Source organism: Streptomyces sp. NPDC005805, assembly GCF_040630445.1.
In the GTDB taxonomy this organism is placed as follows: domain Bacteria; phylum Actinomycetota; class Actinomycetes; order Streptomycetales; family Streptomycetaceae; genus Streptomyces.
On record NZ_JBEXXN010000037.1, the window covers coordinates 1 to 55,148 of the forward strand.

At 74.8% G+C, this 55,148-nt stretch carries 54 protein-coding genes and 3 pseudogenes (1 of these 57 running past the window's edge); 20 read left to right on the top strand and 37 right to left on the bottom strand.

Annotated elements, in window-relative coordinates:
- Window positions 1-237 precede the first annotated feature (237 nt).
- Window positions 238-333, bottom strand: a pseudogene (locus ABZ457_RS20385) (ABC transporter); the annotation flags it as partial.
- Window positions 326-753: pseudogene (locus ABZ457_RS20390) on the bottom strand (hypothetical protein); the annotation flags it as partial. The pseudogenes ABZ457_RS20390 and ABZ457_RS20385, both read right to left, overlap by 8 nt.
- A gap of 412 nt (window positions 754-1,165) precedes the next feature.
- On the opposite strand from ABZ457_RS20390, the pseudogene ABZ457_RS20395 reads away from it, so the two are divergent.
- A pseudogene (locus ABZ457_RS20395) lies at window positions 1,166-1,693 on the top strand (hypothetical protein); the annotation flags it as partial.
- A gap of 201 nt (window positions 1,694-1,894) precedes the next feature.
- Here the strand turns inward: ABZ457_RS20395 and ABZ457_RS20400 are convergent.
- Window positions 1,895-2,869, bottom strand: a complete 975-nt coding sequence (locus ABZ457_RS20400; RefSeq protein ID WP_359159098.1) for a hypothetical protein — start codon at window positions 2,867-2,869, stop codon at window positions 1,895-1,897.
- A gap of 700 nt (window positions 2,870-3,569) precedes the next feature.
- Between ABZ457_RS20400 and ABZ457_RS20405 the strand changes: the two genes are divergently transcribed.
- Window positions 3,570-4,085, top strand: a complete 516-nt coding sequence (locus tag ABZ457_RS20405; protein ID WP_359159100.1) for a hypothetical protein — start codon at window positions 3,570-3,572, stop codon at window positions 4,083-4,085.
- A gap of 17 nt (window positions 4,086-4,102) precedes the next feature.
- Here ABZ457_RS20405 and ABZ457_RS20410 read toward each other — a convergent pair whose 3' ends face one another.
- The 4 genes from ABZ457_RS20410 to ABZ457_RS20425 all read right to left on the bottom strand — a co-directional run bounded on the left by ABZ457_RS20410 (window position 4,103) and on the right by ABZ457_RS20425 (window position 7,201).
- Window positions 4,103-4,573 (bottom strand): DUF2867 domain-containing protein, encoded by a 471-nt coding sequence (locus tag ABZ457_RS20410; protein ID WP_359159102.1) that lies wholly within the window; start codon window positions 4,571-4,573, stop codon window positions 4,103-4,105.
- Between the two features lie 202 nt (window positions 4,574-4,775).
- Window positions 4,776-5,339 (bottom strand): dihydrofolate reductase family protein, encoded by a 564-nt coding sequence (locus ABZ457_RS20415; RefSeq protein ID WP_359159104.1) that lies wholly within the window; start codon window positions 5,337-5,339, stop codon window positions 4,776-4,778.
- 29 nt (window positions 5,340-5,368) lie between these two features.
- Window positions 5,369-6,589, bottom strand: a complete 1,221-nt coding sequence (locus tag ABZ457_RS20420; protein WP_359159106.1) for an MFS transporter — start codon at window positions 6,587-6,589, stop codon at window positions 5,369-5,371.
- Between the two features lie 93 nt (window positions 6,590-6,682).
- On the bottom strand, window positions 6,683-7,201 hold the full coding sequence (locus ABZ457_RS20425) for a peptide ligase PGM1-related protein (protein ID WP_359159108.1): 519 nt from the start codon (window positions 7,199-7,201) through the stop codon (window positions 6,683-6,685).
- Here ABZ457_RS20425 and ABZ457_RS20430 point away from each other — a divergent pair.
- Window positions 7,187-8,011, top strand: a complete 825-nt coding sequence (locus tag ABZ457_RS20430) for a siderophore-interacting protein (RefSeq protein ID WP_359159110.1) — start codon at window positions 7,187-7,189, stop codon at window positions 8,009-8,011. The two genes, ABZ457_RS20425 and ABZ457_RS20430, sit on opposite strands and share 15 nt — an antisense overlap.
- Before the next feature lie 58 nt (window positions 8,012-8,069).
- Window positions 8,070-9,071, top strand: coding sequence for a glutathione S-transferase C-terminal domain-containing protein (locus tag ABZ457_RS20435; protein ID WP_359159112.1), 1,002 nt, complete (start codon window positions 8,070-8,072; stop codon window positions 9,069-9,071).
- A 57-nt stretch (window positions 9,072-9,128) separates the two neighbouring features.
- On the opposite strand, the gene ABZ457_RS20440 is transcribed toward ABZ457_RS20435, so the two are convergent.
- Window positions 9,129-9,515, bottom strand: coding sequence for a metalloregulator ArsR/SmtB family transcription factor (locus ABZ457_RS20440; protein ID WP_359159114.1), 387 nt, complete (start codon window positions 9,513-9,515; stop codon window positions 9,129-9,131).
- 116 nt (window positions 9,516-9,631) lie between these two features.
- Between ABZ457_RS20440 and ABZ457_RS20445 the strand changes: the two genes are divergently transcribed.
- The gene (locus ABZ457_RS20445; RefSeq protein ID WP_359159116.1) at window positions 9,632-11,632 is read left to right on the top strand and encodes a heavy metal translocating P-type ATPase; all 2,001 of its coding nucleotides are present in this window, start codon (window positions 9,632-9,634) and stop codon (window positions 11,630-11,632) included.
- Between the two features lie 41 nt (window positions 11,633-11,673).
- Here ABZ457_RS20445 and ABZ457_RS20450 read toward each other — a convergent pair whose 3' ends face one another.
- From ABZ457_RS20450 to ABZ457_RS20460, 3 genes are all read right to left on the bottom strand, one after another.
- Entirely contained in the window at window positions 11,674-12,330 is a 657-nt protein-coding gene (locus ABZ457_RS20450; protein WP_359159118.1) for a hypothetical protein, read from the bottom strand.
- Window positions 12,320-12,757, bottom strand: a complete 438-nt coding sequence (locus ABZ457_RS20455) for a hypothetical protein (protein WP_359159120.1) — start codon at window positions 12,755-12,757, stop codon at window positions 12,320-12,322. Before ABZ457_RS20455 ends, ABZ457_RS20450 begins: the two co-directional genes overlap by 11 nt.
- A gap of 173 nt (window positions 12,758-12,930) precedes the next feature.
- The gene (locus ABZ457_RS20460; protein WP_359159122.1) at window positions 12,931-14,226 is read right to left on the bottom strand and encodes a hypothetical protein; all 1,296 of its coding nucleotides are present in this window, start codon (window positions 14,224-14,226) and stop codon (window positions 12,931-12,933) included.
- 399 nt (window positions 14,227-14,625) lie between these two features.
- Between ABZ457_RS20460 and ABZ457_RS20465 the strand changes: the two genes are divergently transcribed.
- On the top strand, window positions 14,626-15,435 hold the full coding sequence (locus ABZ457_RS20465; RefSeq protein WP_359159124.1) for an RNA polymerase sigma factor SigF: 810 nt from the start codon (window positions 14,626-14,628) through the stop codon (window positions 15,433-15,435).
- Between the two features lie 220 nt (window positions 15,436-15,655).
- Window positions 15,656-16,663 carry an AraC family transcriptional regulator gene (locus ABZ457_RS20470; RefSeq protein ID WP_359159127.1) on the top strand — a complete coding sequence of 336 codons (1,008 nt, stop codon included), beginning with the start codon at window positions 15,656-15,658 and terminating at the stop codon, window positions 16,661-16,663.
- Window positions 16,664-16,689: 26 nt separating this feature from the next.
- On the opposite strand, the gene ABZ457_RS20475 is transcribed toward ABZ457_RS20470, so the two are convergent.
- Complete coding sequence (locus ABZ457_RS20475; protein WP_359159129.1) at window positions 16,690-18,303, bottom strand: FAD-dependent oxidoreductase; 1,614 nt, start codon at window positions 18,301-18,303, stop codon at window positions 16,690-16,692.
- Between the two features lie 200 nt (window positions 18,304-18,503).
- On the opposite strand from ABZ457_RS20475, the gene ABZ457_RS20480 reads away from it, so the two are divergent.
- Window positions 18,504-20,036, top strand: a complete 1,533-nt coding sequence (locus ABZ457_RS20480; protein ID WP_359159131.1) for an aminotransferase class I/II-fold pyridoxal phosphate-dependent enzyme — start codon at window positions 18,504-18,506, stop codon at window positions 20,034-20,036.
- On the opposite strand, the gene ABZ457_RS20485 is transcribed toward ABZ457_RS20480, so the two are convergent.
- Genes ABZ457_RS20485 through ABZ457_RS20520 form a run of 8 tightly spaced genes read right to left on the bottom strand, consistent with a single transcriptional unit; the run spans window position 19,987 to window position 24,012 of the window.
- Window positions 19,987-20,412: a gas vesicle protein K gene (locus tag ABZ457_RS20485; protein WP_018849539.1), complete on the bottom strand. Its 426-nt coding sequence runs from the start codon at window positions 20,410-20,412 to the stop codon at window positions 19,987-19,989. The genes ABZ457_RS20480 and ABZ457_RS20485 overlap by 50 nt on opposite strands.
- Complete coding sequence (locus ABZ457_RS20490; protein ID WP_359159134.1) at window positions 20,409-20,672, bottom strand: gas vesicle protein; 264 nt, start codon at window positions 20,670-20,672, stop codon at window positions 20,409-20,411. The genes ABZ457_RS20485 and ABZ457_RS20490 overlap by 4 nt, the downstream gene beginning before the upstream one ends.
- Entirely contained in the window at window positions 20,669-21,562 is an 894-nt protein-coding gene (locus ABZ457_RS20495) for a GvpL/GvpF family gas vesicle protein (protein ID WP_359159136.1), read from the bottom strand. Before ABZ457_RS20495 ends, ABZ457_RS20490 begins: the two co-directional genes overlap by 4 nt.
- On the bottom strand, window positions 21,552-21,998 hold the full coding sequence (gvpJ, locus tag ABZ457_RS20500) for a gas vesicle protein GvpJ (protein ID WP_359159138.1): 447 nt from the start codon (window positions 21,996-21,998) through the stop codon (window positions 21,552-21,554). Before gvpJ ends, ABZ457_RS20495 begins: the two co-directional genes overlap by 11 nt.
- 21 nt (window positions 21,999-22,019) lie before the next feature.
- Window positions 22,020-22,298, bottom strand: a complete 279-nt coding sequence (locus ABZ457_RS20505; protein ID WP_359159140.1) for a gas vesicle protein GvpG — start codon at window positions 22,296-22,298, stop codon at window positions 22,020-22,022.
- Between the two features lie 60 nt (window positions 22,299-22,358).
- Window positions 22,359-23,072 (bottom strand): GvpL/GvpF family gas vesicle protein, encoded by a 714-nt coding sequence (locus ABZ457_RS20510; protein WP_359159142.1) that lies wholly within the window; start codon window positions 23,070-23,072, stop codon window positions 22,359-22,361.
- Between the two features lie 13 nt (window positions 23,073-23,085).
- Complete coding sequence (locus ABZ457_RS20515; protein ID WP_359159144.1) at window positions 23,086-23,619, bottom strand: gas vesicle structural protein GvpA; 534 nt, start codon at window positions 23,617-23,619, stop codon at window positions 23,086-23,088.
- A 30-nt stretch (window positions 23,620-23,649) separates the two neighbouring features.
- On the bottom strand, window positions 23,650-24,012 hold the full coding sequence (locus ABZ457_RS20520) for a gas vesicle protein (RefSeq protein WP_359159146.1): 363 nt from the start codon (window positions 24,010-24,012) through the stop codon (window positions 23,650-23,652).
- A gap of 229 nt (window positions 24,013-24,241) precedes the next feature.
- On the opposite strand from ABZ457_RS20520, the gene ABZ457_RS20525 reads away from it, so the two are divergent.
- Together ABZ457_RS20525 and ABZ457_RS20530 are read left to right on the top strand one after the other, a co-directional pair.
- Window positions 24,242-24,973, top strand: coding sequence for a histone protein (locus ABZ457_RS20525; protein WP_359159148.1), 732 nt, complete (start codon window positions 24,242-24,244; stop codon window positions 24,971-24,973).
- 4 nt (window positions 24,974-24,977) lie between these two features.
- A complete protein-coding gene (locus tag ABZ457_RS20530; RefSeq protein ID WP_359159150.1) occupies window positions 24,978-25,946 on the top strand; it encodes an SRPBCC family protein in 969 nt (322 codons plus the stop codon).
- A 5-nt stretch (window positions 25,947-25,951) separates the two neighbouring features.
- On the opposite strand, the gene ABZ457_RS20535 is transcribed toward ABZ457_RS20530, so the two are convergent.
- Window positions 25,952-27,346, bottom strand: coding sequence for a helix-turn-helix domain-containing protein (locus ABZ457_RS20535; protein ID WP_359159152.1), 1,395 nt, complete (start codon window positions 27,344-27,346; stop codon window positions 25,952-25,954).
- Between the two features lie 409 nt (window positions 27,347-27,755).
- On the opposite strand from ABZ457_RS20535, the gene ABZ457_RS20540 reads away from it, so the two are divergent.
- The 6 genes from ABZ457_RS20540 (at window position 27,756) to ABZ457_RS20565 (ending at window position 34,941) form a co-directional block, all read left to right on the top strand.
- On the top strand, window positions 27,756-29,240 hold the full coding sequence (locus ABZ457_RS20540; protein WP_359159154.1) for a glycoside hydrolase family 3 protein: 1,485 nt from the start codon (window positions 27,756-27,758) through the stop codon (window positions 29,238-29,240).
- A gap of 224 nt (window positions 29,241-29,464) precedes the next feature.
- Window positions 29,465-30,508 (top strand): phytanoyl-CoA dioxygenase family protein, encoded by a 1,044-nt coding sequence (locus ABZ457_RS20545; RefSeq protein WP_359159156.1) that lies wholly within the window; start codon window positions 29,465-29,467, stop codon window positions 30,506-30,508.
- A 68-nt stretch (window positions 30,509-30,576) separates the two neighbouring features.
- On the top strand, window positions 30,577-31,881 hold the full coding sequence (locus tag ABZ457_RS20550; protein ID WP_359159218.1) for a DUF6271 family protein: 1,305 nt from the start codon (window positions 30,577-30,579) through the stop codon (window positions 31,879-31,881).
- The gene (locus ABZ457_RS20555; protein ID WP_359159158.1) at window positions 31,878-33,146 is read left to right on the top strand and encodes a type III PLP-dependent enzyme; all 1,269 of its coding nucleotides are present in this window, start codon (window positions 31,878-31,880) and stop codon (window positions 33,144-33,146) included. Before ABZ457_RS20550 ends, ABZ457_RS20555 begins: the two co-directional genes overlap by 4 nt.
- Window positions 33,143-33,748, top strand: coding sequence for a GNAT family N-acetyltransferase (locus tag ABZ457_RS20560; protein ID WP_359159160.1), 606 nt, complete (start codon window positions 33,143-33,145; stop codon window positions 33,746-33,748). The genes ABZ457_RS20555 and ABZ457_RS20560 overlap by 4 nt, the downstream gene beginning before the upstream one ends.
- Window positions 33,733-34,941, top strand: coding sequence for an MFS transporter (locus tag ABZ457_RS20565; protein ID WP_359159162.1), 1,209 nt, complete (start codon window positions 33,733-33,735; stop codon window positions 34,939-34,941). The genes ABZ457_RS20560 and ABZ457_RS20565 overlap by 16 nt, the downstream gene beginning before the upstream one ends.
- Before the next feature lie 34 nt (window positions 34,942-34,975).
- Here the strand turns inward: ABZ457_RS20565 and ABZ457_RS20570 are convergent, their stop codons facing one another.
- The 13 genes from ABZ457_RS20570 to ABZ457_RS20630 form a co-directional block, all read right to left on the bottom strand.
- Complete coding sequence (locus ABZ457_RS20570; RefSeq protein WP_359159164.1) at window positions 34,976-36,592, bottom strand: polyamine aminopropyltransferase; 1,617 nt, start codon at window positions 36,590-36,592, stop codon at window positions 34,976-34,978.
- Between the two features lie 13 nt (window positions 36,593-36,605).
- Complete coding sequence (locus ABZ457_RS20575) at window positions 36,606-37,043, bottom strand: DUF350 domain-containing protein (protein WP_359159166.1); 438 nt, start codon at window positions 37,041-37,043, stop codon at window positions 36,606-36,608.
- A 113-nt stretch (window positions 37,044-37,156) separates the two neighbouring features.
- The gene (locus ABZ457_RS20580; RefSeq protein ID WP_359159168.1) at window positions 37,157-37,579 is read right to left on the bottom strand and encodes a DUF4247 domain-containing protein; all 423 of its coding nucleotides are present in this window, start codon (window positions 37,577-37,579) and stop codon (window positions 37,157-37,159) included.
- Window positions 37,576-38,070, bottom strand: coding sequence for a DUF2617 family protein (locus tag ABZ457_RS20585; protein WP_359159170.1), 495 nt, complete (start codon window positions 38,068-38,070; stop codon window positions 37,576-37,578). Before ABZ457_RS20585 ends, ABZ457_RS20580 begins: the two co-directional genes overlap by 4 nt.
- Window positions 38,071-38,364: 294 nt before the next feature.
- Window positions 38,365-39,195 (bottom strand): FkbM family methyltransferase, encoded by an 831-nt coding sequence (locus ABZ457_RS20590; protein WP_359159172.1) that lies wholly within the window; start codon window positions 39,193-39,195, stop codon window positions 38,365-38,367.
- On the bottom strand, window positions 39,192-39,401 hold the full coding sequence (locus ABZ457_RS20595; protein ID WP_359159174.1) for a Trm112 family protein: 210 nt from the start codon (window positions 39,399-39,401) through the stop codon (window positions 39,192-39,194). The genes ABZ457_RS20590 and ABZ457_RS20595 overlap by 4 nt, the downstream gene beginning before the upstream one ends.
- 146 nt (window positions 39,402-39,547) lie before the next feature.
- On the bottom strand, window positions 39,548-40,435 hold the full coding sequence (locus ABZ457_RS20600) for a hypothetical protein (RefSeq protein ID WP_359159176.1): 888 nt from the start codon (window positions 40,433-40,435) through the stop codon (window positions 39,548-39,550).
- A gap of 3 nt (window positions 40,436-40,438) precedes the next feature.
- Window positions 40,439-41,173 carry a class I SAM-dependent methyltransferase gene (locus ABZ457_RS20605; RefSeq protein WP_359159178.1) on the bottom strand — a complete coding sequence of 245 codons (735 nt, stop codon included), beginning with the start codon at window positions 41,171-41,173 and terminating at the stop codon, window positions 40,439-40,441.
- Window positions 41,170-42,582 carry a condensation protein gene (locus ABZ457_RS20610; protein ID WP_359159180.1) on the bottom strand — a complete coding sequence of 471 codons (1,413 nt, stop codon included), beginning with the start codon at window positions 42,580-42,582 and terminating at the stop codon, window positions 41,170-41,172. The genes ABZ457_RS20605 and ABZ457_RS20610 overlap by 4 nt, the downstream gene beginning before the upstream one ends.
- 103 nt (window positions 42,583-42,685) lie before the next feature.
- Window positions 42,686-46,972 carry an alpha-(1->3)-arabinofuranosyltransferase family protein gene (locus tag ABZ457_RS20615; RefSeq protein ID WP_359159182.1) on the bottom strand — a complete coding sequence of 1,429 codons (4,287 nt, stop codon included), beginning with the start codon at window positions 46,970-46,972 and terminating at the stop codon, window positions 42,686-42,688.
- Complete coding sequence (locus tag ABZ457_RS20620; protein ID WP_359159184.1) at window positions 46,969-47,688, bottom strand: class I SAM-dependent methyltransferase; 720 nt, start codon at window positions 47,686-47,688, stop codon at window positions 46,969-46,971. Before ABZ457_RS20620 ends, ABZ457_RS20615 begins: the two co-directional genes overlap by 4 nt.
- Entirely contained in the window at window positions 47,685-49,070 is a 1,386-nt protein-coding gene (locus ABZ457_RS20625; RefSeq protein WP_359159186.1) for a glycosyltransferase family 4 protein, read from the bottom strand. Before ABZ457_RS20625 ends, ABZ457_RS20620 begins: the two co-directional genes overlap by 4 nt.
- Window positions 49,071-49,358: 288 nt before the next feature.
- A complete protein-coding gene (locus ABZ457_RS20630; RefSeq protein ID WP_359159188.1) occupies window positions 49,359-50,321 on the bottom strand; it encodes a DUF3068 domain-containing protein in 963 nt (320 codons plus the stop codon).
- 181 nt (window positions 50,322-50,502) lie between these two features.
- On the opposite strand from ABZ457_RS20630, the gene ABZ457_RS20635 reads away from it, so the two are divergent.
- Together ABZ457_RS20635 and ABZ457_RS20640 are read left to right on the top strand one after the other, a co-directional pair.
- The gene (locus ABZ457_RS20635) at window positions 50,503-50,649 is read left to right on the top strand and encodes a hypothetical protein (protein WP_359159190.1); all 147 of its coding nucleotides are present in this window, start codon (window positions 50,503-50,505) and stop codon (window positions 50,647-50,649) included.
- On the top strand, window positions 50,646-51,854 hold the full coding sequence (locus tag ABZ457_RS20640; RefSeq protein WP_359159192.1) for a helix-turn-helix domain-containing protein: 1,209 nt from the start codon (window positions 50,646-50,648) through the stop codon (window positions 51,852-51,854). The genes ABZ457_RS20635 and ABZ457_RS20640 overlap by 4 nt, the downstream gene beginning before the upstream one ends.
- A gap of 13 nt (window positions 51,855-51,867) precedes the next feature.
- Here the strand turns inward: ABZ457_RS20640 and ABZ457_RS20645 are convergent, their stop codons facing one another.
- Complete coding sequence (locus ABZ457_RS20645; protein WP_359159194.1) at window positions 51,868-52,563, bottom strand: HAD family phosphatase; 696 nt, start codon at window positions 52,561-52,563, stop codon at window positions 51,868-51,870.
- A gap of 80 nt (window positions 52,564-52,643) precedes the next feature.
- On the opposite strand from ABZ457_RS20645, the gene ABZ457_RS20650 reads away from it, so the two are divergent.
- Complete coding sequence (locus tag ABZ457_RS20650; RefSeq protein ID WP_359159196.1) at window positions 52,644-52,886, top strand: hypothetical protein; 243 nt, start codon at window positions 52,644-52,646, stop codon at window positions 52,884-52,886.
- A 55-nt stretch (window positions 52,887-52,941) separates the two neighbouring features.
- Here ABZ457_RS20650 and ABZ457_RS20655 read toward each other — a convergent pair whose 3' ends face one another.
- Both ABZ457_RS20655 and ABZ457_RS20660 read right to left on the bottom strand, forming a co-directional pair.
- The gene (locus ABZ457_RS20655; RefSeq protein WP_359159198.1) at window positions 52,942-53,358 is read right to left on the bottom strand and encodes a VOC family protein; all 417 of its coding nucleotides are present in this window, start codon (window positions 53,356-53,358) and stop codon (window positions 52,942-52,944) included.
- A 5-nt stretch (window positions 53,359-53,363) separates the two neighbouring features.
- Window positions 53,364-53,834, bottom strand: coding sequence for a helix-turn-helix transcriptional regulator (locus ABZ457_RS20660; RefSeq protein WP_359159220.1), 471 nt, complete (start codon window positions 53,832-53,834; stop codon window positions 53,364-53,366).
- 266 nt (window positions 53,835-54,100) lie between these two features.
- Between ABZ457_RS20660 and ABZ457_RS20665 the strand changes: the two genes are divergently transcribed.
- Window positions 54,101-55,148: the 5' portion of an FUSC family protein gene (locus ABZ457_RS20665; protein WP_359159222.1), read on the top strand. The gene runs 455 nt beyond the window's last position; 1,048 of the gene's 1,503 nt are visible here — the first part of the coding sequence; its start codon is at window positions 54,101-54,103; the stop codon falls past the right edge of the window.

Consider the following 55,148-nt stretch of genomic DNA (forward strand, 5'->3'; position numbering starts at 1 on the left):
CATGACGGTGATCTTCGCGAACTCTCAGACCGCGAAGATCACCACCGTCGACTACAAGCAGCAGTTGATCAATTACCCAACACTTTCTCAGCCGGGCCCGTGCGGCGCGGTCAGTCGGCCAGTGTTCCGGGACCGACGGCCGGGGCGGGCCTGGACGCCGTCGGCTTCAACGTCGCCTGCCTGGTCGGCGAGGGCGGCGACACCTTCATGCCACGGCGCCGCTGTCTGTACCCACTCGAGGAGCATGTTCTCCTCGCCGGTGATCAGCCCGTCGACGGCGGAGAACTGCCCCGTGATGCCGATCGCGGCGCGTCCCGCCTGCGGGTCAGAGGCTGCGGGCGGTGATGTCGCCCGGGACGGCGGTCGCGTGGATGCTGAGTCCGGCGGTGCCGTCGTTCCGGAGACTGTTGCTGACGCGGCCGAGGCTCGTCGCGGCGTCCAGAGAGGCGGAGACCCCGGCGGCGGCGCCGACCGTGATGTCGCCGGCCTGGGTGCGGTGGACGACCTCGCCGCGCACAGCCTCGGTGATCAGGATGGCGCCTCTCGGGGTGCTGATCTCGGCGGGGCCGCCCAGCCGGCCGACCTCCACGTCACCGTCGACCGTGGTGAGCCGGATGCTCGCGGGCTCGTCGAACTTCATCCGATGGTGACGTCGCCGAGCCGGCCGACGCCCCGGACCTCGGTGGCCTCCGCCTTCGCCTGCACATGGGAGCCGGCGGCCAGTTGGACCGTCATCATCTCGACGGCATGGGAGACGCCGTCCGGGAGTACGAGGAACTGTTCGTCACGGTCATGATGCGGTCCGGCGTGCCCAGGACGATGGCGCGGGTGATGGTCGCCCTCCTCCTGACCGACGCCGGCAGCATGACCGCCGCCGAACTCGCCCGGCACCTCCAGGTCAGTCCGGCGCCCTCGGCCGGTGCCGCCGGGTCTGCGCGGAGCGCGACTAGGAGGTGTCCCGCGGGCGGGACGTGTGGCGCCCCGGCCGGTGACCCGGCTCGCGACCACCGCCGTGCCGCCGGTGACCGCACCGATCCACCAACTGTTCTCCGCCACAGGGGAATTGCGGCAGTCGTGTCCTTGACGGGGCGGGCTGCCCGAGGTCCGCGGCGGTCGGGTCGATAGTGAATCGCTGGGGATGGCCGTCCGCTGGCAGGCTGCCCGCATGGATCACGCAGAAGTACTGCTTGTCGGGGGACGGGCCGGTGTCGGCAAGACGACGGTGGGGTGGGAGGTCTCGGCGCTGCTGCGCTCCGCGGCGGTCGCCCACGCGATCACCGATGGTGACTTCATGGGGCAGGCGCACCCTGCACCAGAGGGAGACCCGCACCGCGCAGAGATCACCGAGAGCAACCTGACCGCCGTGTGGGCGAACTTCACCCGATGCGGATACCGGCGCCTCGTCTACACGAACACCGTAAGCGTGCTGCCGGAGGCGGCGGGTATGTTCGAGCGTGCCATGGGGAGTGGAGTATGGATCACACGAGTCCTGCTCACCGCCTCCGACGCCACCGCCCGCGAGCGGCTGGTGGGCCGGGAACTCGGCTCAGAGCTGGAACAGGAACTGGGAGCAAGTATCCGCAAGGCACGGCTCCTGGATCGGCGGGCTCCTGAGGACATCGTGCGAGTGGCGACGGACGGGCGGCTCGTCGTCGCCATCGCACGGGAGGTAGCGGCTGCCACCGGATGGACGACCACCGCTTCTCCGTGGCAGAAGGGCTGCCGAACGAGCACTTGTGGCACGCCGCATGCCTCGTCGGTGACGACCGGGCTGCCTTCTGCGGCGCTGCCCGCCGGCTCGGACGGCTTCGCCGGTGACCACTTCCGAGCTTCGGCTCATGAATCGGTCGGGCGTTCGGGTGGGCTGCGGAGGGGTGATCCGGGGCGCGTGGCGTCACTTCGGGGGAGGTGGCGCGTTCAGGTTGCCGTGACGCCATTGCAGGGACGATTCTGCACGGGTCCGGGTGGTGGCGTGACCGGTAATGACCAGCGGACGGCGTGGAGAGTTGCGGACGTGAGGACACGCTTGGACGGTGCGGTGACGCCGTCCGCGTACGAGGACCGGGGGCGGGTGACCGCAGGACTCGTCGGCCGGGAACGGGAGTCGCGGGAACTGGAACGGCTGCTCGCGACGAGCCGGCTGGTGACGGTCACCGGGCCGGTGGGCGTGGGCAAGAGCAGCCTCGCCGCCGCCGTGACGGCGCGGGGCGGGGGCGCGGGCCCCGTGCTGCCGGTCCGGTGGGAGGGGGACGGGCCGCCGTCCCTGGCCGAGGCGGTCGCGGAGGCCGTCGCGGAGGCCGCGGGCGACGCCGCCCCAGTGCCCGGCCCGGACCGCGGGGAACCGACCCGGCGGCTGGTCCGGGAGCTGTCCCGCACCCGCGCCCTGCTGCTCCTCGACGACATGGACCCGGTCCACACCGAATGCGCGGGCCTGGTGCAGCGGTTGCTCGGGGCGCTCCCGGCCCTGCGGGTGCTGGTCACGGCCCGGGGACCCCTCGGCCTCGGCGAGGAGCGGGTGCTGCCGCTGGCGCCGCTGGGCACCGAGCCGGGGCCCGGCCGCGCGGTCGCGCCCGCCGTGCGGCTCTTCCTGGACCGGGCGCGGGCCGTATGCCGCCGCCCGGCCGTCCTCCCCGGCCGGCGCGCCGCGGAGCCCGGTCCCTGCCCCGCCGAGGCCGGTCTCCGCGCGGCCGACGGCGGCCCCCGCGCCGCGCACCCCGGTGCCGGTGAGCGGTACCTCCGGGCGGTCACCGACATCTGCCGCCGGCTCGACGGCCTGCCCCTCGCGATCGAGCTGGCCGCCGAACAGACCGCCCACCACGAGGTGTACGAGATCGCCGCCCGGCTCACGGACCACCAGTGCTGGCTGCACAGCCCCCGGATGCCCGTCCGCCGGCACCGGTCCCTGCGGGACGCGGTCGCCTCGGCCTATGTGCTCCGGGACCGTACGGAACGGATCGTGTGGGGGCGCGTCAGCATCCTCGCGGGGCCCTTCGACGAGTGGACGGCGGTCTTCGTCTGCGCCGGCGGCGCCGTCGCACCGGGCGACGTCCCCGCCTGTCTGGCCCGGCTGGCCGCCGCCGGCGTCCTCGAAGCCGTGCACGAACTCGACGGCCGCCGCGAGCCCCGGTACCGGATGGCCCCGGCCGCCAGGGACTTCGGGACCGAACGGCTGCGCCAGGCCAGGGAGTTCGACGCGGCCGCCGAACGCCGCGCCTTCCACTGCCACCAGGTCGCCGCCGTCGCCGAGAACCTGTGGGACACCGGCAGCCAGGACCAGGCCCTGCGGCTGGTCCGCCAGGAGGCCGGGAACATCCGGGCGGCCCTGGCGCACGCTTCCCGGCAGCCCGGCCATGCGCACACCGCGCTGGAGACGGCGCTGAACCTGTGGTTCTGGTGGGGGCCGAACGGCCGGGCGGACGAAGGGCTCGCCCACCTCCTCCCGCTGCTGCCGCTGGGCGATCCCGACGACCCCGTCACCGCCCGCGCCCAGTGGCTCGCCGCGTGGCTCACGGCGGGGGCGCGATCCCGAGGGCGCGGACGACCTGCTGCGCCGGGCCTGGCCGACCGCGGTGCTGGCCGGGGACGACGCGACCCTCGGCCGCATCGCGCACGTCAAGGGCCTGGTGGCGCTGGCCCGGCAGGACCCCGCCGCGGCCGCCGGGCACTTCCGGGAGGCCGCCGGCACCATCCCGGCCGACGCCCCGGGCGGCCCGCCGGCCGCCGTCGGCCACGCCGCCGCCGCGGTGGCCGCGGCCCGGTTCGACCCCCGGGCCGCCCTCCGCTCCGCGCACCGGGCCGCCGCCCGGCGGGAGACCCGGAACGACGCGTGGGCCACCTGCGTCGCCCGGTACGCCCTGGCCCTCGCCGACCACACCGCCGGGCGCGGCGCACGGGCCCGGCGGCGGGTGCTGCGCCTGCTGGAGTCGGCGGACGGCCTCCTCCCGGACGCGCGCGTCCATGTCGCGGCCCGCCGCCTCCTGGACACCGTCGAATCAGGGGACAGGGCGCCCGGCCCGCCCTGCGGGAGCGTGCCCGGTGCGGGCGGGGCGTTCGGTCCGTGCGGCTGCGGGCGGTGCCCGGTATGAGCCCCGGCCGGGCGCTCTCAGGCGGTCGCGAGGACGCGCGCCTCCGCGTCCCCCAACAGGCCCGGCGCCAGCCGCCGGTGGACGGCGGACAGCGGTGTCCACACGGTACGGCCCAGGCGTCGCCGGTAGTGCAGGAACGTGCCCAGCGACACCCGCCCCTCGCCGCGGTGGACGAGGAGTTCGCAGGCCAGGAACCAGGACCCGGCCTCCAACCGGATACGGTCCGCCTCGCGCTGGGCGACCCGCCAGCCGGCCACCGTCTCGGAGGACCGGCCGGGGGCGAGCCGCAGCCCCAGCAGACCGCGCCAGATGAACCGCTCGCCCGGCCCGGGCACGTCCCCGAACATGGCCCGGGCCCACTCCTCTGGCGTGGTTGCGGGGTCCGCGCCGGTCGTCAGGGTGAACACATCGGCGTAGTGGACGGCGGGCAACGCGCTCCCGGCCCGCAGCAGTTCGGGCACCCGGCGCACACCGACCACGCTCCGCACACGTGACCGCACGTCACCGGCCGGTTCAGGGGTGGAGGGAGGCACGGGCGGTCTCCGTTCGTCGGTACGGAAGCGTAGGAGTGAGCGTAGCCCCTGCGTGCGCGGGGGCGTGCTGAGACCGTGCCTGAGCACGGTTCGTTGACGATCGCGGCGGGCCCAGGGCGTCCGGCGCGGCACACGGTCCCCCCGGGAAAGGGGGAGTTCAGCGCCGCACGCGGTAGCGGAGATAGGCCACGCCCGAGCCGAAGGTCCGGGTCTCCGCGAGTTCGAGGTCCACCCGGCGCTCGTCCCGGGGGAAGAACGGCACACCGCCGCCGACCAGTACCGGATGGACCATGGCCCGGTACTCGTCGATCAGGCCCGCCGCGGCGATCTCGGCGGCGAGCCTCGCGCCGCCGATCGCGATCTCGCCGTCGCCCGGCTCGGCGCGCAGCCGCTCGATCTCCTCGGCCGGACTGCCGGAGGCCAGGCGGGCGTTGCCCTCCACCGCCTGGAGCGTGGTCGAGAACACCACCTTGGGGAGCGCCTTCCAGAGGGCGGTCCACTCGCGTGTGTCCTCGTCGGGGGAGGGCTCCTGGTCGGCGGTCTCCCAGTACAGCATCGTCTCGTACAGACGCCGCCCCAGCAGATGGACGCCGACCTGCCGGATGTCCTCGGTCCAGAAGCGGAAGACCTCCTTGTCGGGCTCCGTCCAGTCGAAGCCGCCGTCCGGCCCGACGATGTAGCCGTCCAGGGAGACACCCATCGAATAGGTCACGCTGCGCATCGGAAACCTCCTCGGGAAGAGGTCCGAGACTACGACCGCCGCCCGCCCGGCTCGCCCACCCGGGCGCCGGTCCCGGGCCGTGTCGTCCGGTCGCGCCGGCGGTGGGTGCGGCCGGGGAGGGCGGCGGTGGTGAGCGCGAGGGTGACCCCGGCCGCGATCAGGACGGTGGTCGAGGGCGGGACGTGCGCCAGGAGGAACCCGGTGGCCGACGCGCTGATGCCGTAGCCGATGCCGCTGCCCGCGTACTGGAGGGAGTAGCCGACGGGGTGCAGGGAGGTGGGGAGGGCCCGTTGCAGGGACAGGTTCCGCGCGACCAGCACGACGGCCTGGCACAGACCGGCCAGGAGCAGCAGCGCGCCGAGGGTACCCACCGAGGGGGCGGCCGCCATCGCGCTCGTCACCGCGACCGTGGCGTACAGCAGGAGGACGCTGTGGCGTTCGGGGCCGCCCGGCCAGGTGCGCAGGCCGTACAGGAGGCCGCCGAGGATGCCCGCGAGGGCGAAGCCGGTGAGCAGGGGGCCGCTGTACGCGAGGGGCCGGTCCCGCTGTTCGAGGAGGGCGGGGAGGGCGAGTTCGACCGTGGCCAGCAGATACATCGCGGCGGCACTGGTGAGATAGATGCGCCAGGCCGATGCCAGCGGTCCGGCCGTGCCCCGTCGCCGGCCGGCCGGCTCGGGCCGGCCGGTCTTCTCCGGCAGGAGGCACACCCCGGCCGCCCCGGCCAGCGCCGCGACCGCGGCGACGAGGAACGGCACGGTCGCGGACCAGCCGGAGGCGACCGTGGCGACCAGCGCCGGGGCGGCCGCCCACACCGCCATGTTCAGCGACGACTCCCAACTGAGCGCGGAGTTCAGGTCCTTCGCGGGAACCAGGTCCGCCACCATGGACCGCAGCGCCCCCGGGGCCGCCGCCCCCGCCGCACCGGCCACCGCGGCCAGGGCGACGGCCACCGGCGCCGGAGCGGCGGGGACGAGGGCGACGGCGGCGAGAAACACGGAGGAGACGCCCAGCCCCACGGCGATCTCCCGGCGGAACGGCCGGCTCCGCAGCCTGGCTCCCAGGAGCGGGGCGCCCACCGCCTCCGCCGCCGTGTACGCGGCCGCCATCATGGCGCCGCGGGTGTATCCACCCGTCACCTCCCGGTCCAGGAACACGAACGCGAGCGGCGCCATGGCCACGGGAAGTCTGCTCGTGGCGACCACGCACGACCAGACGGCCATCCGTGTGCCGGCCAGACCGCGGTAAGCCAACCGTGGATCTCCTTCGTGTCGGACTCCCCGGGAGGGTTCCCTTCGGGAGGGCTCTCTCCCGGGGAGGTCTGTCTCTTCGGACGGGCCCGGCCGTCAGGCGTGGCCCGCCCCGTGCCGGGCGCCCCGGGCGCCCCCCTGCCGGGCGCCGGCCAGAACGCGCTCCAGCCCGGCCTCCAGGGCGTGCGCCTGCTCCCGGGCGGGTGCCAGCACGACGTACTCGACGGTGCCGCTGACGTCCGTGTCGTCCGAGGCGATCACGACCCCGCGACGCCGTTCCGGGTCCCACGCGAGGCCGACCGCCTCCAGTTCCGGCAGCAGGACCCGCAGGGGCGGGGCAGCGACGTTGAAGCGGCTCAGCAGGGTGTGGCTCTCGGACCAGCCGGGGCCGACCAGGGTCTCGGCGATGCCGTGCAGATGGGTGCTGGCGCCGAGACGGGCGTTGACCTCGTTGAACCAGAGCTCACCCGCGGGCGAGATCACCGCGTCGATGCTGGCCGGTCCGGTGTAGCCCAGTCGCTGCATCAGCCGCGCCATCCGCAGTGACTCCCCGGCGAACTCCCGCCACACCTGCCGGGGGATCGACGCGGGCCTTGCCTCATGGCGAAGATCCACCGGCTCACACCGGAGCACCCCAGGATGTTCCGGGCCGAGGTCGTGCGTTCCGTGCGGGTGTCCCCGTCCATCCAGCGCGTCACGGTCACCGGCCCGGAGCTCGGCGAGTTCCCGTGGCTGGGCTACGACCACTGGTTCCGGCTGTTCCTGCAACTTCCCCACCAGCGCGGCGGTCTGCGGCTGCCGGTGTTCACCGGCACCCGGTGGTGGGGGCCCTATCTGGCCATCCCCGAGCACGAGCGGCCCCACTGCGCCAACTACACCGTGGCCGGCTTCCGGGGCCGGGCGGCGGAGATGGACATCGACTTCGTCCTGCACTGCGGCCCGACGGGCGAGTTGGAGGGGCGGGCCGCGATCTGGGCGTGCTCCGCCCGCCCGGGCGCCGCGCTCGCCGTGCTGGACCAGGGCATCCTCTTCGACCGCCCGGAGGACGCCACCGAGGTCCTGATCGTGGCCGACGAGACCGGCCTGCCGGCCACCGCGGGCATCCTGCGCTCCCTGCCGCGCGACACCGTCGGACGCGTCATCCAGGAGGTGCCCACCGCGGGTGACCGCCGGGAGACCGAGGCGCCGGACGGGGTGGCGGTCACCTGGGTCGTCCGCCGCGACAGTCGGTCCGTCCCCGGTACCGCCGCGCTCGCCGAACTCCTGCGCCACACCGCCGTCGACCCGGCGGGCTACGCGTTCGTGGTCGGCGAGTCGGCCCTCGCGACCGAGGGGCGCAGGCACCTGCACCGGCTGGGTCTGCCGAAGAACCGCATCACCTTCTCCGGCTTCTGGAAGCACGAGCCGACGAGCCACGCGGCCTGAGGACGGTCCCCGCGACGCACCCCGGGACCGCCCGGGCCCGTCGCAGTAGCATGGCGGAATGGCAGGAGACGGGGAGTTCACACGCGACCAGAACTACCTCACGACCCGGATCACCGCGGACGGCCGGGACGGCTGGCCGGTGGAGCCGGGCCGCTACCGGCTGGTGATCGCGCGGGCCTGCCCCTGGGCGAACCGGGCCGTGATCGTCCGGCGGCTGCTGGGGCTGGAGGACGTGCTGTCGATGGGGATCGCCGGGCCGCTGCACGACGAGCGCAGCTGGTCCTTCCACCTCGACCCCGGCGGCAAGGACCCGGTCCTCGGCATCACCCGCCTCCAGGAGGCGTTCTTCGCGCGCGACCCCGGCTATCCGCGCGGCATCACCGTGCCCGCGCTCGTCGACATCCCCAGCGGGCAGGTGGTGACCAACGACTTCGCGCGGATCACCCTCGACCTGGAGAGCGAGTGGGCGGCCCACCACCGCGCGGGGGCGCCCGACCTCTACCCGGAGAAGTGGCGCGCGGAGATCGACGAGGTCGCCGAGCAGGTGTTCCGGGACGTCAACAACGGTGTCTACAAATGCGGGTTCGCCGGGTCGCAGGAGGCGTACGACAAGGCGTACCGGCGGCTCTGGGAGCGGCTGGACCTGCTGGAGGAACGGCTCGGGCGACAGCGCTACCTGGTCGGGGACACCATCACCGAGGCCGATGTGCGGCTCTTCCCCACCCTGGTCCGCTTCGACGCGGTCTACCACGGCCACTTCAAGTGCAACCGGCAGAAGCTGACCGAGCTGCCCGCGCTCTGGGCGTACGCGCGCGACCTGTTCCAGACGCCCGGGTTCGGCGACACCATCGACTTCGAGCAGATCAAGGCGCACTACTACGGCGTCCACCGCACCATCAACCCCACGGGCATCGTCCCCGCCGGCCCCGACACGGCCGACTGGCTCACCCCGCACGGCCGTGAGGCCCTCGGCGGACGGCCCTTCGGCGACGGCACCCCGCCCGGACCGCCGCCCGCCGCCGAGCGGGTCCCGCCCCTGGGCGGTACGGCGGCGGCATGAACTCTCGCCCCATGCGGGGGAGTTGATCGCCGGAGGCGGTCGGCCGCGTCGTCGCGGTCAGTCGGTGGCGGCCCGCCCGGACAGCCCGGCAGGCGTGTCCCGCACGCCCAGACGCAGATGCTCCACGTGGTAGAGGGCCTGTTCGAGGAGCTGGGCGACATGGTCGTCGTAGAGGGCGTACACGATCGAGCGCCCGTGCCGCTCGCCCACGACCAGCCCCAGGTTGCGCAGCAGCCGTAGCTGGTGGGAGCAGGCGGACGCCTCCATGCCGACCGCGTCCGCGAGGTCGCTCACCGAGCAGGGGCCCTCCTGGAGGCGGGCGAGGATGTGCAGCCGCGAGGGTGTGGCGAGGGCCTGGAGGGTGGCGGCCACATCCGCCGTGCCCACCGCGTCGAGCCGCTCGCGGGGCGTGGCACTGCTCCTGGCGTCGGTTCCATGGCCCATGAGCGCCATCATACGGATGACACCTGAAGACCTGTTCATGTATTCCTGTATGGTGTGCGCGTTCCCTCCGCGCGCTCCCTCGCGTTCCCCGCCCGCCTCCGAAGGGTCGCTCCGCCATGTCCACTGCCCCGTCCTCCGCACCGGCCCGGCGGCCCGCCTCCGCCGCCCCGGACCCGCGCCCGGCACCGCGGCCGCGACGCACCCGGGTCCTGGCTCTGCCGGAGGCCCGCTGGGCGCTCGCCGCGCTGCTCCTCTTCCTGGCCGCCCTCCCGCTGGACCTCCTCGGCGCCCCGGCCTGGCTGTGGGGCCCGCTGTACGCCGCCGTGTACCTCACCGGCGGCTGGGAACCGGGCCGGGAGGGGTTGAAGGCCCTCGGGAACAGGACCCTGGACGTGGATCTGCTGATGGTCGTCGCCGCGCTCGGCGCCGCGGCCATCGGCCAGTTCCTCGACGGCGCGCTGCTGATCGTCATCTTCGCCACCTCCGGCGCCCTGGAGGCCGTCGCGACCGCGCGGACCGCCGACTCGGTACGCGGCCTGCTCGACCTCGCGCCGACCACCGCGACCCGCCTCCTGCCCGGCGGCGGGGAGGAGACCGTCCCGGCCGGCTCCCTCGCGGTGGGCGACACGATCCTGGTCCGGCCCGGTGAACGCGTCGGCGCCGACGGGCGGGTCCTGGACGGGGAGAGCGACGTCGACCAGGCCACCATCACCGGCGAGCCGCTCCCGGCGGCCAAACGGGCGGGGGACGAGGTCTTCGCCGGCACCCTGAACGGAACCGGCGCACTGCGGGTACGCGTCGGACGCGACCCCGGGGACTCGGTCATCGCCCGGATCGTCAAGCTGGTCGAGGAAGCCTCCCGGACCAAGGCCCCCACCCAGCTGTTCATCGAGAAGATCGAGCAGCGGTACTCGATCGGCATGGTCCTCGCGACCCTGGCCGTCTTCGTGATCCCGCTCGCCCTCGGCTCCGCGCTCCAGCCGGCCCTGCTCCGCGCGATGACCTTCATGATCGTCGCCTCGCCGTGCGCGGTGGTGCTCTCCACGATGCCGCCGCTGCTCTCCGCCATCGCCAACGCGGGCCGGCACGGCATGCTCGTCAAGTCGGCCGTGGTGATGGAGCGGTTGGGCCGGGTCGACACCGTGGCGCTGGACAAGACCGGCACCCTGACCGAGGGGACCCCGCGCGTCACCGACGTCCGCCCCGAGCCCGCCTCGGGCCTGGACGAGGACGGGCTGCTCGCCCTGGCGGCCGCCGCCGAGCACCCCAGCGAACACCCCCTGGCCCGCGCGGTCGTCCTGGCCGCCCGCGAACGCGGCCTCGTCCTCGCGGAGGCGACGGGCTTCACCTCCGCACCCGGCGCCGGGGTCACCGCCACGGTCGGCGGCCGGACCGTACGGGTCGGCGCCCCGGCCCGCCTCGCCCCCACCGGCGCCCCGGACCCCGGCGGCGCGGTGCGGGCCCTGGAGGACGAGGGGCGCACGGCGGTCCTGGTGCTGCGCGACGGCGTCCCGGTCGGGGTGCTGGGCATCGCCGACCGGCTCCGCCCCGGTGCCCGCGCCACCGTGGCGGCGCTCACCGGACTCACCGGCCGGGCACCGGTCCTGCTGACCGGCGACAACGAGCGCGCGGCCCGCCGCCTGGCCGCGGAGGCCGGTATCGACGAGGTCCGCGCGGGGCTGCTCCCGCAGGACAAGGTGGCGGCGGTCCGCGCGTGGGAGGCGGCGGGCCGCCGGGTGCTGGTGGTCGGCGACGGCGTCAACGACGCCCCGGCCCTGGCCGCCGCGCACACCGGCATCGCGATGGGCCGGGCCGGCTCCGACCTCGCCCTGGAGACGGCCGACGCCGTGGTCGTCCGCGACGAACTCGCCACCGTCCCCGCGGTCGTGGCCCTCTCCCGCAAGGCCCGCCGCCTCGTCGTGCAGAACCTGGTCATCGCCGGGATCTTCATCGCCGCGCTGGTGGCCTGGGACCTCCTCGGCACCCTCCCGCTGCCGCTCGGCGTCGCCGGCCACGAGGGCTCCACCGTCGCCGTCGGCCTCAACGGCCTGCGCCTCCTCCGCGAGTCCGCCTGGACCGGGTCCCCGGACAGGTCCCCGGGCGGGGCCCCGGACTAGGGCCCCGGCGTGACCGGGCGGCGGACCGGCCGCCCCGGTGGTCAGCCGCCCCCGGCGTCGCCCTGCTGCTGTGCCTGCTGGGCGCGTTCCTCCGGGGAGGGGCCGAAGGTGTCGTCCAGGGCGCGGTTCCACTGGTCGTCGGTGATGCCGAGCGCGTCGTTGAGCAGCTCCGACTGCGCACCGCCCCGGCCCTCGGTGAGGACCGTGCGGCCGGTGTCCTTCCAGGTCTGTTCCATCTCCTGGCCCGCCCGCTCGAAGGACTCGGCGCTCCAGTCCGGGTCGAGGTAGTCGGGGGTGAAGATGTCGCCCCAGTCCTGCTTGGCGATGTCCTCCTCGGAGGCGTGCGGGTTGCCGCCCGCCACGGAGTTGACCCCCACCTTCAGCGCGCCCTGCACGTACTGGTCGTGCTCCCACTGGGTGCCCGCCGCCAGGCCGAGGCGGTTGGCGATCGCGCTGGCGTCGTTCACCAGGGCGCGCACGCCCCATTCCCAGCGCTCGCAGAAGTCCTCGAAGTCGACGGAGAGGCCGTGGTGCCCGGCCTCCATCCCGGTCATCGACAGGGCCGAGAACCCCTTGCCCATCTTCGAGCCGGTGGCCCCGCCGAGGTCGCCGAGCTGGTCGATGGTCGCGCCCACGCCCTTGGTGAACCGGGCGACGGACGCCTTGTCGAAGTTGAGGTCCGCCCCGTCACCGCCCACGGCCGCCGCCCCCGTCCCGGTCCGGGCCGGTGACGTGGTCCACGTCCAGGGCGACGGCGTCCGGGACGATGCCCGCGACCGGCGGGAAGAACATCGACCCGTCCTCGGTGGCGATGTCGACCGCCAGCCCGGCGGGCTCGTTCAGCGACGGCACGATCTCGTCGACGATCCGCGCGCCCAGCAGCGCCGCGTAGTCCATCGGCCGGTCGCCGGGGCCGTGGTGGAGGGCGAACCGGGCGAGGGCGGTCTCGTCGGTGAACCCGCAGATCCACCGCACACCTCCCGAGCGGGCGCTCCACAGGCCGCCGTCCGCCGTGGGGACCAGGAGGACCGAGCGCCGCATCTCGCCGACCAGCGCGCGCGGGTCACCGGTCCCGGCCCGCTGCCGGGCGATGCGTTCGGCCAGCGCTGTCCTGGGTGGTTCCACGTTCCCTCCCCGTCGTCCGTCCCGTCGCGTGTCCCGTCGTGCGTGCGTGGTGCGTGCCGTCGTGCGTGCGTGGCTGAAAGGCGCCGCCGGCACCGGAGAAACCGTAGAGCAGGACGCGCGGGGCGGGCCAGACGGTTCTCCCGGGCCCGTGCGGCGGGGCGCGGGCCGCGTGCTCAGCCCTCCAGCGTGAGGGAGAGGATCGCGCCGATGAAGCCTCCGGTGCCCTCCTGGGCGCCGTGCCAGGTCTCGCCCGACTCCGGCCGGGTGCCGTACATCCGGAAGAAGAACAGCGGGTCGCCGCCGGAAGCGGTGGCGTTGCCGACGCCGGCGTCCCGGCGGGCGTAGTTCTCCATGGTGACGTAGTCGTTGCCGCTGGTGGCGATGGTCGCACCGAAGTGGTACTCGAAGGTGCTGTCCCGGTCGCGGGCCCCCTCCTGCTCCGCGTCGCCGTAGCCGACCGTCACCAGGGCCGAGCCGGGAGGCGGGGGTGGCATGAACTCATTGAGCCCCAACTGCCGCAGTGCCGCCTCCAGTTCGGGGGAGTTGGCGTCCTTCAGATCCTGGAAGGTGCGGCTCATGTCCCGCGAGTAGGCGAGATACGCCTGCGTGTCGCCCTGCTGCCCCAGCCGGAGGGCCTCCTTCAGGCCGTCCTGGTGGCTGCCGCCGCCGTCGAGGAGGTCGAGCACCCGGGCCAGGAAGTTCTCCCAGGCGCTGATGCCCCGGGCCGAGAGCCCCATCTTGCCGGTGACGAACTCGGCCATCTCGTTGCAGCGCTGGGGAGTGAGGACGGACAGGCCGGTCGCCTTCTTCGTCCTGCCCAGCATCCCGGCCACGCCGCTCTGCTTCCCGGTCGCCACCACCGGCTTGACCTGGTACAGCCGCCGTTCCCCCGACTCGCCCCGGACGCGCAGAAAGCGCGAGCCCTGCTGGAGGCGGACCCGTCCGCCCAGCGCCCGGTTCGCCGCCTGGATGTGCCGTTCGGTGGCGAAGAAGACCTTGGACTCGCCCGTTCCCTGCTCGACCGCCAGATCGAGGGCGTCCGAGAGGCGCAGCCGGACGCTGCCGTTGTAGACGAGGTTCGGCGTGCGCGACTCCGCGTCCGCGAACCAACTGTCGTTCGCCTCCTGCTGGCTGGGGAAGAACTGGTCGTCGCTCTCGGCGCTCCTGGTCGAGACGACGGACGCGCGCCGGTGCTTGCTCGGGTAGTTCTCCGCGCCGGGGTCGATCTCCACATAGCGCTGGACGACGGGGGCCTCGCCGCCGGCCGGGGCGCGGCGGGCGCCGGACAGCAGCCGGGTCACCGCCGCGTTGCCGACGCTGCGCTGGAGCGCCCCCACGGAGGCCGGGGGCAGCTGCCCGGCCGGTGCGGCGGAGGCGGACACCGGGGAGGCGGGGCCGACGGGCGGTCGGCGGGGGCGGGCCCGGGCGGCCAGGTCCGTGGCGGGGTCGGCCTGTTCCTGCTTGCGCATGCTCGTCCTTCGGCTGGCGTTCCATCGGCGGAGGCGGTGAAGGGGGCCTCGCGCGGAGTGTCGCGCGCACCGGTGGCGGCGGGGAAGGGACCCGAGGGCAGACCCCGGTGTACTCCCGGGGCACCGGCTGCCCACCGGACGGCACGGCGAAGGCCGTCCTCACCGGGCACACCGGACGGCACGGCACCGCGAAGGCCGCCGCACGAAACACCCCGGCGCGCCGGGGGTTCGCTTTGGGGCCGGACGCCGCCCGGCGCACATGCGGGGCACCCGCACGGGCAGGTGCGCCCTTGTCGGCCGCACGGGCGGCCGGCTTTCGGTCTCCGGACGGCGAAAGGAAAGCTCATGGCGCACCCGACCACCCGGGCGGCAGGCACATCCATGGAGGCAGGCCCTGCCATGGCGGAGCTGCCGGAGGTCGCCGTCCCCTCCGAGGTCGCGCCCAGGGACGCCCGGCAGTTGTCCAAGGCGTTCTTCGCGCGCCTGGAGGCACTGGAGGAGGGCACGGCCGACCACCAGTACGTGCGCAACACCCTGGTCGAGATGAACATGTCGCTCGTCCGCTTCGCCGCCGGCCGGTTCCGCAGCCGCGGACCGGAGGAGATGGAGGACATGGTCCAGGTCGGCATGGTCGGCCTGATCAAGGCCATCGACCGCTTCGACGGCTCCCGCGAGGTCGAGTTCACCTCCTTCGCGATCCCGTACATCGTCGGCGAGATCAAGCGCTTCTTCCGTGACACGTCCTGGGCCGTGCACGTCCCCCGGCGGCTCCAGGAGGCCCGGATCCAGCTCGCCCGCGCGACGGAGGAGCTGCGCGGCCGGCTGGGCCGGCAGCCGACCGTCCCGGAACTGGCGGCCCTGATGTGCCTGCCGGAGGACGAGGTCGTCGAGGCGCGGGTCGCCTCCAACGGCTACAACTCGGCCTCCCTGGACGCCACGATCGGCGGCAGCAGCGACGGGGAGGCGGTCCTCGCGGACTACATCGGCGCCGACGACGCGGCCCTGGAACGGGTGGAGGACCTGCACACCCTGGCGCCCCTGATCGCCGGGCTGGAGGAGCGGGACCGCCGCATCCTCCATCTGCGGTTCGTCGAGGAACTCACCCAGGCGCAGATCGGTGAGCGGCTCGGCGTCTCGCAGATGCACATCTCCCGGCTGCTCGCGCGGACGCTGACGGGGCTGCGCGAGGGCCTGCTCGGCACGGACTGACCTCCGGCGGGCGCGGACCGGCCGCCGCCGTCCCGCGCGGCCGGGCCGGGCCGTCGCGATGCCTCCGTGGGAGAGATGACTCACGGTCCCGCTCCTCCCGTTCTGCCCCTTTTCGCCGGGCGGGCTCCGCTCCACGGGCACCCGTCGCCCCGCCCCTCGGGCATAGGGTCGCGACGGCGGGGCAGAGGCCCTGGCGTGGACCAGGACCGGAGGCAGGGCGATGGACACTCTGTTTTTCGAGAGCAGCAGCCTGGAGGCGACCGAGGAGTTCCTCTCCCGGGCCTACGCGCCGATGAGGATCGGCGGACGCCCCAAGGAGACGGGGGCGCACATCTCGCGCAGCGCCGCGGAGGGGCTGAGCGTCGACCGGCTCGACTTCGACTACACCATGAGCTACGACGCGGGCGCCCTGGAGCGCGTCTGCCTGATCACCGTCCACCGGGGGGCCAAGGTGGACACCACCGGCGGGCGCCACGAGGTCTACGGGCCCGGGGAGACCTTTCTGATCGCCCAGCCCGACCGGCCCTACACCGGCGAACTCCGGGCCGCCCGGTACACGATCGCCATGTTCGACCCCGCCCTGCTGACCGAGGTCGCGGCCACCGGCGCGCGTCAGCAGGAGCCGGTGCGGATCACCGGCAGCCGGGCGGTCGACGCGGCGGCCAACCGGCGGCTGGGCACCACCGTCGCCTTCCTGCGCGACCATGTGCTGAGCGACCCGGACGCGGGCGGGCTGGTCGTCGCGACCGCCGCGCGCCATCTCGCGGCCGTCACCCTGAGCGCCCTGCCCAACACCGCGACGGCCGCCGACGACCACCGGGTGGACAGCCGCGACGCCTCCACGGAGACCCTGCGCCGCGCCATGGCGTTCATCGAGGACCACGCACACCGCGACATCGGCCTCGCGGACATCGCCGCCGCCGCGTCCGTCACCCCGCGCGCCGTCCAGTACGCCTTCCAGCGCCACGCCGGCACCACACCCCTGGGGTACGTCCGCCGGGTCCGCCTCGCCCACGCCCACGCCGACCTCAAGGCGGCCGCCCCGGGTGGCCCGGGCGTCACCGCGATCGCACTGAAGTGGGGCTTCGCCCACCAGGGCCGCTTCGCCGCGGCCTACCGGGGCGTGTACGGGGTGCCGCCGTCGGTGACCCTCCGCGCCCGCCCGGACGCGGGGAGCGGCCCCGAGGGCGGGCCGGGCCGGGCGGCCGGTGAACGCGGCACACGCTGACGCGAGGCCCGCAGGGGCTCAGCGGCTCAGCGCGCGCGGTCCGGGACGGACGGGCCGGTGGCGCCGGCCACCCCGGTACGCCCGTCCGGGGGCTCGCCGGGCGCCGGGCCCTCGTCACGGGACGGCAGCGGTCGGACCGCCGGGCCCTCCAGCACCGCGCCGTCCGCGGCGAACCGGGACCCGTGGCACGGGCAGGACCACGCCTGTTCGGCCTCGTCGAAGGCGACGAGGCAGCCCAGATGGGTGCAGCGCGCCGACAGGCGGTGCAGTCGGCCCGTGGTGTCGCGACGTGCCGCCACCGGCCCGCTGCCGTCGTGGAGCACGGCGCCCTGGCCCGGTGCCAGGTCCTCCGCCGTGCGCGGCTCGCGGCCGGCCCCGGTCAGGTTGCGGGCGGTCCGCAGGCCCGACCGCAGCACCGCCGGTCCCTCGGCGAGCGGGCGCAGCCGGAACGGGTCGAACACCTCGGTGTACGGGGAGGGCCGTCCGGTGAGGCGGTCGGCGAGCAGCGTCCCCGCGGCGACGCCCCCGCTCAGCCCCCAGCCGCCGAACCCGGTCGCCACCCAGGTGTGCCGCGCCCCGGGGTGCAGCCGTCCGATGTGCGGCAGGTGGTCCGAGGAGAACACGTCCTGGGTCGCCCACCGGTGGCTGACCACGAGGTCGCCCAGGTGCTCGCGCGCCCAGGCGGTGAGCCGGTCCAGACGCGGTCCCGCTCCCGGGTCACCGGGGTCGCCGGCGCGGAACTTCTCGCCGGTGGCCACGACCACCCGGCCGAGCGTCCCGTGCGGGACGGTCCGCAGGGAGCGGGTCCCCTCCTCCTCGGTGAGGAACATCCCGTCCCCGAGGCGGGCGTCCGGCGGCAGGGGCGCGGCGACCACGACCTCCCGGAGCTGGTCGAGGCGGGGGAAGAGCAGGGCCCGGTCGAAGACCGGGTAGTGGGTGGCGACGACCACGTCCGCCGCCTCGATCGCGTGGCCCGTGCTCGTCTCCAGCCGGCAGGACCGTCCCTCGGTGAGGCCGGTGACGCGGGTGCCCTCCAGTACGGTGCCGCCGCGCCGGAGCAGTTCGCGCACCAGGCCCAGCAGGAACTTCCGCGGGTGGAACTGCACTTGGGCGTCCAGGCGCACGGCCGCCGCGACGGGAAACGGCAGCGGTATGTCCCCCGGCTCCGTCAGCAGGTCCACGGGCAGCCCGGCGGCGGCCGCCGCGTCCGCCTCCCGGCGGATGCCCTCCGCGTGCGCGGGGTCGGTGACATAGGTGTAGGCGGGGGCCCGTTCCAGGTCGCAGTCGATGTCCAGCTCCCCGGCGAGCCGCGCCACCCGCTCCACGGCCCCGGCCTGCGAGGCCGCGTACCGCCGGGCGGTCTCCTCGCCGTGGACGCGGCCGATGCGCCGGTAGGCCGTGCCCTGGAGGGCGGAGACCTTGGCCGTCGTCCGGCCCGTCACCCCGCGCGCCGGCCGGTCCGCCTCGACGAGCACGACCTCACGGCCCGCGCGGCAGGCTTCGAAGGCGGTGCAGATGCCCGCCATACCGCCGCCGACGACAACGAGGTCCGCCGAGAGGGGACTCCGCAGCGGCGGGTGCCCGGGGCCGGGGTCGTACTCGTTCCAGAGGGAGTCGGCCGGGGAGCCGGTCGGGGTCATGGGTCCTCCCGCTGAGTGGGGCCGTCCCGGCCACCGCGGCCGGACGCCCCGGGTACCCCGCCGGGCCCGGGGTGAACCCGGGTACCCGGTCCCGCGCCCGCTCCGGCCGCCGGGCGCCCACCCCGCGCGCAGGACGCCCGCACGGGATGCCGCCGGTAACCGGCATGTTGGCGGGCGGCGGGAACGGGTACCCGGCGTCCATGACCCCGCGTGCGCAGTCCGACGGCTCCCGGGGCGGTCAGCACGAGGCGCCGGTTCTCGGCGCCCTGGCCGCCTACCACGCGAACGGCGAGATCGGCTTCTCCCCACCCGGCCACAAACAGGCCAGGGGCGCCGACCCCGAGGTCCGCCGCGTCCTCGGCGACGCCGTGTTCCTCGGGGACGTCCTCGCGAGCGGCGGGCTGGACGACCGCCGCACCCGGGGCCGGGTGCTGGAACGCGCCGAACGGCTGATGGCCGAGGCCGTGCACGCCGAGCACACCTTCTTCTCCACCTGCGGCAGCTCGCTCTCGGTGAAGGCCGCGATGCTGGCGGTGGCCGCGCCGCACCAGAAGCTCCTGGTCGGCCGGGACGCCCACAAGTCGGTCGTCTCGGGACTGATCCTCTGCGGCCTGGAGCCTGTCTGGGTCGAACCCGCCTGGGACACCGGCCGCGCCATCGCGCACCCGCCCAGCGCCGCCGCGTACGAGGACGCCTTCGCCCGTCATCCGGACGCCCGGGGCGCCCTCGTCACCAGCCCCACCCCTTACGGAGCGGCCGCCGGGCTCTCGGCGATCGCCGAGGTGTGCCACCGGCGCGGGGTGCCGCTCGTCGTCGACGAGGCGTGGGGCGCCCATCTGCCCTTCCACCCCGACCTGCCCTCCTGGGCCATGGACGCGGGCGCGGACATCTGTGTGACCAGCATCCACAAGATGGGCAGCGGCCTGGAACAGGGATCGGTCTTCCACCTCCGGGGTGACCTGGTCGACCCGGCCGACCTCGCCTCCCGCGCCGACCTGCTGGGGACCACCAGCCCGTCCGTCCCGCTGTACGCCGGGATGGACGGCTGGCGCCGCCAGATGGCGCTGCACGGGGAGGAGCTGATGTCCGGCGCCCTCGCCCTGGTGGGCCGGGTCCGCAAAGCCGTCGAGGCACTGGACGGCCTCCACGTGGACGGCGCGGCCGACTACTGCGGGCCCGGCCTCGCCGCGGACTTCGACCCGCTGCCGGTCGTCATCGACCTCGACGACCTGGGCGTGAGCGGCTACGACGCCGCCGACCTGCTCCGCCGCTGTCACCACGTCGACCCGCACCTCGCCGACCACCGGCGGATCAGCGCCCAGTTCACCCACGCCGACGACGAGGCCACCGCCCGCCGTCTGCTCGCCGCGCTGGAGGGCCTGGTGCGGCGCGCCGACGGCCTCCGGCCCGCGCCCCGGGTGGCGGTGCCGGAACCAGCCCGGCTGCGCCTGGAGCAGGCCCGCCTGCCCCGGGACGCCTACTTCGCCCCGCACGAGGACGTTCCGGTGGAGCGGGCGGCGGGCCGCGTCGCGGCGGAGATGATCACCCCCTACCCGCCGGGCATCCCCGTGGTCCTGCCGGGCGAGCGCCTGACCGGGCCCGTTCTGGATTATCTGCGCTCGGGGGTCGCGGCGGGCATGCACCTGCCGGACGCCCGGGACCCGCGGCTGCGGACCGTGCGGGTCACTCGGGAGGCGGCAGCAGAGGGCCGAGAGGGCCCAGATCGAGGTTGAGGTCCTCCAGGGTGAGGCCGTGCTCCTCGCACAGGCCGCGCATCCGGTCGTGCAGCAGCATCAGCGACAGCCCGAGGCGTTCCTCCTGCTCCTCCGTGAGGTCGCCCTGGTCGACGCGGTGCAGGGCCTGGCGTTCCATCAGCTGGCGGAGGAGCTCGACGAGGGTGAGGACCAGGCGCATCAGGTCCCGCTCGACGGTGTCGGGGTCCGCGGTGATCCGGCGGGCCGGCGCGCGGTCGCCGGGCGGCGCGGTGAGGTCACGGGGTGTGGCCGGGAGCAGCCGCAGGGCGCGTGCCGTGGCCCGGGCGACCTCCTCGCGCCGGGCGGCCGGGTCGCCCGCCGGTGTCCGGGCGCCGGGGCGCGGGGCCGGGGTCACGGGGCCCCGCCGTAGTCGTCGGGGTCGGCCGGGGCCCACGGCGACGGGGTCGACGGGGTGATGGACACGACCAGGGCGCGCAGGGACACCCGGACGAGGTCGATGTCGGCGACGGAGAGCACCACGTCCCCGGTGATGACGGCCCCGCCCGTGAGCAGCCGGTCCAGGAGGTCGATCAGCGCCACCTGCCGGTCGGGCAGCGGGTCCGCGGCCGTGGTGGCGGGAGCGGGGGATGCGGTGGCGGGCAGCTCGTCGGTCACGGTCGCCCCGCGCCCGCGCCCCCGCCGGAGCCGTCGCCCCGGCTCTCGTCGTCCCCCACGGGCACCCCGCCCGTGAACGAGTACGGCGCCCACGGGCCGGTGACCTCCACCCGGACGCCGCCCAGGCCCCCTGCCGCCCGGCCGACCGCCTCCCGGAAGGCCCCGCCGTATGCCTCGGGCACCAGATACGCGTCGTTGACCACGTTCTCGTCGGTGGTCCCGGCCAGCGACCCGCTCTGCGGCCGGTGCCGGGCCCGGGCCGCGGCGTACCGGGCCGCCTCCGCCTGCACCCGGGACGCGGCGGTCGCCGCGTCCCGCCGCACGGCCGTGCGGGCGCCCTCCTGGGCGCGCCGCTGCCGCAGATAGGAGCGGCCGGGCGCGCCGGGCGTCTCCGCCGCCGGGTCCGGGGCCGCATCGGGGCCGGGCGCCACGGCGTAGACCTTCACGCCCCATTCGGCGTGGCCCGTCAGCCGGTCCAGGGCCGCCGCGAGTTCCGGGCCGTGCTCGCGCAGGACCCGGCGCGCCCCCGCCGCGTCCAGGTACACGGTGGCCAGCCGCAGGGGCAGCACGGTGGTCCGGGCCGCGAGCGCGTCGACGACAGCGTGGTGGGCGCGGGCGATGGCCGTCAGCCGGTCCAGGTCCTCCAGCTGCCGTTTCAGCGCCTCCTCGTCGAAGTCCCCGGCCGGCACGGCGCTCACGGCGAGCACCAGGCCGGGCGCGGAGTCGTCGCCGACCAGCGAGACGGGCGCCCCGGCCACCCCGGCGAGCGGTGACACCGCCTCGGCCAGGCCGTCCGCCGACCGCGCCACGGCGTAGGCGTAGGCGACCCGCCGCTCGGCCGGTTTTTCCGGCCCGGCCCGCTCGGTCGCCCCGGTCCGCTCAGCCGTCATCGCGGCGCTCCCGCCGGCTCCGCCGCTCCGTGACCGCCCGCGGGGACTCGTCGCCGCCGCGCAGCGCGTCGATCTCGGCGCGCAGCCGTTCGTTCTCCTCCGCGAGGGAGCGCCGGGCGCGCTCGTCGCGGGGCAGGTCGCGGGGCGGACGGGCCCGGGAGGAGAGCGAGGGGTCGTGCTCCCACCAGTCGATGCCCATCTCCTTGGCTTTGTCGACCGAGGCGACCAGCAGCCGCAGTTTGATGGTGAGCAGTTCGATGTCCAGCAGGTCGATCCGGATGTCCCCGGCGATCACGATGCCCTTGTCGAGCACCCGCTCCAGGATGTCGGCGAGATTGGCGGAGGAGCCCTGCGCGTACGGGGGCGCTGCCCGGCCGGGATAGGGGCCGAGGCCCCCGGAGGCGGGGCCCGGTGCTGCGGGAGTCGGTTCGGTCACGGCGGCATCAGCCTTCCGGGCTCAGGAGCCCTGTCCGGCGTCCGGCGGCGGCCCCTCGGGCCCCGTCCGACGCGCCTGCACGGCCTCCAGCCGGTCGAGGAGTTCGTCCTCCTCGCGGTCGAAGGTCTCCTCGTCGATCTCCCCGGCGAGCAGCCTCCGTTCCAGCTCGGCGAGGGCGGCGTGCACGGGCGCCGGGTCGTAGTACTCGGACTCGGCGGCCTCCTGGACCTGTTCGGCCACCCACACCACCCCGCGGACCGGGGCGAGCGGCAGGGTGACGAGCTGGGTGAGCAGTCCCATGGCGGGGTCCTCCTCCGTTGGGTCGGGTCCTCGGACTGCGGACGGGGCTCTTCTCGGATCTCAGACGAAGCTGTAGGGCGGCAGCGGGCCGTTGAGCCGGAACTCGAAGTCCTCGCCCATCTGGTTGGCCACGCTCAACTCCGTGGTCAGGAACATCTCCTCCTGGTCGTCCGGCACCAGCAGGGACACATTGAGGAAGTCGTCGCCCGAGGTCTTCGCCATGTGCAGCTCCCGCGAGTACGGGCGCAGCGCCTCCACGACCCCGGAGGCCAGCGCCTCCTGCCGTGCCCGCACCTCCACCGCGACCATCTCCCCGAGGCGCAGCGGGGCGTCGGGTCCGGCGCTGCCCGCGCGGATCTCCCGGTTCAACTCACGCGCCTCGGAGGACGACTCCAGCACCTGACGGAGCATCGGCTCCTCCTCCTGCCGCACCTTCAGGTTGTACTCGGCACAGCCGGTCACGAAGGACAGCCGCTCGGTGTACTGCGCGGTCCGCTCGGCGAGCGCCTCGCGGACGGCCTCGTCGTCGGGGGCGACGAGCCCGAAACGGAGGGGCAGCACCGGCCCGTCGGCCATCAGCCCGTTCTGCACCCCCTGATGGGCCTGGAGGTCGCGCCGTTTGGGGCGCAGACCGTCCGGCGCGTCGCTGACCACGGCGGCGAGCCCGCTGCCGCGGATCAACCGCAGGGCCCCGGGCGGGTCCCCGACACCGGTGAGCCCGTCGATCTGCGCCGGGTGCTGTCCGTCGACGACGGAGTACACGTACACGGTCATCTGCTGCTCCCTCTCACTCCCTCTGCCGGGACGTGGTGCGTCCCCGGCGGGCGGGCTTCCGGGCCGCGCGGCGCGGGCGTTCGGCGGGCTCGGGCTCCGGCTCCTCCTCGTCCGCCCGGTCCTGCGCGTCCTCCTCGGCTCCCTCGTCCTCGACCTTGTCCTCGCCGTCATCCTCATCGTCGTCGGACGAGGAACGGGACCCGCCGGGGAGGGCGTCGGTGACCGCTTCCACGGCGCCGGAGAGCGCACCCTTGGACTTGCCCTTGGCGCCGCTCTCCACGGTGTCGCCGACGATGTCGGTGAGCTGGGCGGGAGCCTTGCTCCCGGACTCCAGATCGAGGCGGTTGCACGCCTCGGCGAAGCGGAGGTAGGTGTCGACGCTGGCCACGACGATACGGGCGTCGATCTTGAGGATCTCGATGCCCACCAGGGAGACCCGGACGAACACGTCGATCACGAGCCCGCGGTCCAGGATGAGTTCGAGTACGTCGTACAGGCTGCTGCCGCGCCCCTGGGGTGCGCTGCTGCTCTGCGGCACCACGGTCATGGGTGCCTCCCTTCGAGGCCGGGCGAACGGTCAGTCGCGCCGGTCGATCTGTCCCCGTGTGTACCGCCGGGTCCTTTCGTAGCCGACGAGTTCGCCGTCCCGGTCGAGCGTGACGTGGTAACTGCCGAGGACACTCGTCGTCTCGGGAACGCGTTCCAGTTCCAGGACCTCCACATCCGCCTCCCAGCCGTCGTCCGTGCGCCGGAGGGCGGACACCGACTCGGGGGGCCGGCCCAGCAGCTCCTGGAGGCTGCCGGCGGCGGAGCGCATCGCCTGCGCCGCGTCCGCGTTCTTCCCGGCGGCCCCGGCCTTTTCGGCCTTCCCGGCCTGCCCGGTTCTTCCGGCCTTCCCGGCCGGTTTGCGTTCGCTGCCGGAACGGCGATCGGTGGCCATGGTCGTCCTCGGTGGTCGTTCCTGGTGGTCCCGTGGTCCGGGCACGCGGTTCCGGGTACCCGCCCCCGAGTAAAACAGACAATCGAATCATATGTGGATGAATCTTTCGCGGTGGGGCAGGGTGCTAAGTGGCGGACGGGTGATGAACCCGCCGTGAGGGGCCGCGGCCGTGGGCCGCCGCCCGGGGCGGGCTCTGCGAGAGCCCTCCGCCCTGCCGAAGGGAATCCCGATGGATGACACGACCAAGATTGCGCTGGCCGCCGCCGTCGCGGGCGGCTATGTGCTCGGTAGGACCAAGAAGGGACGGCTCGCGCTCACCGTGATCGGGCTGGTCGCGGGCCGCAAACTGGCGCTCGATCCCAAACAGCTTCTGGAACAGGGCGCTCGCCGCCTGGCCTCCCTTCCCCAGGTCGCCCAGCTGGGGGACCAGCTCAAGGGCGAGGTCTTCGAGGCGGGGCGCTCGGCCCTCTCCGCGACGGCCGACCGCCGTCTCGCGGGCCTCGCGGACTCCCTGCACGAGCGCACGCTGCGGCTGGGGGACACCTCCCGTCGCGATGAGGAGGAAGAGGAGGGCGAGGAGGAGGCCCCCGAGGACGCCTACGAGGGGGAAGAGGAGGACGAGGGGGAGCCCTCGGAGTACGACGAGGAGGAAGCGGAGGAAGCGGAGGAAGCGGAGGAGCCGAGGCGCAGCAGGCGCCGGCGGAGTTCCGGAGAGGGCGGCGGTTCCGTCTCCCGGTCCGCCCCGAAGAAGCCCCCGGCCAAGGAGGCTCCGGCCAAGAAGACCGCCGCGAAAAGGACCGCCGCGAAGAAGACCGCTGCCAAGAAGACCGCTGCCAAGAAGACGGCCGCGTCGGCCGGCGGCCCGGCGAAGAAGACCGCTGCGAAGAAGACGGCGGCAGCGGGAAAGGCGTCCGCTGCGAAGAAGACGGCCGCCAAGAAGACCACGGGTCGGAGGAGGTAGTGCCATGGCCACCGGACAGCGCGAGAAGGTGTCCGACCAGACCTCCGGCCTGGACCTGCTGAAGGGCGAACTGGCCGACCATGTGTCGGCCCGGGTGACCGCACTCGCCGAGCGGGCGGGCGACCGGCTCGCCGATCTCGCCGACGACCTCCTCGATGTCGCCGACAACGGAGGTGTGCTGCCCGAGGCCGGGCTGCGCGTCCTCCAGGGCGAGTCCCCGCTCAAGGCCTTCGTGAGCGAGAAGGCCAAGGGCCTCAAGGAGAACGTGGTCGGCAAGGTGAAGGACGTATTCGGCAAGAGCGGGGGAGGAGGCCGCAAGGCCGGGAGTACCAAAGTGATGAACATCGTGGAAGTCCTGGACGTGGGCGTGCCGTTGCGCAGCGCCTACGACCACTGGACGCAGTACGAGGAGTTCAGCTCGTTCACCAAGGGCGTGCGGAGCGTGTCCCAGGGCGACGAGACCAGCAGCGACTGGAAGGTCAAGGTCGGACCGTCGACCCGGGGGTGGAAGGCCACCGTCGAGGAGCAGATACCCGACGACCGGATCGTGTGGACGTCGGAAGGGGCCAAGGGCTCCACGCGCGGCTGTGTGTCCTTCCACGAACTCGGCCCGACGCTCACACGGATCGTCCTGGTCGTCGAGTACTACCCCTCCGGCTTCTTCGAGAAGACCGGCAACCTCTGGCGTGCCCAGGGGCGGCGGCTGCGCCTGGACTTCAAGCACTTCCAGCGGTACGTCACCTTCGCCGAGGAGGAGGCCGAGGGCTGGCGCGGTGAGATCCGGGACGGCGAGGTCGTCCGCACCCACGAGGAGGCGGTCGAGGAGGAGGAACAGGCGGAGGCCGAGGACGACGAGGCCGAGGGTGAGTACGACGACGAGTACGACGAGGACGCGGAAGGCGCCGAGGGCGACGAGGAACTGGAAGACGAGCCGGAGGGGGACGAGGACGACGCGGAGACCGCCCGGCGCTGAGCCCGTCAGCCGTCGCCCGGCAGGCAGTGGGTGACGTACTGGCGCACCGCGTCGTGCACCCGGTAGCGCACCCGCCCGTACGCGTCCGCGCCGTCCGCGTGGACCAGTTGCAGGGACACCAGCTCGTCGAGAAGGTCCGCCGCCGCGGCCGGTCCCGGGGCCGTGTGCGGCACCAGACCGTCCGCGGTGAAGCCGTCGCCCACCGTGCGCAGCCGCCGCAGGGAGCCCCGGACCGCGATCGGCAGGACCCGGTGGCAGGCCGCCACGCTCGCCTGCAGGGACAGGTCCCCGATGCGCAGGAAGCGGACGCGGTCCCGGCCGTCGGCCAGCCGGGCCGCCAGGTCGCCGAGGGAGCGGTGCGGACGGGCCGAGAGCCACAGTCCGGCGATGCGCAGGGCCAGTGGCAGCCGCGCGCAGAAGCGCACCAGCTCCGCCGCGGCCGCCGGCTCCGCCCGGATGCGGGTGGCGCCGACCAGGTCCTCCAGCAGCGCCAGGGCGTCCGGCTCGGTCAGGACGCCGATCCGCCGCCGGAACGGGGAGTCCAGCGCGGGCAGTTCACGCCGCGCGCCCGCCAGGACCGCGCTGTGGCCGCCGTCCACGAGCAGCGGCCGGATCTGCGCCTCGCTGTCCGCGTTGTCGAGGACGACCAGGACCCGCCGCCGGCTCAGCGCGTCCCGCAGGCGGGCGGCCGCCTCCTCCGGCCCGCCGGCGGGCGGCACGGCGCCCAGGGAACGCAGCACCCGGCGCACCAGCGCGTCCGGGGTGAACGGGGCGGCGGACGCGGCCGGATGGAGGTCCACGAAGACCTGGCCGTCCGGGAAGCGGTCGCGCGCCCCGTGCGCCGCCGCCAGGAGCAGCGCGGTCCGTCCGCCACCGGGCGGACCGACGACGACGGCCGGCCGGCCGTCGTCGCCGTGGCCCGGGGCCGTCAGATGCGTCCGGAGCGCGTCGATGTGCCTCCGTCTGCCGACGAGCCGGTGGCGCGGGGGCGGCGGCAGCTCCGCCGGGAGCGGGCCCGTGGACCGGGCGGGGCGGGGGAGGCTCACGGGGGAGGGGCGCCCGGGTAACAGCCCGACGTCCGCGGGCCGTACGCCCAGGGCCTCGGCGAGCAGCAGCAGGGACTGCTTGCGGGGGCGGGCGGTGTGACCGGTCTCCAGATTGCGGATGGCCCGCACACTCACCCCGGACCGTTCCGCCAGGGCCTCCTGGGTGAGGCAGGCGGCCTCGCGTGCGGTGACCAGGGCGGTCACCAGGGTGTCCAGCGAGGGCGGGTCGGCCGGTGCGCCCGCCTCCCGGTCCTGGGAGCCCCGCCAGGGGCCGGCGGCGGCCTTCGGGTGGCGGCCCGCGGGTGCGTCCCCGGTGGTCCGGAGCCGCCTGGTGGCAACGCGCTGTTCTGTCACGACATCCCTGGATCGATGTGGTGGGCGGCTAGGAAGTGCCCGGAGGCCCGCAGGGCTCCCGTTATAACCCCCAGCGGCCCTGTGGTCTAGTCCAACTGGGCGTGTCGCGGGCGGTGGCCGCCGTGCGCCGTGAGTGTGTCCGCCGTCCTCAACGCCCGCTCTCCGGGGCCGCCTTGACGCTGCGAAAAGTCTAGGCCAAGCTCCCCGTGGTGGTTCCGGGGCGCACCATGACCCGGTGCGCGGACCCCGGGCCGCCGCTGCGACGGGCACAGTCCACCTCCGAGTGCGTCGTCGAGGGCGGCGCGGACCCGCGCCGCTCGTCCGACGTGTCCCGACCCCGATGACCCCCATCCCGCGACCAGGCTGCGCGCGGCCCGGACGGCCGCTCCGTGAAGGGACGAACCCCCCGATGACGACATTCGCCACTGCCGACGACACCCTCACCCGGGACGCCCTCGCGGTCCTCCAGCCCGGATTCGCCGGCACCACCGCGCCCGACTGGGTGCGCCGCCGGGTCGGCGAAGGGCTCGCCTCCGTCGCCCTGTTCGGCCGCAATGTGACCTCCCGGGAGCAGGTCACGGCGCTCACCGCCGAGTTGCGCGCCGAACGGGACGAACTCCTGGTCGCCATCGACGAGGAGAGCGGCGACGTCACCCGCCTGGATGTGCGCACGGGCTCCTCGTTCCCCGGCAGCCTCGCCCTCGGTGCCGTGGACGACCCGGGACTCACCCGGGGCGTCGCCCGCGAACTGGGCCGCCAACTGGCCGAGTGCGGCGTCAACTTCAACTGGGCGCCGTCCGCCGATGTGAACGCCGACCCGGACAACCCGGTCATCGGCGTACGCTCCTTCGGCGCGGACACCGCCCTCGTCGCCCGCCACACCGCCGCGTACGTCGAGGGCATGCAGACGGCCGGCGTCGCCGCGTGCACCAAGCACTTCCCCGGGCACGGCGACACCGGCGTCGACTCCCACCATGCCCTCCCGCGTATCGACGTGGACGAGGAGACCCTGCGCACCCGCGAACTGGTGCCCTTCCGCGCGGCCGTCGAAGCGGGCACCCGCGCGATCATGAGCGCGCACATCCTGGTCCCCGCCCTGGACCCGGAGCGCCCCGGCACCCTCTCGCGGCGCATCCTCACCGAACTGCTCCGCGGGGAGCTGGGCTACGACGGGCTGATCGTCACCGACGGCATGGAGATGCGCGCCATCTCGGGCACCTACGGCCTGGAGCACGGTGTCGTCCTGGCGGTCGCGGCGGGTGCCGACGCCATCTGCGTGGGCGGCGGACTGAACGACGAGGGCACCGTGCTGAGCCTGCGGGACGCGCTGGTCGCCGCCGTGGTCTCGGGTGAACTGCCCGAGGAGCGGCTGGCGGACGCCGCCGACCGGGTCCGACGGCTCGCGCGCTGGACCGCGGGGGCGCGGGCGGCGGCCGGGTCCCCGCCCGACCCGGAGATCGGGCTGCGCGCCGCGCGCCGCGCGGTCACGGTGACACGTGCCGGGTCCGCCGCGCCCGTCACCGGACCGGTGCACGTGGCGACCTTCGCCCCGGAGCCCAATATCGCGGTGGGCGACGAGACTCCCTGGGGCGTGGAGGCGGACCTGGCGCGCCTGCTGCCGGGCACCCGGGGCGGGTCGTACCGCGGACCCGGCGCGGGCGCCGAGGCACTGGCGGCGGCCGGGGACCGCCGGATCGTCGCGGTCGTCCGCGACGAGCACCGGCACCCCTGGATGCGCTCGGCCCTGGACACAATCCTCGCCGCCCGCCCGGACACCGTGGTGGTGGAGATGGGCGTACCGCAGTCCCCGCCGCGCGGGGCGCTGCACCTCGCCACCCACGGCGCGGCCCGGGTCTGCGGCACGGCGGCGGCGGAGCGGATCGTGGAGGGCTGACGGGGCGGGGGAGGGCGCCCAAAGGGACGGTCACGGGGCCGCCGCCGGGCACGGCCGGGGTGCGACCGGCAACTGGCAGGCAATTGACGGCAACTTGTGCCGGTGGCGGTTGACTCCCGCAATTGGTCCAGGCCAGCGTGAGGGAACCTCAGTTCGATCATCGAGCCGGCCTGGGGTTCCGCCACTCGGCGCCACCGACCCTTCCCGAGCCCTGGAGTGCTGGCATGCCGACTCCTGCCCCCTCCCCTTCCCCCTACCTCCACCGGGCCGCCTCGCGGCGCCCCTACTTCAGCGCGGACGGCGAGACCTACCTCACGCCGACCCCGCTGCGCGATCTCAGCAAGACCCTGCCCCTGCGGGTGCTGTCCGAGGAGGACTTCGCCTTCTGGCAGACCTACGGCTATGTCGTCGTCCGGGGCGCCGTCACCCCGGGCGAGGCCAAGAGCCTCCTCGAATTCGCCTGGGAGTTCCAGGGACTCGACCCGGACCGCCCCGACACCTGGTACCGGGAGCGGACCTTCCGCTCGGACCTCGACCGCGATCTGTACGTCTACGGCTTCGTCGAGGCGTACCACCACCAGCTCCTCTGGGACACCCGCCAGTCGCAGCGCGTCCACGACGCCTTCGCCGACGTCTGGGACTGCGAGGAGCTGTGGGTCACCCTGGACCGGCTCAACCTCAACCCGCCGAACCGGGGGAACCGCTCCCGCTCCCTGATCGAGCCCACCGACGAGGGCTTCGACATCGAACTCCACTGGGACGTCGACACCACCCTCGGGGTGCTGCCGCAGCGCGTCCAGGGCATCCTCGCCCTCAACGACACCGAGCCCGAACTCGGCGGATTCCAGTGCGCGCCCGAACTCTTCCGCCGCTTCGAGGAGTGGCGGATCGCGCAGCCGCCCGGCCGCGACCCCATCAGGCCCGGCGCCGACCGCGCCGAGTTCCCCGTGGTGCGCCCCGACCTCCAGGCCGGCGACCTGCTCGTCTTCAACGGCCTGCTCGCCCACGGCGTCGCGCCCAACCTCTCCGCGAACCAGGTCCGGGCCGTGCAGTACCTCTCGATGATGCCCGCCCTGGAGGAGCACACCGAACTGCGGGACTCCCGCGTGGAGTCCTGGCGGACCCTCACCACGCCCGGCTGGAACGGCACCCTCCTCGGGGACGCCGCCCGGCACGAGTCCCTGCGCTACGGCCCCGCCGAGCTGAACGGCCTGGGCCGCAGGCTGCTGGGGCTGGACTCCTGGCGCGGACAGGAGTCCGCCCGGTGACCGCACGCCCCGCCCCCGCACGCCCCGCCGCCCGACGCCCCGCCCCCGCGCCGTCCGCCGGCGACCCGATCTGCCTCACCCTGCCCACCAACCGGGCCTGCGCCGCCACCCTGGCCGCCACCGCCGCCGAGGCGGCCCACGCCGCCCGCGCCTTCGGCACCGAGGTCCGCCTGCTGGTCCTGGACTCGGCCACCGAGGCCGTCCGGGCCGAACACGCCCGCGTCCTGGCCGCCCTGCCCGCCACCCCCGGCGTCACCGTCCACCACCTGGACGAGGCCCGGCAGCGCGAACTCCTGCGCCGGATGATCCGGAACGCCGGACTCGCCGAACCCGAGCGCCTCCGCGGTCTGCTGCTCCCCGACGCCGTCTCCTACGGCGCCTGCACCGACCGCGCCTTCCTCCTCGCCGCCGCCCTCGGCTGCCGCTCCGTGCACCGCAGGGACTCGGACAGCCGCTACCAGACCCTGGACGGGCAGCCGGTCTTCCCCGTCCACCACGAGCTCGCCTCCCTCGGGGGACCGGCCGCCTCCGCCTCCGCCGCCGTCACCCGCACCCGGCTCGACCCGGCCCACGCCAACCGGCCCGTCTCCCTGGCCGGCGCCTCCTTCATCGGCGCGCCCTCCGTGGACCTCGCCGAGATGGAACGGCTCGACGCGGCGGTGTACCACGAGGTCGTCGGCCTCTGGGCCCCCGGCGGCTGGCCGGAGGAGCGCAAGCGCGCACTGGTCGCGGAGTCCTTCCGGGGCGCCGGGACCGATCCCTTCACCGGCGACGACACCACCCTGACCCTGGTCGACCCCATGCGGGTGGACATGTGCAACATCGCCTTCGACCGGGAGGTGTACGAACGGGTGCCGCTGCCGCCCGCGACCGACACCATCGGCAGCGACTACTTCCTCCTCCACCTGGTGCACGACGCGACCCTCCCCGGCGTGCTGCACAACCGCCACATCGAGAACTTCCACACCCCCGAACGCCGTACCGACACGGGTTTTCTCGCCTACCAGACGCGTTTCGTGAAGTTCCTCCTCTCCATGCTCTACTTCCACGCCGTCTACGACGCCCTCGCCGAGGCCGGCCCCGCCCTTCTCGACGCGGACGACCGGCTGCGCCCCGAGGCCGTCTCCGCGCTGCTGCGCGCGAGCACCGGCCTGGACCGCGCCGAGAACCACTGGCGGCTGGACCGCGTCGACACCTGCTACCGCAAACTCGGCGGCCGCTACGCCCACGTCGCGGACCTCCTCGCCGACCGGCGCGAGACACTGCTCGACGAAGCCCGGCGGGACATCGAGGACTTCGCCCTGCTGGTCGACGTCTGGGACCCGCTGATGCGGGCCGCCCGCGACACCGGCTTCGGGGGTGCGGAGGGGTGAACGCCCAGGTACCCGCCCGGCTGGCCGCCGCCCTCGCCGCCGCTCCCTCGGACCGGCTCGTCCTCGACCTCACCGGCATGGCGGACGCCTACCGCCGGCTGACCCGGGAACTCCCCGGCGCCGCCGTCCGGTTCGCCGTCAAGTCCTGCCCCGTCGACGAGGTCCTGACCTGCCTCGCCGAAGTGGGCGCGGGCTTCGACGCGGCGAGCCCCGCCGAGATCGCCCAGGTCCTGCGCCTGGGCGTGCCCGCCCGGCTGATCCACTACGGCAACACGGTGAAGTCCGACGCGGAGATCGCCGAGGCCCACCGCCTCGGCATCCGGACCTTCGCCACCGACAGCGTCGAGGATGTGACGGCCGTCGCCGCGCAGGCCCCCGGTGCCCGGGTGTTCTGCCGCCTCGCCACCAGCGGCGACGGCGCCCTGTGGGGGCTCAGCCACAAGTTCGGCTGCTCGCCCGACGACGCCGTGCGGGTGCTGACCGCCGCCCGGGCCGCCGGACTGACACCGGCCGGTCTCTCCGTGCACGTCGGCTCCCAGCAGATGACCGCCGAGGCGTGGACCGAGGCCGCCGAGACCCTGGCCGACACCCTGCTCGCGCTGCGCGAGCACGGTATCGCCCCGGACCATGTCAACCTCGGCGGCGGCCTGCCGGCCGCGGGCTACCTCGACCGGCGCGGCCGCCCGCTCGAACCCCCGCTGGACAAGATGTTCGCCGTCATCCGCGACGGGATGGACCGGCTGCGGCACGTCAACGGCGGGCCGCTGGCCTTCGTCGTCGAACCGGGCCGCCATCTGGTGGCCGACCACGGCGCGATCCGGGCGCACGTCAGCCGCCTGACCACCCGCCGGGGGCCCGGCGGACGGGACGCGCGCTGGCTCTATCTCAGCGTCGGCAAGTTCAACGGCCTCTACGAGATGGACCAGTTGTGCCACCGGCTGGTCTTCCCCGGCCGCACCCCCGGCGAGGACCGGGTGCCCGCCGTGGTCGCGGGCCCGACCTGCGACAGCGACGACGCCTACGCCGACCCGGCCCAGCGCGTCCCGCGCGGCCTCGCCTCGGGCGACCCGGTCTGGATCCTGTCCGCCGGCGCCTACGCCACCAGCTATATGACGCGCGGCTTCAACGGCTTCCCGCCGCTGCCGTACGCCTGGGCGGCGGGCGACGGAAAGGGCGACGCGACCCCGGCCGCCCCCGCGACGCGACCGGCGGCCGCCCGTGACGCGGCCCCGGCCGCCGTCCCGGCGGAAGGGCGGGAGCGGTGAGCCCCGACCCGCGCATCCGCCCCGTCCGGGACGCCGACTGGCCAGGCGTCGCCGCCGTGGAGGCCGCCGCGTACGCGGGCACCGCCCTCGTCGAGGGGCGGGCGGCACTGGAGTCCAAGGGCCGGATCTCCCCGGACACCTGCTTCGTCCTGGACCGGGGCGGCCGGGTCGCGGGCTATCTCCTCGCCCTGCCCTACCCGCCGTTCCGCTTCCCGGACCTGGCCCGCCCGGAGCCCGGGACCGCCGCCCACCCGGCGACGGCCAACCTCCATCTGCACGACCTGGCCGTCCTCCCGGAGCTGCGCGGCCGGGGCTGGGGCGGGCGGCTGCTGGCGCGGCTGACGGCGGGCGCGGACCCCGGCTGGGAGCGGGTCTCCCTCGTCGCCGTGGGCGGGATGGCCGGCTTCTGGGCGTCCCACGGCTTCCGCGCCCACCCGGAGGTCCCGGTTCCGCCGGACTACGGCGCCGGCGCCGTCTATATGTCCCTCGCCCTGCCCGGCAGCCGCCGCGAGGGCCACCCGACCCGCACCGAAACCCGCACCGAAACCCGTACCGAATCCCGTCCCACGGAAGGGGGCAGTCTCCCGTGCCCGGTGTCATGAACGACTTCAGACGGACGCAACTGGCGATCGCGGCCCTGTTCTGTTTCCTCGGCTTCCAGTACGCCACCTGGGCCGCCCGCCTCCCCGCCCTCAAGACGCAACTCGGCCTGAGCGAGGTCGAGACGGGCGTCCTGCTCACCGCCTGCGGGGCGGGGGCGGCGGCCTCCTTCCCGCTGGTCACCCTGCTGATGCGCCGCCTCGGCTCCCGGCGGCTCGCCCTGCTCTCCGCGCTCTGCCTGATGGCCCTCCTCCTCGCTCTGGCCGCCGCCCCGAACTACCCGGTGGCCCTGCTCGTGATCTGCGCCGACGGGGTGGCCGTCGGCTGCCTCAACGTGGCCATGAACGCACAGGGCGCGGCCCTGGAGAAGGCCCACGGGCGGGCCGCCATGGCCCAGTTGCACGCCACCTTCAGCGCGGGGTCCTTCCTCGCCGCCCTGGTCGCGGCCGGTATGCACCTGGTGACCCCGGGCGTCGTCCAGCACTTCGCCGTCGCCGCGGTCCTCCTGCTCGTCCTGCTGGGGTGCGCCCGGGCCCGGCTGCTGCCCGACGCGGCATCCGAGGAGCAGCCGACCGGGACGAAGGATGCGGCCGGGACGAAGGAGGCGAGCGGGCGCCGACGGCTGACGGCGCCGACCCGGATCACGCTCTGGCTGGGCGCCGCCATGGTCTGCGGCACGGTCGCCGAGGGCTCGATGAACGACTGGTCGGCGCTCTATCTGGAGGACGTCGCCGGCGCCCCGGCACAGCTCGCCCCCATGGGCATCGCGGTCGTCTCCGTGATGATGGTCCTCGCCCGGCTCCTCGGGGACGGCTGGCGCGAACGCTGGGGCGACGCCCGGGTGGTCCGGGTGGGCAGCACGGTCGCGGGCGCGGGCCTGGCCCTCGCGCTGCTCGCCGGGGGAGTGGTCCCCGCGCTGATCGGCTTCGCCTGTATGGGGCTGGGCATCGCGGCCGTGACCCCCTGCCTCTATGTCGCCGCAGCGGCCGAGGGCCCCTCGGCGCTGGCGCTGGTCGCCTCCCTGGGCACCACCGGCCTGCTCGCCGGGCCCGCCGTCATCGGCTTCGTCGCCGGGGCCGCCGATCTGCGGTGGGGGATGGGCGTGGTGGCCGCGGCCGCCCTGCTGGTGCCCCTGTGCACGGCCCGGATCCGGTGGGGCGCCGCCGCCGGGAAGGAGGCGCCGGCCGCCGTATAGCCGTATGCCGTATAAGGGCACGGGGGCGGCGGGATCAGTAGTTCTGCCACTCGTGGCGCGTGTACTCCAGCACCACCGGGTCCATCAGCGTGCTCGGCCGTACGTCCTGCGGGCGCCGGTCCACCGGGAAGACGGTGGCGGCCCGCAGGACGTCGTCGTCGAGGAAGCGCAGCGGCGGCGCGCCGTCCGCGAGGCGCAGGGGCGGGGCCGCCGCGTCCCGGCCGGGGCGGGCGAGCACGAAGCCCCAGTTCCCGAAGCTCGGCACATCCACCTGGTACTCGGTGGTGCGGTAGCCCGCCTCCCGGATCGTCGCCGCGATCGACCAGTACGACTTGGGGGCGAAGAACGGCGACCCGCCCTGCACCACGACCTGGCTGTCCGGCTTCAGCGCCCGTCGCAGCAGGTCGTAGAACTCGACCGAGTACAGCTTGGCCAGCGCCGCCGTGTCCGGGTCCGGGAAGTCGATCAGGACCGTGTCGTAGCGCTTGCCGCCGTCCCGCAGCCAGTTGAAGGCGTCCGCGTTCACCACGGTGACCCGGGGGTCGGCCAGGGCCCCGCCGTTGAGCTCCCGCAGCGGGCCGTAGCCCCGGGCGAGGCGGGTCATCGCCGGGTCCAGGTCGACCAGGGTCACCTCCTCGACGTCCTCGTAGCGCAGCACCTCCCGCAGCGCGAGGGCGTCGCCGCCGCCGAGGACCAGCACCGAGGCGCGCCGCCCCGACAGGGCCGGGTGGACCAGCGCCTCGTGGTAGCGGTACTCGTCCACCGAGGAGAACTGCAGGTCCCCGTTGAGGAACAGCCGGGTGTCCGGTTCCCCGTTGAAGGCCGTCGAGCGGGTGATGACGATGTCCTGGTACGGGGTGGTCTCCGCGTGCACGATCGGGTCCCGGTACAGCTGCTGACGAGCCGTCACCTCGATGTCGTCCGCCAGCACGTACACCGTGCCGAGGACGGCCAGCACCACGGCCATCCCGCTCAGCAGGCCGATCCGCACCACCCGGCGGATGGTGCGCCGGAAGATCCACACCACCACCAGGACGCCCGCCAGGGCATTGACCACTCCCACCACCAGCGCGCCCTTGAGCTGGCCGAAGGCCGGCAGCAGGAGCAGCGGGAAGCAGAGCCCGCCGATGAGCGCCCCGATGTAGTCCACGGCGAACATGTCGGCGACCGCGCTGCCCGCCTCCTGCCGGCGAATCCGCTGGAGGAGGGTCATCAGCAGCGGGATCTCGGCCCCGATCAGCAGACCGACCAGGAAGGACACCACGACCATCGCCGGCATGTAGAGCCGCAGCCAGGCGAAGGCCACGTACAGCACCAGCACCGACAGCCCGCCCATCAGGGCGAGCAGCCCCTCCACGACGGCGAAGGCGCCCACCGCGCGCCGCTGGAGGGGCTTGGCGGCCAGCGAGCCGATGCCCATCGCGAAGACCATCACGGAGATGACCACGGAGGTCTGCATCACCGAGTTGCCGATGAGGTAGCTGCCGAGCGCCGTCAGCGCCAGCTCGTAGACCAGTCCGCAGGCCGCGCAGAGGAACACGGCGAAGAGGAGCAGGAAGCGCGCGCCCCGGGAGTGCGTCGCCGTGGCCGAGACCGGCGGGCCGGTCTGTGCGGGCGGGGCGGTGGCGCGGTCCCGCGTGGTGGTGCCCATGGTGTGCGGGCCGTCAGGAGACGGCCGCGCCGACCATGAAGGCCGTGCCGATGTACAGGGCCGCCTGCACCCACGCGGCGGGGTGCGGCCGGTCGCCGTTGTCGTCCAGCACCGCGTGCCCGAGCCGGCCGGGCGTCAGCAGCCCCACCACCAGCGAGACCACGGTCATCACGACCACGCCCGCCAGGCCGTACACCAGGGTGCTGAACAGCCCCAGCCCGAGGCCCAGTTCGGACTCGCTCGCGCGTATCGACTGGTCGATGACAAGGCCGATGGCGAGGGTCTGGCCGGCCAGCAGCACGGCGGCGCCGCGGTTGCGCTCGGTCCACACCACGTGCACCAGCTTGCCGGGCGTGACGAGGTCGAGCGCGATGAAGCCGGCGGCCATCACGACGAAGCCGACCAGGCCGTAGAGCAGGGCGTTGCCTGCCGATTCCAGGATCTCTGACACGGGAGTGCCTTTCGGGCTTACGGGCTTTTCGGGCTGTCGGGCTGGGCTGTGGTGCGTGCGGGGCTGTGGTGCGTGCGGGGCGTGCGGGACGGTTTTGCGGACGGGCGCCGGTGCTACTTGCCGGACCCGGGGCCGCCGCCCCGGAACGCGCTGTCCGGGTCCGGCCACAGCGAGCCGATACGGGAGCGCCAGCGCTGGTGGCCGGTGCGGTAGTCGTCGATCTCGATCCGGCTGCCGCCCGCGGCGAGCGGGGTGACCGCCACGATGTCGTCGCGGTAGCGCAGGAGTTCGACATCGGGCGAGCTGATGCGGTCGCGCGCCGAGGTGTGGCCGTGGATCTCCTTGGCCACCGTGGACAGTCCGTCGGTGGTGTCCGTCCAGCCGGCGCCGGGGGCGGCGCTGCGGTACTCGCTGCGTATCCACGAGGACGGCACGGCGTTGCCGCTGCTCCCCTCGCCGTCGTCGCCGCAGGCGGTGAGCGCCAGCGCGGCGATCGCGGCCACGGTCGTCACGCTGATGAGTCGGGCGGTCCTCAACGGGCCTCCAGCCGGGTGTGCGTCGCCACGATCTGGCGGCTCTGCGGGTACGTGTGCCAGGTGCGCCAGGTCAGTCCGTGCGCGTCCGGGCCGACGGTCAGGGCGGTGACCGCGTGCGGGGAACCGGGGAACACCCCGTACAGGGCGTCCGGGCTCGCCTCCGCGCGGGCGAGCAGCCGCTCGACCTCCGCGCCGAACGCGGCCCCGGACAGGGTGCGCACGCGCGCGCCGAACCGGTAGGTCCAGTCGTCGAACTCGTGCACCGCCGACTCGGGCAGCCCGCCCGCCACCCCGGGCAGGCAGGCGACGGTCTCCCGCACCGGCCCGGCGAAGACCTGGTGGGAGGCGCCCAGCAGCCGCAGGCGCACGTCCACACCCGCCACCCGCGTCTCGCGGACGGCGAGCGCCGGATGCGCGGACCGGCCCAGGGTGAAGGACAACTGGTCGGCGCCCGTGTCCAGATACGGGATCGCGAGTGCTATGCCGCTCATGCGCGGGCGCCCCCGGCGGTCCCACTCGCACCGGTCCGACTCCCGTCGCTCCGGCCCCCGGCGGTCCCGCCCGCGCGCCCCGCCCCCGCCCGCGTCACGGCCTCCGGCACGGTCGCGGGCCGGCGGCGCGTCGGACCTCCGGCGGTGGCGCGGGCGGCGGACTCGGGCATCAACAGGGGGCCTCGGAACTCGTGTCGGTGCGGGCGGGAGCGCGCCGAGTATGGCACAGGCCCGGCCGGTTCCCCCAAGGGGTTCCCGGCCGGGCCCGCCGACGCGTGGTGTGGACGCGGTGGTTCAGGCGCCCGCCGCCTCCCGCGCGTACCCCGGCTCGCGGCCCTCCGGCAGGAAGAGCACCGAGTTGACGTACCGTTCCCGCTGCGGCGCGTCCCCGTCCGCGGCGGTTCCGGACCGCTCGCCGCCGGGCGCCAGGGTGCGGCGCAGCATCCCCCGGTGCACCAGGTGCTCGGTGCGCGCCTGGTGGGCCGCCAGGTCGAAGTCCGCCAGCGCCACCCACTCCCGGCCCGGCAGCAGCCAGCCCCGGAAGCCGAGCCCGGACAGCAGGTCCACCACCGGCGCCACCGGCTGGATCCGCGCCTCCAGTTCGATCAGCAGCGCCGGGCGCTGCCGGGACAGCACGCCCTCCGCACCCCGCAGCGCGGGGAGTTCGCCCCCGTCCACGTCCATCTTGAGGAACACCACGTCCCCGAGGCCGAGTCCGTCGACCGTCAGCGCGGGCACCTCCACGCTGTGGGCGTGCACGCTGTTCCGTGTGAGTGAGGAGAGCCCCCGGTCACCCCGGTCGCCCTCCGGCAGCCACAGCCGGGCGGTGCCCTCCCGGTCGGTGGCGGCGCCGTGCACCACCCGGGCGTTGCCCGGCAGGGAGGACTTCAGGTACTGCGCCAGATGGGCCACCGGCTCCACGGCGACCACCCGGTCGCAGCGGGCGGCCAGCCGCCGCGCCCAGGGGCCGTACCAGCTCCCCACGTCGACGGCCGTGCCGCCGGCCGGGCAGTAGTCCGCGAGCCGGGCCAACTCCGGCTCCAGGCGCGGGTAGAGCGCGCAGGCCGCCGAACCGACCCAGCGGGTCGGCAGCCGGGAGGCGACCGCCGCCGCCAGGGTGGTCACTGAGCCGCCGTCCCGTCACCCGGCGCGGTGTCGTCCGCGGTGGCCCGCACCCCGGAGGAGGGCAGCAACTGCGGGATGCCGTCCACGACCGGGTATCTGAGCTGGAGTCGCGGGTTCCACAGGACGTCCTGGTCGGGCAGGAGGGTGAGCGGACCCTTGTCGAGCGGGCAGGCCAGGATCTTCAGCAGCGGGTCGTCGGGCTTCATCGGCGGACTCCAATCGGGACGGGCATCGGGGCGAGGGGTGGACGGACGGACGGTCGGGAACGGCGGACGGTCGGGAACGGCGGGTGGTGCGGGGCCGTGCCGTGCGGCGCCGGCCGGTCGGGGTGGGCCGCACCGCACGGCACGGGTCAGGTGGCCGGAGCCGGATCGTGGCGGGGCATGGCCAGCAGCACCGACAGCGCCAGCGCCGTCCCCGCCACCCGCAGGGTCAGCAGCAGCGGGTCCTCCGGCAGCGTCTCCCCGAAGGTCAGCGTCCCGAGGACCGCCGTGAACAGGCAGGTCACCGTCGTGCACACCGGCACGATCAGCGAGGCGCGGCAGCGCTGGAGGGCCGCCTGCGACATGACGAGCCCGGCCGCCGCCGTCACCAGCAGCAGATACGGGTACGGGGAGCCGAACAGGGCGCGTGCCGCCGCCCCCAGGCCCTCGCCGGTCAGCGTCCCCGAGGCGCCCTTGATGGCCAGCGAACTGACTCCGTACAGCAGACCGACCGCCACCCCGTAGCCGATGCCGTTCGTCGGCACCCGGTGGCGCTTGCGGGAGCGCTTCTCGACCTGCCGGTACAGCCACACCCCGGCGCCCAGGGTCGGCACGCACACCAGGAGCACCAGCGCCCACGGCGCGCCGGTGCCCACCGTGTCCTCGCCCTCCCGCACGGAGGCCACCACCATCAGCAGCGCCACGAGGACCGCCCCGAGGGCCCAGCGCTCCCGGCCGGACGGCTGCTCCCCGAGGACCGCCGAGGACAGCAGCAGGAGCAGCACCAGACCGGAGACGAAGATGCCCTGCGCTGCGGCGATGGGCAGGGCCCGGTAGACGACCAGCTGGGCCACGAACCCGGCCGCCAGGGCCAGCGAACCGGCGATCCACGCGGGGCTCGTCGCCAGGATCAGGACCGTGCGCAGCGGACGCCCGGCGGACAGCTCCGGCAGCCGCCCGAGCGCCCGTTTCTCCAGCACGAACCCCACGCTGTACAGCAGGTTGGCGACCAGGGCCGCGCCCACACCCCACCACATCCGCTACCTCCGCCGGGCGTGCGCCAGCAGGATCGACGCGGCCGAGGGGACGGCGCACGCGGCCCGGTCCAGCAGCCGCATCCCGCGCGGGACGCCGTGGAACGGGGCGCCGGTGATCGACACGTCCGTGAAGCCGGAGGCGGTGAGGAAGGAGCGCAGCGCGCGGGCGGTGTAGAGCCGCAGATGGCCGACGACCTCCCGGCCCGGGCGGCCGTGGATGCCCCGCAGGCTCACCTCGGAGAACACCGGCTGCACCCCGGCGAGCAGCAGGGCGCGGTTGTACCAGGCCGCCAGGTTCGGTGTGGACAGCATCAGATGGCCGCCCGGGCGCAGCACCCGCCGCAGCTCGTCCAGCGCCCCGTCCGGGTCCACCAGGTGCTCGATGACCTCGCTGAACAGCACCGCGTCCGCGCAGCCGTCCGCGAACGGCAGCCCGCCCGCCTCGAACTCGCCGCGCACCACGTGGTCCACCCGGGTGCGGGCCCGGCGCAGCGCGTCCTGCGACCAGTCCACGCCGACCAGCCGGTGGCCCCTGAGGTAGGGGGCGGCGGTGGCGGCGGCGGTGCCGTCGCCGCAGCCCACGTCGAGGACGAGGGCGCCGCTGTCGCCGGTGGTGGCGCGCAGCGCCTGGGCGAGCAGCCGGGCCTGGCGGCTGCTGCGGGCGTCGCCGGAGGCCACGGGGACGGCGGGGTTCTCGTAGAAGTCCCGCAGCCCCGGGGGCGGCGCGGCGGCGTTCACCGGACCCCCTCGTCCGTGGCGGGCGCGTCCGTGGCCGTCCCGTGGCCGGCGGTCCGGCCCCCGGCGGTCCCGCCGGTACCGGTTCCGCCCGTCGCGGACCCGTCCGTCGCGGCCAGCCGCTCCGTGAACAGCTCGCGCAGCCGCGCCCCGTCCGCGTCCCCGAGCAGGGACCGGGACCAGCGCAGGGCGAGATGCAGCCTCCCGCCGGTGGACGCGGTGGTGAAGGTCAGTCCGCGCGGCATCCGGGCCGGGGCGGAGAACCACACGGCGCTCGCCCGGCCCGCGTCGCCGAAGTCCAGCGGGTAGGGGATACGGCCGATGTTGCTCAGCAGGGTCGTGGAGGTCCACGGGCCGGCCGCCCGGCGCAGCGCCCGGGTCGCCTTCGCCCGGACGGCCACCGGCACCACCGGCGCGGTCAGCAGCCCCGCCAGCGACCCCAGCGGCGGCCGGGGCACGGCTTTGAGCGCCCGGGTGCGCTCCGCCGTGCGGCGCAGCAGCTCCCGGGGGTCGGCGTCCGGGCCGGTCTCCTCGGCCGAGAACGGCACCTCGACCAGCCGGGTGCCGTTGCCGATCGGCATCTCGGGGCCCCGAGGGCGGTCGTCCACGGGCATGGTGATCCGCAGCGGCGGGCCCGCAGGCGCGCCCTGCAGCCGGTTCCACTCGGCGACGGTCAGCGCGGTGGCCACCATCAACTGGTCGTTCACGGTGTACGGCGCGCCCGGCTCCCGCCGGGGGACGGCCAGTTCGCACACGGTCATCCCGTTGCCGGGGGCGCTCGGGCCGGGCGTTCCGGCGGCCACCCGGGCGGGCCGGCCGTACGCGGCGCCCGGCACCGGGGGCGGCGCCGCCGGGCCGGAGGCGGCCCGGGCCGCGGGCGCCGGCACGGGGCCCGCCTCCCCGGCGTACAGTTCGGCCGCCGTCGCCGCGATCCGCAGGCACGCCGGGCCGTCCAGCGCCGCGTGGTGCAGCGTGAACAGCAGCACACAGCCCGCCCGGCCGGGCTCCTCGACGACCTCCAGCCGCAGCGGCGGCGACGCGGTCAGCGGGGGCGGCTCGGCCAGCGCCCGGCCCCGCGCCGCGTCCAGGGCGCCCGGCGCGGCGGGCGGGAAGGACACGACCTCGGTGTCCGGGGCGCCGGTCAACTCCCAGGCGTAGCGCAGCGCGTACGGCCCCCGCGCCCGCTCCCGCACCAGCACCCGGGGATGCCGGGCGAGCGCCCCGGCCACCGCCTCGCGCAGCCGTGCGGGGTCCGGCCGGCCCGGGAGGTGGATCTCGATGTGCACGGTGTCCGGCTCGGCCGGGTCCGTGCAGTGCCGGGCGATCTCGTCCACCACGGGGAACGGCACGATCCCGCCCCCGGCCCCGCCCCGGGCGCGCGCGGCCCCGGCGGGTTCGTGCAGTGCGGTCATCGCCGCTCCCCTCGTGAGTGGTCCCGCCCCGGGCCCGGGGCGCCGCCCCGCCGGGCCGGGGCGAGGGCCCCGGCCCGGCGGAGGAAGGCGACGGGCACGGGCCTCATCGGGTGTCCCCGTCCGCCCCCGGACCGGACTCCGGCTGCTTGCGCAGGCCGATCGTGCGGCCCCCGTCGTCGGACGCGGGAGCGGCCGGGGGATCGACGGGACGGGACGGCGGCGGCACGGACGGCGCCGGCCCCGGGTCCGCCGGACCGGCCGCCGTGCGGGGGTCGCCCGCGCGGTGGGACGCACGCGTCCGGCCGTCCCGGAAGACCGTCACCACGGCCGCGAACAGGGCGGTGAGCGCCAGGAGCTGGGCGAGGGCGCCGTACGCGCCCCGGCCCGCCGCGGGCCCGTCGCCGCTGCCCACCAGGGCCACCGCGCCCGCCGCCGCCATCGCGGCGAACGCCACCGGCACCAGCAGCCCCGGCCACAGCCAGGCCACCACCGCGAGGGCCGGCACCACCAGGGCGACCGGACCGGCCACCACCACGGCGACCAGGGTGAGGACCACCGTGCCCAGCAGCAGCCCGGGCGCGGGCGGCTGCACCGCGGGCGCGGTGTCCTCCTCCGCCCGGCGCCGGCCCACCGCGAGGGCGACCAGGGCCAGCAGCAGCACACCCGCGCCGATCAGCCCGGCCGTGTACACCTTGGACGGCTCGTACGTCAGCGTCACCGTGCCGCCCTCGCCCTCGGGGACGAGCCAGCCCTGCTGCCAGCCGTCGATCCGCAGCGACTGCAGCTCCTTGCCGCCGAGTTCGGCCTTCCAGCCCGCGTTGTGGTTCTCGTGGATCTGGAGGTACGCGGCCTCGCCCGCGCCGACCCGGACCGTGCGCCGGTCCCCGTCGCCGGACATGGTGCCCGCGCCGCGCGGCGCGGCCTCGGAGGCGGCCGGGTCGCCGGTGGACAGGGTCACCGAGTCGATCGCGAGCGGACCCGCGTCACCCGCCTCCACCGTATGGGTGCGCCGGTCCAGGTCGACCCGGCTGCCCTCGGTGCACAGCGACACCTCCACCGGCCGGCGCTCGGTCAGGTCCCGCACCAGGCCCTCGGCCCGGGTCTCCATGAAGGTGCCGTCCACCGACACGATCGGGCCCTTGCCGCACGGCAGGCTGAAGGTCTTCTCCGGGTCCGGCTGCGGCGCCCGGAACTTCTCCAGCGCCGGGATGTGGAGCTCGCTCAGACCCACCGGAAGCTGCAACTGGTCGTCCGCGACCGGGTTGTGCAGCGTCAGCGGCGCCTGCTTGGAGATGGTGATGTCCATCCGGTCGGTGGTGATGGGCGCGAAACGGGCCATCCCGTTCTCGTCCACCGCCGCGACCGCCGTCCCGTCCGGCGAGCTGATCTGCACCTGCTCGGGACGGGTCGACAGACCGCCCGCACCCGCGAAGACCATCTCCCCGACCGAGGTCTTCTCCGGCCAGCGCAGATGCAGCACCGGCCGCTCGCCGGAGATCCACGCCGTGGTCAGGTCGCCATCGGTGAGGTTGCGCGGGCTCAGATTGGTGCCGAGCCGCGCCGTGGAGTCCGCCGAGACGAGGATCTTCTCCCGCTGCCCGGTCAGTTCGAACAGCAGCTCGTCCAGGGCCGCCCCCGGCACCGGCAGAGCCGTCGCCTTCAGGGTGTACTGGCCGGCCCGTGCCGCGTCGAACTGCCGGTGCAGACCGGTCTCCGCGGCCACCGCGGACAGCCCGCCCGGGTCGCTGCCGCGCCGCAGCGAGTACAGCACCGACTCACCGGTGTCCTTCGGCGCGTCCGCGGGCAGCTCCAGCATCCGGGTCACCTGGACGCCCGGGATCGCGATGTCCGTGAACCCGGCGCCGGTCAGCCCCGGCCGGCCCTGCTGGGAGTCGAGGATGGTCACCTTCAGCCAGTTGGCCTGCCCGTCGGGCGCGGCCACGTCCTGCGCGCTGCCGTCCGGGCGCAGCGGGCTGACCCGGCTGCCCTGGTCGGTCTCGACCCGCACCGAGGTCGGCGCGGCGCGCACATTGCCGCTGGGCAGCGGGGTGATCCGCAGGGTCGGCGGGATCGAGGTCGGGGTGGAGAAGTCGATCCGCACCCACTCGCCCTTGGGCGTGCCCGGCGAGCCCTCGGCCCAGCCCGTCTCCGGGTTGCCGTCGAAGGCGTTCACCGGGTCGTACTGCGGCAGATGGAACAGCCAGTTGCCCACCGAGGACGCGGTCACCTTCGCCGCGCCGCGCAGCACGGCCGTCGTCTGGTGCCCGTCGCCGTCCACCGGCAGGATCTGGCGCGGTGCGGCGCCCGGGTCCTGCACCGACTCGGCCGCGTTGCGCTCGGTGGCCGTATAGGTGTGGGACGTACCGGAGTTGACCAGTCCGAAGCGGGTGTCGGCGCGCCGCATGCCGTCGCCCGCCGCGTACAGCGGCGGCTGCTCGACACCGGGGTGCCGGTCGCCCGCGAGGACGGTGGGCCGCCCGTCGAGGGTGCCGTCGGCGCCCAGTGGCAGCAGGCTCTCCGGCCCGCCGCTGACCACCGCGGTCTCCGCCGCGGGCGAGATCCGGGCCCGGCCCGGACGGTCCGTCTCGGCCGGCGGCTCGTAGATCTCCACCGCCCGCCGGCGCGGGAACAGCGCCTCCACCTGCACGGGGGTGTCGTCGGCGATCCGCCCGGCGGTCGTCACCGGACCGAAGCCGGTCACCCGCTTGTAGCCGGACGCCTCAAGGGTGCGCACCACGGTCGCGGTCGGCACATGGCCGAGCTGGTCCGGGTCCAGGTCGTTGCGGACCACCACATAGTGCAGACCGGCCCGGTTGAGGTAGGTGCTCAGCCCCGGGACCTCGCCGCCGGAGGTGAGCGCCTGCTCGACCGCGTCCATCGCCCGCCGGTTGCCCGGGGTGCCGAAGGGCACGTAGTCGCGCTGCGCCCACGGCGAGTCGGCCAGCACGTCCAGCGGCTGGTCGATCGGTGAGCCCCAGGTGTAGATGCCGTGCGCGGTCGCGGGCACCACCAGGGCCCGGTCGTCCGAGGAGTTGTCCGCCAGCCAGTCGGCGGTGGTCTCCCAGTAGGTGGGCAGCTTCTGGAACGAGCCCGGCTGGAGGATCGCGCCCGTCAGATACGGCAGGGCGAGGCCCGGCAGCACGGCCACCGCCGCCACCACCGGGGCGAGGCGCCGCATCCGCACCGGGGCCGCGTGCGCCAGCAGGTGCATCAGGCCCAGCGCCAGCACCAGCGCCAGACCGGTCTGGAACTTGTACACATTGCGGAACGGCACCAGCGGCCCGTTCAGCAGGTCCTGCACCACGCCGTGGAACGGACCGCCCAGCGCGCCGCCGTACCCGGCGAGGGTGACCAGCGCGACCGTGATCGCGGTCAGCACCAGCCAGCGGCGCTCCGGCACGTCCCGGCGGGCGAGCCCGGCGAGACCCAGCGCGGCGGCGAGCGCGGAGCACACGATCACCACGGCGGAGGTGGCGACGGCCCAGCCGGCCGGCAGCCACGCCTCACCGAAGTTCAGATAGCCGACCCAGTTGCCCGCACCGCGCAGCACCTCGGTCGCCGACATGGTCGCCGTGGTGGTCTGCGAGGTCTCCACGTACGGCATGAAGTTCTCGCCGTAGGTGCCGAGCAGCAGCAGCGGAACGATCCACCAGGCCGTCGCCATCACCACGAACGGCGCCCACCAGGCGATCAGCGGCCACTTGCGCGGCCCGGCCGGGCGGCTGAGCAGATACAGGCCCACCGGCAGCAGGGACGCCAGCGTGGAGGCCGCGTTCACCCCGCCCATCAGGGGCACGATCAGCGCCGAACGCGCCGCGGCCACCCGGGGCGAGTACCGCGCGTCGGCGAGCGGCAGCAGCACCCACGGCAGCACCGCGCCGGGGAGCGCGGCGGCCGAGGTCGAGCCGACGACGATGGTGTACGTCGGCCACAGCGCGTACACCGCCGCGCCCAGCAGCCGGGTCCGGTCCGAGCCGAAGTCCAGGCGCTCCGCGAGCCGCAGCGCTCCCCAGAACGCGACGGTCACCACCAGCGACAGCCACAGCCGTTCGGCGAGCCACACCGGCAGCGCGACCAGGTCGGCCGCCGCGTGGAACGGCAGCATCGGGATCGCGTAGCCGACGTACTGGTCGGCGATCCCGCCGAAGCCCGCCCGGTCGTGCCACAGGCTCCCCAGGTCGCCGATGAAGCGCCACGGGTCGGTGACCACGCCGAGTTTGGTCTCGAACGTCATCCGCCCGGGCGCCGCGGCGAGGAAGGCCGCGAACACGGCGGCCCAGAAGCCGAGCAGCCAGCGCCGCGACCGGGGCCGCGGCCCCGGTGCGGTCGCGCCCGCGGGCTCGGGGCCCGGTGGCGCGGCTGGTGGACGAGCGGGGATCGTGCTGGTCATGGACACCGCCGGAGAATGAGGAGAAGGTTCCAGGTGGCGACTTCGCGCAGGTACGGGATCCGGGGCACGAGCCCCGGGACCACCGGCCAGTAGCGCGAGCGAGCCGAGACGATCCGCACGTCGTCCCGAGTGCGGATGTGTCGCAGCGTCTGCCCCACGCCGATGGGGAAGAGGTTGTCGCCGAGCCGGTGCTTGGCCGGCCGGCCGGTGCGCCGCTCGTAGCGCTCACGCGCCCGCTCGGCGCCGAGGTAGTGCCAGGGCGCCCACTCGTGGCCGCCCCAGGGGGAGAGCCAGTTGGTGAACGACACATAGACGAGCCCGCCGGGGCGGGTGACCCGTGTCATCTCGCTGAGGAAGGTGTGCGGGTCGGCGACGTGCTCCAGGACGTTGGAGGAGAAGCAGAGGTCGGCGGCGCCGTCGGCGAGGGGGAGCAGATAGCCGTCGGCCAGCACCGTCCCCTCGCCCGGGGCCCCGGCCAGCTCCGCCGGGTCCGGCTCGAAGAGGTAGCTCTCGGCGCCGCGCCGGCGGAACTCGCGGGTGAAGTGGCCCGCTCCGCCGCCCACGTCGGCGACCACCCGGCCGTCGAGGCGCATGTACCGCTCGACCTGGTCGGCCGCGTCGCGGGCCAGCAGCTCGTAGGCGGTCGCCGGGTCCTCCTGCTCCCGCATGAAGGCACGGAAGAGGGTGAGCGAGCGGCGGAACGAGGGATCTTTCACGCGCGTGCACCGTCCGTGCGGGGAGAGCGGGCGGGGAGCGCGGCGACCGGCTCGGCCAGCGGACCGTGCGCGCGGGCGGACGCTGCCGTCGCGGGAGTGGGTGTCGTCGCGGGCGCGGTGGCGCCGTTCGCGCGCCGGGCCGCCACCGGGGACGGGACGCCCCCCGACGCCCCGGCCCGGGCCGCCGCCTCCGCCGCGACCGCGCGGAAGCCCGCGACCGTGGCGCTCCACCGGTACGCGGCGGCCCGTTCGGCCGCCGCCTTGCCCATCTCGGCGCGCCGCGCGTCGTCCAGCGCCAGCGTGCACCACGCGGCGGCGAACGAGGACTCGCCGCGGGCCAGGACCCCGGTGACACCGTCCTGGACGGAGTCCCGCAGCCCCGGCACGTCGAAGCCGATCGCCGGCGTGCCGCGGGCGGCGGCCTCGGTGACCACCAGACCCCAGCCCTCCACCGCCGCCGGGTGCAGCAGCAGCCAGGACTCGCACAGCAGCCGGTGCTTCTCCTCCTCGGAGACCCGGCCGGTGAACACCACGTCCGGACCGGCCATCCGCTCCAGACGGGCGCGCTCGGGCCCGTCCCCGACGATGACCAGACGGCCCCCGGTGACCGGGCGGACCCGCTCCCACAGGCGCAGCAGCATGTCGACGCGCTTGTAGTCGACCAGCCGGCCGAGCGCGGTGAAGAGCGGGGTCGCCGAACGCGGACTGCGCAGCCCGGGCTCGTCCACGCCGTTGTGCACCACCCGGATCCGGTCCTGCGGCACACCGAGCGCGCGCAGTTCCCCGGCCGTCGACGGCGACACGGCGACCAGCAGGTTGCCGCGGTGCGCCCGGGCCAGCGCCCAGTGCTCCAGGCGGCGGCCGAAGCGTGCCACGGGCGACGGGAAGCGCATGCTCCACAGGTCCGTGTGCACATGGTTGACCAGGCACAGGGTCGGGCCCCGGTGCCAGAGCGGGGCCAGGTACGGCATCCCGTTGCACACCTCGACCAGCAGGTCGCACTCGCCGACCTGGCGGGCGAAGGCGGACCGGGCGGCCAGGAAGTGGCCGAACTCGGAGCCCGCCGACACCACCCGGTAGGAGCGGTGCGCGGCCGGGCCGCCGCAGAGCAGGGTGACCTCGTGGCCGGCGGCGGTGAGCCCCGTGGCCAGCTGGTCGATCAGAAGTTCGGACCCGCCCGCGGACCGGTTTCCCAGGTCGCGGTGGGCGAGGAAGACGATCCGCCGGGGCGGAACGCCGTCGAACGGGTCGAGGGAGTCGAGTGAGACGCCTGCCGCCGCCCCCGGGACGGGCGCGCCCCCGCCGGCGGACGGACCGACGGACGGGAACGCGCTCGCGAGGGACGGGGGAGCGAGGCGTGGGGGAGGTACGTGCTGGGGCATTGCGTGCTCCAACTCGTTGCGGTGTGCGGAGGGTTGACGGGCGCCGGCGGCTGAGGGAGGCCGGCGGCTGCCCGGTGGCGCTGTGGGCGCGGCAAGAGAGATCGACGGGATGACGGGACGGCGAGATGTCGGGATGACGTGATGACGGGATACGGACAGGTGCGGGGGAGGGGGCGACCGGTGGGGAGCGTGCTCTGTGGTGGGGAGAGTCAGTGTTCGGTACGCGTTCGACGCACGGCTACTCACGGGTATGACAACTTCGCGCGAACTCGGTGAGCGAATTCGTCCTCAGGTGAGTGCTGCCGGCTCCCGCTCGCTCCGGCGTCCGCGCACCAGGAGCACGACGCCCGCGGCGGCGAGCAGCGCCCCCGCGATTCCCGCCCCGACCGGCACCGGTCCGGAGAGGAGCGCGAGCTTTCTGCTGTCCGCCGAGGCGAGGTCCACCTGCTGCCGCTGAGTACGCTCGGTGAACGCGATCCGGTCGCTCTCCAGCAGCACGATCGCGTCCTTCTCGGACCCCGGCGCGCGCAGCGTCTTCCGCGGTCCGATCGCCGCGAACAGGATGCGCCCGGTGCGCTGGTCGACCACCAGCTCGATGCCGCTGTTGGAGTACCACTCCTCGGCCAGCACCTGCGGGGTGCGCGGCTTGCCGACGAGCCGCCCGGGCACCTGCCGGACCCCGGTCCTGGTGGGCTCCACGGTGCCCGTGAAACGCAGGCCCTCGTGGCCCTGGATCTTCTTCCGGCCCTCGTGGCGGAGCTGGACGACACCGCCCAGGGTGCCGTCCCACCAGCGGTAACCGCGCTCCTCCACGTCGAAGGGGAACTTCAGGTACGCCTCGCCGTCGAAGACCGGGGACTCCTCGCAGCAGTGCACCGGCTCATTGGTCTCGCGGTCGGTCACCCAACGCTCCAGCGTCCACTGGAGGGAGTCGCGCACATCGGCGGCGGGCAGGGTGCGGTCGGTGTCGACGGAGGTGGACACGTCCCAGACGGCGTTGCCGCTGCGCAGGCTGTCGGCGACGTCGCCCCGCACCTGCCGGGTGATGGTGATCCGCTGGTCGTCCACGGTCTTGAGCCGCGACGTGTCGAAGTAGCTGCCGGTGCCTGTGAAGACGGTGGTCGTGTCGATGTCGACGGGCGTCCGCTTCGCCTGCGGCAGCACATAGGCGAACAGCAGTGGTGCGAGGACGAGCAGAAACGTCCCGGCGCCCAGCAGGGCGAGGGACAGGGGTGAAGCGGTGCGGCGCATCCGGGCTCTCCTGAATCGAAGGAGTCGAGGTGGAGCGCACGGACCCCGGGCCGGTCAGCCCTTCGGCGCCCTGACGTTAGGCCCGCTCTTGACGGATTGTCAATGTCATGTTGAAACTGTGCGTCCAGCCGGTGGGGGCCGGCAGCCGGTGGGATCTCTCCAGCAAGGAGCTGACCCGACTATGCCCAGAACACTCGCAGCCGCGATCACCGTGGTGGTCGCCGCCGCACTCGCCGTCGCCGCGGCCTTCGGTGCCGTGGCGCTGCTGAACGCCCCGCCCGAGCAGCCCAACACGCCTCTCATCAGCTACGACACCGCGCCCCGATGACCCGGACCGCGTGGAGCGAGGTGCCCCAGTCCCAGGTCGACCGGTTCGCGTCCCGGGTCCTGGCCGAGTCCGGGGCGCTCGCGGACTCGATCCTGCGGGAGATCCGCCTGGCCTTCCCGCATCTGCGCCTGGTCGAGGACGAATCCGGGACGCCCCTCGCCCTGGTCGGCATCCGCCGCGCCATCGAGGGCTTCGTCCAGAACCTCGCGGCCGGGGCCCAGACGCCCCGGGTGCCGCCGGTGATGTTCCAGGAGTTCGGCCGGGGCGAGGTGCGCGGCGGCCGCAGCCTCGACTCCCTCCAGGCCGTCTACCGGCTCGGCATGCGCCTCGCCTGGCGCCGGTTCGCCGAGATCGGCCAGCAGGTCGAGATCGCCGCACCGGCGATGTACGAGCTGGCCGAGTCCGGCTTCGAGTACCTGGACGGCCTCGTCGAGCAGTCGGTCCGCGGCTACGCCGAGGCCGCCGCCCGGCGCGCCGGGGAGCGCCTGCGCCTGCAGAGCCAGCTGATCGACGTGTTGCTCGCCGAGCACCGGGCCGACCGGGCCACCGTCCTCGGCGACCGCGCGGCCCGCATCGGCTGGGAGCTGCCCGGCACCGTGGCGGTGGGCCTGCTGATCCGCCCGGCCCGCGAGGCCGTCGCCCCGGCCGTGGAGCAGGGCGTCCTCCTCGACATGGAGAGCGAACGCCCCCGTCTGGTCATCCCCGAGCCCGACACCGCCGGCCGCGCCGAACTCCTGCGCCGCGCCACCGCCGGCTGGTCCGGCGCGATCGGACCCTCGGTGCCGCTGGCCGCCGCCGCGACCTCGCTGCGCTGGGCGGAGACCGCCGTCCGCCTCGTGGAGAGCGGCCTGCTGCCGGCCGGTGAGGTGCTGCACTGCACCGAGCGCACCGAGGAACTGGTCCTGCTCCCTTCCCACGAGCTGATCGACGCCGCCGCCGTCCGCTGCCTCGCCCCCCTCGACGGGATGAGCCCCACCCAGGCCCGCCGCCTCGCCGCGACCCTCCTCGCCTGGATCGAGACCTCGGGCGGGGCGCCCGAGGTCGCCCACCGCCTCGGCGTCCACCCCCAGACCGCCCGCTCCCGGCTGCGCCAGATCCGCGAACTGTGGGGGCCGGTGCTGGACGACCCGGACCGCCGCTTCGAGATGCTCCTCGTCCTGCGGGCCCGGCGCCTGCGCGGCGAACTCAAGGAAGGGGCGGGCTGAGACCTTCCGGGGCTCAGGAGCCCGTCAGCCAGGCGTACGCCGCTGCCGCCGTGAACTCCTCCTGCCCACCCGGAAACACCAGGTCGGCGGCGCGGAAGGCCGGATCCTCCGCCGTCCGGGGCACATACGGGACGGCGATGCACCGCATGCCCGCCGCCCGGGCCGCCGCCGCGCCCGCCGGGGCGTCCTCCACGACCACGCACCGCGCGGGGGCGCTCCCCAGCCGCCGGGCCGCCTCCAGGAACACATCCGGCTCCGGCTTGCCCCGCGGCACCTCCTCGGCGGAGACCAGCTCGGTGAGGTGGGCGTCCAGCCCGGTGCCCGCGAGCACCGCCTCGATCGCCGCCCGCGACGACCCGGACGCCACCGTCATCGGCACCCCCTCGGCCGCCAGCCGCTCCACCAGGGCCCGCATCTCGGGGAACACGGGCGTGGAGGCCCGTGCCAGCTCCAGATAGAGGCTGTTCTTCGCCGCGAGCAGTTCCTCCAGCGGCACGTCGAGCGCGTACCGCTCCCGCAGGGTCTCCAGGGTCTCGCGCGTCCCGATGCCGATGAACGCGGTGTGCTCGGCCCAGTCGAAGCCGTCGACCCCGTGCGCGGCGAGAAGCCTGCGCCCCGCCTCGAAGTAGTTGGGCTCGCTGTCCACGAGGGTGCCGTCGAGGTCGAAGACGACGCAGAGGCCGGAGAGGGGCGCGGGTGCGGTGCTCATGCCGCCCAGGATGCCAAGCCGACCCGGGCCGGCGTACGGCGCTCCCGTGCCCGTCGCGTCGCGCCCTCGTTGGGCACGGCATGATCCCCGCACCCGGCCCCGAGGCCCGCTTCCCCTCCCGGACCGCCCGCCGCGCCCTCGCCGTCTGCGCCGCGGCCTTCGCCGCCGGTGCCTGCGCCGTGCCCGCGGCCCATGCCACGGGCGGCGGAGCGGCGCGGGCCGCCGTCGGCACGCTCGGCGAGTTCGTCTCCCCGGAGGCCGTCGACGCCCGGAGCGAAGACGGCTCCCTCACGGTGGACGCGCCCTTCCTCCAGCGCGGCTAGCGCGCGGGGCGCGCCCGGGGTGACCAGCGCGACCGGGGCGAGGGGCGCGCCCGGCTCACCGCTCGCGCGGCTGGATGAAGCGCAGCATGTTCCCCGAGGGGTCCCGGAAGGCGCAGTCGCGGACGCCGTACGGCTGGTCCATCGGCTCCTGGAGGACCTCGCCGCCCGCCGCGCGGACCTTCTCGAAGGTCGCGTCGCAGTCCTCGGTGCCGAAGATGACACCGCGCAGCAGGCCCTTGGCCAGGAGTTCCGCCATCGCGTCCCGGTCGGCCTTCGAGGCGTTCGGGTCGGCGAGGGGCGGTTCGAGGACGATGTCCACACCGGGCTGGGCCGGCGAGCCGACCGTCACCCAGCGCATCCCCTCGAAGCCGACGTCGTTGCGCACCTCCAGGCCGAGGGCGTCGCGGTAGAAGGCGAGCGCCTTGTCGTGGTCGTCGACGGCGATGAAGCACTGTGCGAGTGTGATGTCCATGCGCCTCACGCTACGGGCGCGGCGCCGGATCCGGCTTCTCCGACCCTGACCCGTTCCGAGGGGCCGCCGACGTTCGAGGGTCCGCCGACGGGCCCGTTCGCGGATGCGTTCGAGGATGGGTTCGGGGGCGGGTTCCTGACCGGCCGGGTGTACATCTTGGCGACACAGGCGGGGATCGACGCCCCCTCCTCGTGCGACCGCGCCCGGTACGCGCTCGGGCTCTCCCCGACCAGCTCGGTGAAGCGCGAGCTGAACGACCCCAGCGAGGTACAGCCCACCGCGAAGCAGACCTCCGTCACCGACAGGTCGCCCCGCCGCAGCAGCGCCTTCGCCCGCTCGATCCGGCGGGTCATCAGGTAGGTGTACGGCGTCTCCCCGTAGGCGGCCCGGAAGCTGCGCGAGAAGTGGCCCGGCGACATCAGGGCGGTACGGGCAAGCGCCGGGACGTCCAGCGGCTCCGCGTACTCGCGGTCCATACGGTCACGGGCCCGGCGCAGCCGGACGAGGTCCTCCAGCGTCGTCACCCGACCACCATGCCACGGCGCCCGGGGCGCACGGCCACCCACTCGGGGGCGTTATCCTTGGCCCATCCACGTAATTGCGGCGCCGTGCAGCGCCGGGCGGCGACGAGGCCGGTCCGGACCGCGGCGCCTTCGCCGTGCCTGCCCGCCGTCCCCCACCCCCGGACGGCAGCGGAACGGCGTGCACGATCGCAAGGGAGCGGCACACCGCCGTGAAGAGGATGTTCGTGGCCCCGGACCCGGGGCGGCTGCGACTGCGGAACTCGACCCGCGCCGTCGTCGGCGTCTCCGCCGCCGTCGCCGCCTCCGAGCTCTGCGGGTTCTCGCTCACCGCGTCGATCACGGCCGGTCTGGCGGCCCTGCTCGCGCTCTTCACCGTCACCGACCCGACCGTGCGCGCCCAGGGGATCACCACCGCCCTGCTGCCCGCGGCCGGCTTCCCCGTCCTCGCGCTGGCGACGCTCCTGCACGAGCTGCCGCTGCTGCGCGCCGCCGCCTGGCTCGTGGTCGTCTTCGGCGGTGTGTACGCGCGGCGGTTCGGCCCGCGCGGGCAGGCGCTGGGGATCTTCGCGTTCATGATGTTCTTCGTCACCCAGTTCCTGCACGCCGTCCCGGCGCAGCTGCCGGAGCTGTTCGCGGCGGTCGCGGCCGCCCTCGTCGCCTGCTCGGCCGTGCGCTTCGCCCTGTGGCCCATCGAACGCCGGACGCCCCCGCCCGCCGCCCCCGCCCCGCTGCCGGGACGCGGCCTGGCCCGGCACACCACCCGGCAGGCGTTCCAGGTGACGCTCGCCTGCGCCGTCGCGATCGCCGGCGGGCAGCTCGTCTCGGGCGAGCGCTGGTACTGGGCGGTCGGCACCGCCTGGTGGATCTTCGTCAACACCACCTCGCGGGGCGAGACCCTGGTGCGCGGCTTCCGCCGGGTCGTCGGCACCGTGACCGGTATCGCGGCGGGCCTGCTGATCGCCGTCCCCCTTGCCGGCGCCCCCGTGCCCACCGCGCTGCTCGTCGCCGTCTGCGTCTTCGGGATCTTCTACACCGCCGCGCCGTCCTACAGCTGGATGATGTTCTTCGTCACCGTCATGGCGGGCCTGCTCTACGGCCTGCTGGGCGTGCTGCACCCGGGGCTGCTGGTGCTGCGGCTGGAGGAGACCCTGGTCGGGGCTCTGGGCGCGGTGATCGGCGTCGCCCTGGTGCTGCCCGTCACCACCCATGCCGCGACCGACGCCTGGATCCGCCGCGCGGTGGAGTGCGTCCACCGCTGCACCACGA

What these genes read in the sequence shown, in the direction of transcription:
- ABZ457_RS20415 (WP_359159104.1), bottom strand. Translation starts at nt 5,339, where the DNA reads ATGCGCAGCGTGACCTATTCGATGGGTGTCTCCCTGGACGGCTACATC.
- ABZ457_RS20430 (WP_359159110.1), top strand. Translation starts at nt 7,187, where the DNA reads ATGGCGAAGATCCACCGGCTCACACCGGAGCACCCCAGGATGTTCCGG.
- ABZ457_RS20435 (WP_359159112.1), top strand. Translation starts at nt 8,070, where the DNA reads ATGGCAGGAGACGGGGAGTTCACACGCGACCAGAACTACCTCACGACC.
- ABZ457_RS20440 (WP_359159114.1), bottom strand. Translation starts at nt 9,515, where the DNA reads ATGGGCCATGGAACCGACGCCAGGAGCAGTGCCACGCCCCGCGAGCGG.
- ABZ457_RS20445 (WP_359159116.1), top strand. Translation starts at nt 9,632, where the DNA reads ATGTCCACTGCCCCGTCCTCCGCACCGGCCCGGCGGCCCGCCTCCGCC.
- ABZ457_RS20460 (WP_359159122.1), bottom strand. Translation starts at nt 14,226, where the DNA reads ATGCGCAAGCAGGAACAGGCCGACCCCGCCACGGACCTGGCCGCCCGG.
- ABZ457_RS20465 (WP_359159124.1), top strand. Translation starts at nt 14,626, where the DNA reads ATGGCGGAGCTGCCGGAGGTCGCCGTCCCCTCCGAGGTCGCGCCCAGG.
- ABZ457_RS20470 (WP_359159127.1), top strand. Translation starts at nt 15,656, where the DNA reads ATGGACACTCTGTTTTTCGAGAGCAGCAGCCTGGAGGCGACCGAGGAG.
- ABZ457_RS20475 (WP_359159129.1), bottom strand. Translation starts at nt 18,303, where the DNA reads ATGACCCCGACCGGCTCCCCGGCCGACTCCCTCTGGAACGAGTACGAC.
- ABZ457_RS20480 (WP_359159131.1), top strand. Translation starts at nt 18,504, where the DNA reads ATGACCCCGCGTGCGCAGTCCGACGGCTCCCGGGGCGGTCAGCACGAG.
- ABZ457_RS20495 (WP_359159136.1), bottom strand. Translation starts at nt 21,562, where the DNA reads ATGACGGCTGAGCGGACCGGGGCGACCGAGCGGGCCGGGCCGGAAAAA.
- ABZ457_RS20505 (WP_359159140.1), bottom strand. Translation starts at nt 22,298, where the DNA reads ATGGGACTGCTCACCCAGCTCGTCACCCTGCCGCTCGCCCCGGTCCGC.
- ABZ457_RS20510 (WP_359159142.1), bottom strand. Translation starts at nt 23,072, where the DNA reads ATGACCGTGTACGTGTACTCCGTCGTCGACGGACAGCACCCGGCGCAG.
- ABZ457_RS20515 (WP_359159144.1), bottom strand. Translation starts at nt 23,619, where the DNA reads ATGACCGTGGTGCCGCAGAGCAGCAGCGCACCCCAGGGGCGCGGCAGC.
- ABZ457_RS20520 (WP_359159146.1), bottom strand. Translation starts at nt 24,012, where the DNA reads ATGGCCACCGATCGCCGTTCCGGCAGCGAACGCAAACCGGCCGGGAAG.
- ABZ457_RS20525 (WP_359159148.1), top strand. Translation starts at nt 24,242, where the DNA reads ATGGATGACACGACCAAGATTGCGCTGGCCGCCGCCGTCGCGGGCGGC.
- ABZ457_RS20530 (WP_359159150.1), top strand. Translation starts at nt 24,978, where the DNA reads ATGGCCACCGGACAGCGCGAGAAGGTGTCCGACCAGACCTCCGGCCTG.
- ABZ457_RS20540 (WP_359159154.1), top strand. Translation starts at nt 27,756, where the DNA reads ATGACGACATTCGCCACTGCCGACGACACCCTCACCCGGGACGCCCTC.
- ABZ457_RS20545 (WP_359159156.1), top strand. Translation starts at nt 29,465, where the DNA reads ATGCCGACTCCTGCCCCCTCCCCTTCCCCCTACCTCCACCGGGCCGCC.
- ABZ457_RS20570 (WP_359159164.1), bottom strand. Translation starts at nt 36,592, where the DNA reads ATGGGCACCACCACGCGGGACCGCGCCACCGCCCCGCCCGCACAGACC.
- ABZ457_RS20585 (WP_359159170.1), bottom strand. Translation starts at nt 38,070, where the DNA reads ATGAGCGGCATAGCACTCGCGATCCCGTATCTGGACACGGGCGCCGAC.
- ABZ457_RS20595 (WP_359159174.1), bottom strand. Translation starts at nt 39,401, where the DNA reads ATGAAGCCCGACGACCCGCTGCTGAAGATCCTGGCCTGCCCGCTCGAC.
- ABZ457_RS20600 (WP_359159176.1), bottom strand. Translation starts at nt 40,435, where the DNA reads ATGTGGTGGGGTGTGGGCGCGGCCCTGGTCGCCAACCTGCTGTACAGC.
- ABZ457_RS20610 (WP_359159180.1), bottom strand. Translation starts at nt 42,582, where the DNA reads ATGACCGCACTGCACGAACCCGCCGGGGCCGCGCGCGCCCGGGGCGGG.
- ABZ457_RS20615 (WP_359159182.1), bottom strand. Translation starts at nt 46,972, where the DNA reads ATGACCAGCACGATCCCCGCTCGTCCACCAGCCGCGCCACCGGGCCCC.
- ABZ457_RS20625 (WP_359159186.1), bottom strand. Translation starts at nt 49,070, where the DNA reads ATGCCCCAGCACGTACCTCCCCCACGCCTCGCTCCCCCGTCCCTCGCG.
- ABZ457_RS20630 (WP_359159188.1), bottom strand. Translation starts at nt 50,321, where the DNA reads ATGCGCCGCACCGCTTCACCCCTGTCCCTCGCCCTGCTGGGCGCCGGG.
- ABZ457_RS20635 (WP_359159190.1), top strand. Translation starts at nt 50,503, where the DNA reads ATGCCCAGAACACTCGCAGCCGCGATCACCGTGGTGGTCGCCGCCGCA.
- ABZ457_RS20640 (WP_359159192.1), top strand. Translation starts at nt 50,646, where the DNA reads ATGACCCGGACCGCGTGGAGCGAGGTGCCCCAGTCCCAGGTCGACCGG.
- ABZ457_RS20645 (WP_359159194.1), bottom strand. Translation starts at nt 52,563, where the DNA reads ATGAGCACCGCACCCGCGCCCCTCTCCGGCCTCTGCGTCGTCTTCGAC.
- ABZ457_RS20650 (WP_359159196.1), top strand. Translation starts at nt 52,644, where the DNA reads ATGATCCCCGCACCCGGCCCCGAGGCCCGCTTCCCCTCCCGGACCGCC.
- ABZ457_RS20655 (WP_359159198.1), bottom strand. Translation starts at nt 53,358, where the DNA reads ATGGACATCACACTCGCACAGTGCTTCATCGCCGTCGACGACCACGAC.
- ABZ457_RS20660 (WP_359159220.1), bottom strand. Translation starts at nt 53,834, where the DNA reads ATGGACCGCGAGTACGCGGAGCCGCTGGACGTCCCGGCGCTTGCCCGT.